This is a genomic window from Pseudomonadota bacterium (assembly GCA_016927275.1).
Lineage (GTDB): Bacteria > UBA10199 > UBA10199 > 2-02-FULL-44-16 > JAAZCA01 > JAFGMW01.
The window spans coordinates 1-57,671 of record JAFGMW010000095.1 but is presented as its reverse complement, the minus strand read 5'-3'; the positions used below and the strand labels follow the sequence as shown (position 1 = coordinate 57,671).

The window sequence follows — 57,671 nt, the reverse complement described above, 5'->3', positions numbered from 1 at the left end:
TTCATGGATGAGGAAGGGGTCCGGATACTCAGGTCGCTGATCTCGGATCTCGTCATGAGCCCTGTCCTTGAAGGTAATCTGCATTATCTGAAACGATACGACAGGATGCGGGATCAGCTCGGGTTTTCTCCTGATTTCGTGGGGCGCTGGCGCACGGAGTGGAAGAAGTTGCGTCATAACACTGGCGAGTCTGTCGACGAGAGCGAGGCGAAGGCCATTGTGATGGGACAGGCGGCAGGGCAGCTCGCCGTGCACGTGAACTCGACGCCGGGAGCGGACGGCGAATTCAAGGAGCTCCCGGACGGTCTGCGTGCGCTGACAGAGAAACTGAAGAGCGGCGATGCGGACATGGAGGAGGCGAAGCGGCTCCACGACATCATGGAGAAGGGGTACGCACAGATACGCGAGACCTACGGCGACCTCTTTGCCAATGCCCGCGTCGATCTCAAGAACCTCGTCACCGGCCTCACCAGGGGCGTGAAGACGGCGAAGAAGGCGGCGCTCACCGAGATAACCGGGCTGGTGGAAAAGATCGCGTTTCACGGCATGATCCCAACCGAGACCTGCCAGCGGCTATCGAGTCTCTACGCAGACTCGACGAACGGTCGCGGCCAGCCGCTGAACAAGCTTATGTGGGGCCAGTTCAAGCTGGCGAACCACATAATAGACGGCGAGGTGATGGCCAGGCGCATGCTCGAGGTGACGCGCGATGAAGAGGGCAGGGAGCACCTGCTCGTGGAGAGGGCCTATACTGCCGGCGGATTCGCGAGGCTTGCGGAGTTCGACGAGGACATTGTCGAGCATGCGCAGGGCCTTGGAATCGGCCGCGCTCGCGTCCACTTCCTCGACCGCCACGAGAAGCGCCCCAAGCCGTCTCCACTGGCCACCGGTGCGGTGATGTACAGGGATTCGATGCTCCCTGAGATCAATCCTGCGTTCGCGATGCCCTTCCGGCCGCTTGCGCCTTCGGTCGCAGCGGTGCCCATGATGTCGGCCGCAGCGATGCTCCGCACGGGCACATAAACCCGGACAACTACCAGTAACTATCAGATTGTTTCTGGTAACCCTCAAAACGATATCGTGATGAAGGTCTTGGTGGGGCCGAGGTGGAAGCTCACGTTTGGGGCGGTCCGCTCATGCATCGTGGTCCCCTCCGCTATCATCTGCAGGGCTGCCAGGACCGGGGATTTCTGCTCCTCGGGCGATTTCTCTTTCTCCTGGGCATAGCACGGTGCTGCGATGAGGGCCAGGCACGTACATATAAGGAATAAAAGGGTTTTCACAACGCCTCCACTATGATTCTCGGCAGACAAGGCTTGTTTGTTGCTCGGTTTCTCTAAAAAACCTTGACTTGAAAGCGGAATATGGGCTAGAGATGCCCGCCCCTCAGGGCAAATTGATTGATTAATAAGGGAGTTTCCCGTGTACGCAGTCATCAAAACAGGCGGAAAGCAGTACAAGGTCACCGAGGGCGCAAACCTCAAGGTCGAGAAACTCGACGGCGAGGCCGGTGCGGCGCTCATGCTCGACGAGGTCCTCTTCATCGGCGGGAACGGAACGCCGAAGATCGGCCGGCCGCTCCTCTCGGGCGCATCGGTCGAGGCCACGATCGTGCGCCAGGCGCGCGACAAGAAGGTCCTTGTCTACAAGAAGAAGAGGCGCAAGGGCTACGAGAAGAAGGTCGGCCACCGCCAGCCGTACACTGAGCTGAAGATCACGAAGATAAATGCGTAAGAAGCCGAGAGGCTGAGAAGCGAAGAAGCGAAGAAGCGGAGAAAGTGGGATAAGAGCATGGCACATAAAAAATCGGCAGGTTCGGCGAAGAACGGGCGCGACAGCAACGCCCAGCGCCGCGGGGTGAAGCGTTTCGGCGGCGAGTTTGTCCGCGCGGGCAACATCATCATAAGGCAGTGCGGCACCAAGATCCATCCGGGCGAGAACGTGGGGATCGGCAAGGACTACACTCTCTTTGCCACCGCGGACGGCGTCCTCAATTTCACCAACGGCCGCAACGACAGAAAGTTCGCGAACGTGGTGCCCGCCGCAAAGTAGCCGCTGCGGGCCTTAGTCTGAATAGAGACCCTCTGCCCGTCAGAGGGTTTTTTCTTGCGAGGCCGTAACACGTAACATGTGACAAGTGACCGGTGACCTCCGCATCTTTTTTATTATCTGTCACGAGTCACCAGTCACGAGTCACGGATTTTATGAAATTCATCGACGAAGCCATAATTGAAGTGACGGCCGGCGACGGCGGCAACGGGTGCGCGAGCTTCCGCAGGGAGAAGTACGTCCCGCGCGGGGGCCCGGACGGCGGCGACGGCGGCGACGGCGGGAGCGTCGTCTTCCGCACCGACGGCGGCCTCACCACCCTCATGGACGTGCGATACAAGAGGCATTTCAAGGCGGGCCGCGGGGGACACGGAAAGGGAAAACAGATGTACGGCGCCGCGGGGGAGTCCTGCCTGGTCCGCCTCCCCGCCGGGACAGAGGTTCACGACGCGGACACCGGAGAGATCCTGGCCGACCTGGACAGGCCCGGCATCGAATGGACGGCCGCCGCCGGCGGCAAGGGGGGGCTGGGCAACATGCGCTTTGCCTCCTCCACCCACCAGGCGCCGAGGGAGCACACGCCCGGGACGAAGGGGGAGAGGCGCAGACTCAGGCTTACGCTCAAGCTGCTGGCGGACGTGGGGCTCGTGGGGCTGCCAAACGCGGGCAAGTCCACGCTGATCTCCGCGCTGTCGAACGCGAGGCCGAAGATCGCCGCCTATCCCTTCACGACGAAGACCCCGTGCCTCGGGATGGCGAAGGGCCCCGACGGAGCGGGCTTCGTGATCGCGGACATCCCGGGGCTCATAGAGGGAGCGCACGAGGGCGCGGGCATGGGGATACAGTTTCTCAAGCACATAGAGAGGACGCGCATAATACTCCACCTCATAGACCCGACCGACCCTTCGCACGAGGACGCGGCGGCCGGCTACTCCGCCATCAGGGGCGAGCTCGGCGCGTACAGCGAGGAACTCCGCGGGCGGCCGGAGATAGTGGTGCTCACGAAGATGGACCTGCCCGAGGCGCGCGAGCGAAGGGCGGAGGCGGAGGCCGGGCTCAGCCGCGTCGGGGTTGGGCGGGCGATTGCGATATCGGCCCCCACCCACGAGGGGCTGGGCGAGCTTCTGACAGAGGTGGCGAAGGCCCTGCGGGGAGCAAAGGGACGGGAGGAATAGATGACCACTCGCACGCTGGCGCGCAGGATCGCGAAGATCGCCTCCGACCACAAGGCGATGGACATAGCCGTGCTGGACCTGCGAAAGCTCACGAGCTTCACCGACTTCTTCGTGATAGCGAGCGGGAGCTCCGACCGGCAGGTCCAGGCCATAGCCGAGGCGATAGAGGAGGGGCTCAAGGATGCCGGCCGAAGGCCGATCGGCGAGGAGGGGGTGCGCTCGGGCCGCTGGGCGCTCCTGGATTACGGCGACGTGGTGACCCACGTCTTCTACCAGGCGGACCGGGAACACTACCAGCTCGAGAAGCTCTGGTTCGACGCGCCGAGGGTGGTCTTCAAGGGCATCAACGGCTGAGCGAATTTTTCAGGCAACATTTCTGCGGTCCGGCCGAGACATGGGGCCGGGCTTTCAACCTTGATCGGGAGGCGCTATGTCCGACACCTATCGCGTGCAGTATCCTTTCAGGTCTTTTGACGAGAACATCCTGCCGGCAGCCCCTCAGGACGGGCCGTCCTTCATGCTCGGCGCCCTGGACCTCGACGGTTCGGTGCTCGCGCGCGGTCCGGAGGCGGCGGCCGACGACGGCGCCTGGGACCCGTTCGTACTCGGGGAGCCGCCGAGGGACTATCTGCACGACGTGAACGCATTGATGCGGCCCCTCCCCGGCATCGCGTCGCTCTTCGACGAGACCTCTGAGTTCCAGCCGCACATGCCTTCGCTCGCCGACCTCGTCGACCTGCGCATGCAGCGCGACGAGTTCGCGAAGATACTCTCGGAGATCCTCTATCTGAGGTTCGACGGCAACGTCGGCGCGATGGCCCGCGACGCCAAAGCGGCGCCGGAGGCGATGGCCCGTTATGCGGAGGGGTCGGCGCTGCCGAGGGGGCACGCGGAGGTCCACGCGATCGCGTCGGGGCTCTCGCTGGATCCGGAGGGGCTGGCTTACGCCTGGATCTACTCGTCGCTCCGGGGATTCGAGGAGGCGCGGCGCCACGAGGGGGCTGTGAACCCGGAGTTCTTCAGGATGAGGATAATGGCCCAATCGGCCGCCTTCCTCCTGGGGGACGAGATGCCGCAATTCGGGAGGCCGGTGGCCAGGCACGTGGCGGACGTGAGTTTCTCGAGTCTCGTGGACTTCATGATGATGTCGCTCAGGGCCGGATTCGACGAGGCCGGGGTCTACGAGATATTCTCCGACTGCGCGTCGTACTACCCGGCCGTGGTCAGCCAGATGCTGACCGATCCGGCCAAGGCTTTGAAGTGGTTCGGGGGAAGCCCGGGGAGGGACGCGGCCGCGATGACGATGATCTCCACGCTCCAGCTGAACAGCGGCAGCATCGAGGACGCGGTGACGCTCGACATAAACGCGGGCACCCTCCTGGATCTGCACAGGAACGGGGACGCGGAGTTCAACAGGGGGCTGGACTTCAAGAAACTCGAGTTTTTCGAAAGGGCGATGGCGGAATCGGAGGCGATCGATGGGGGACCTGAGAGGCTGAAGGATGTCGGCTTCGACGGGACCGTCGATGAGTTGCGCCGCGAGCTGTCGGGCGGTGCAAAGCAGCACTGGGTCGACGACATCCTCTCCGACCCCGCCTCCAGTAAAGCGGGCGGGGAGTTTAGGCCCGAGGCGATCGAGCGAATCCTCCAGAGGGTCTTTGCCGAGGCCATGGAGGCCCGCGACCCCCTTTTCATCGAGGACGCGCAGTTCCAGAACATCGCCGAGATGGGCAGGATGGTTCTCATGCTCGGCAACGACATCCCGCTGGAGTCCAGGCTCTCCTTCTACCACCTGCAGCACACGATCGCGCGCCTCAGGCGCGGCGGAGCCGCCGCGCAGGAGCTGCTCAACCGGTACGCCCCTTCGATGAAGGGGATCGTGGAGGCGGAGAGGGCAAAGCTCGACACGGAGGCCCCGACGCTCACGGCATCGCAGATGGCGGAGCAGATCGCCGACAGGCTGGGCGGGGAATACCGGCCGAATGCCAGGATGGATCTGAGGAACGCCGTGGCCTTCGCATATCTCGGGGTGCTCGCCGGGATCGAACCCGAGACCGCGATCGAGACCGCGGCCGCAGGCATGCCGGCCGGGAAAAACATCCATATGCAGGCGCTCGAGGGCGCCAGCGCGACGATCAAGATGGGCCACCCCTACAGGGCGGCCCTCACCGTGGCGGTCGCGGCGCGCCGCCTCGCCGAGGACAGGGACTGGTGCGGCGCCATGCAGCTCTATTGCGCGGGCGGAGACACGATGACGAGGGCCCACGAGATGATGGGGAGTTTTGGCCTTCCCGTGCATGAACTGATGATATGGCTCCGCTCCTATTTCTTCGACGCTGCGCACAAGGCATCGAAGGGGCGCATCCCGCGGAGCCGCAGGGCGGTCAGGGACCAGTTCAACGGCAAGATCAGCGACGGTCAGAGAGCTCTCGCGAGGCGGCCTCACCTTGCCGGCGTCTCCGGGGCGGACCTTCGCACCGGCGAGGAGGCGTGGTCGTCGTTCGCGGACGCGTCGCTCGCCCAGAGGCGGGTGGTCGCGGTGGAGCTCAGGCCGATAAGATCGATCTCGCACTGGGAGCCGACGGTCTTTTCTTCCGGCTCCTGGGCCCTCTCCGCAGGCGCGGCCGCGATGCCGGCATGGCGGTGAAACCGTGTCCGGGTCCGCTGTGAGTCCTGTGTGAAGATTCCTCTGGCGCGCGGCGTTTTTTTGGTGTGATCTCCTCTTGCGATGAAACGGCATCCCGCAAGGCGAATCGTTCGATCGGCGCTCGACCTCCTCTATCCCCCGCGGTGTCCCTTGTGCGGCGAGCGCTCCCGCTCGGCGCACTCCGCCTGCGCAGGGTGCGAGCCCAGGCTCAACCGGCTTGCCTCTGACGCGCTGATCGACCTCCCGTGGCGGGTCTGGGTGGGGAGGGCCCGCTCCTGTTTCGCCCATGAGGATCCGGTGAGGCGCGCCCTCTGGTCCCTCAAGTACGAGGGCGAGATCTTCGCGCTCCCGTTCTTCGCAAGGGAGCTCGAGCGCGCGCTCGGCGAGATCGGCGCGCACGACGCGGTCACCTGCGTGCCCATGCAGGGGCTCCGGGTCGTGGGCAGGGGAGCGAACGCGCCGGCGCTGCTGGCGAGGGCGCTCGCGAGGGGTTGCGGGATGCGCTTCGATCCCGGACTCGTCGTCCGCGTGCGCAGCGTGGAGAGGCAGGTGGGGCAGGGGAGGCAGGAGAGGATCGAGAACGTGAGGGGCGCGTTCGCCGCGAACGCGGGGCGCGCGAAGAAGATAGAGGGGAGATCGCTGCTCGTGGTCGACGACGTCATGACAACCGGCGCCACGATCAACGAATGCGCCCGCGCCCTCATGAAGGCGGGAGCCGGCCGCGTGGATGCAATCACGGTGGCGAGGGCACTGTGACAATGACCACCCTCTCCCTAACCCTCTCCCCTCGAGGGAGAGGGGAGGGTGAGGGGGCGAATTTACTCCTGGTGATATTCTGACATGCTTGACCTCCCGGCTTGCTGCGTGCTATCTTCTTGTAAATTCAAAGGATTCTTATGACATCGGAGCTGGAGAGGATATCGGAGATCGCCAGGGCCGCGGGCAGCATCCAGATGGAGCACCTGGGGGGGCAAAGGCGCGTCGAGCACAAGGACGCGTGGGACATCGTCACCGACGTGGACCGGATGTGCGAGGAGTTCATAGTCTCCGAGATGAGGAAGAGCTTTCCCGGCGACGACATCCTGGCCGAGGAGGGGGAGCGTCCGTCCGGAAAGGCGAGCCGCCGCTGGATAATCGATCCGCTCGACGGGACGATCAACTACTCGCACGGGATTCCGATATTCTGCCTCGCCATCGCGTCGGAGGTCGGCGGCGATATCACATCGGGGGTGATATACGACCCGAACCGCGACGAGATCTTCTCGGCTGAGAGGGGGCAGGGGGCGCGCCTCAACGGCCGTCGCACAGCCGTGTCCGCCACTGCGTCCATGGACAGGGCGCTTTTGGCCACCGGCTTCGCCTACAGCGTGCACAGGGAGGATGGGCTCACGAACCTCGACAACTTCGGCAGATTCGCGAGGAGGGCGCAGGCGGTGCGCAGGCCCGGCTCCGCGTCGATCGACCAGGCGTGGGTCGCCTGCGGCCGGGTGGACGGGTTCTGGGAGATGTTCTTGAAACCGTGGGACATGGCGGCTGGCGCCTGCATCATAGCGGAGGCCGGGGGCAGGGTGACCGCGTTCGACGGATCGCCCTTCGACCTGTACGGCACGGAGATCCTGGCATCGAACGGCAGGCTGCATGAGGGGATGATTCAAGTGCTCAAGAAACGTGACTCGTGACTAGTGACTCGTGACTGGCGTGAAACACAAGGTTTTACCAGTCACGAGTTACGAGTCACGAAAAGAGGTGTCCGATGATCGATCCCAACAAGAAGGACCCGATACCGGTAAGCGCGAGCGACGTCTGCTACCGCGCCTTCGAGCTCATCGCCGCGAAGCAGTACGCCGACGCGGAGAAGCTGCTCGCCGGGACCATGTCCCGCACCGACGACGACGCGGCAGTCGCGCTCTACCACTCGGTGATGGGCGTGCTCTTCAAGGTGCAGGGCGAGTTCAAGACCGCCTGGAAGCACTACGAGCGCGCTGAGAAGCTCCTGCCCAGGGACCCGGCCCTCAAGATCATCTCGGCCAGGCTCCTCATAGAGCAGTTCGCCGAGTACGACCAGGCGGTCCGCAAGGCGAAGAAGGTCCTGGATCTCATCCCCGGCAACCCTGTCTTCGCCCATCAGGCGTACACTACGATGGGGCTCGCCTATCTCAAGAAGGGCGACAGGAGAAAGGCGGCGGATATGCTGGGCAGGTCCATGGGCGACGGGTTCAAGGGGTTCGTCTCCGCGAAGAACATAGACCTCGCCCTCGTCGAGGGGCTGATGCGCCGCGGCGCCGCGCTGGAGGTTTGCAGGCGTTTTTTGTCGGAGGCGAATGAGTTCGCCGTCGCCTCGGGCGAGGAGGAGTTCGTCTCCCTGTTCTCGCGGCTCATGGAGGCATTCGACAGGGAGAACCCGGCCTTGGCCGGCGACGCCGCAGGGCATGCCGAGCCGGAGGAGATCACCGAAGGGACGCGATGAAGATCGAGCTCGTCGACACCCACGCCCACCTCACATTCCCGGAGTTCGAAAAAGACAGGGAGGAGGTCCTCGCCCGCGCCTGGGAGGCCGGTCTGTCCCAGATCGTGCTCGTGGGCGCAGGCGCGGGCCTCGAGGGCAACCGCGCGGCGCTGGACCTGGCGCGGACAGACCCGAGGCTCTTCGCCACGGTGGGCGTGCACCCCAACGATGCGGACAAGATGGACGACTCGTGGATCGCCGATCTAGAGGCTATGGCCCGGGACCCGAAGTGTGTGGCAATAGGAGAGATCGGTCTCGATTTCTTCCGCAGGCATTCCGACCCCGAGAGTCAGGCGCACAGGTTCCGCCAGCTGATGAAGCTCGCCATCCGCGTCGACAAGCCGGCGGTGATTCACGCGCGCGAGGCGATCGAAGAGGCGATGAAGGTGATCGAGGAGACCGGCGCCCCGAAGAGGGGCTGCGTGTTCCACTGTTTCTCCGGTGACCTCGCCCTCGCCAGGCGCATCGTGAAGGAGGGTTTTTTCATCTCGGTGCCGGGCGTGGTCACCTTCCGCAACGCGAAGGTCCTCAGGGAGGTCGTGGCGGGGGTCCCGCTCGAGAGGATCCTTCTCGAGACCGACTGCCCCTATCTCGCGCCCGAGCCGCACAGGGGCGGCCGCAACGAGCCGGCGTACGTGGCGGAGGTGGCCGGGGAGATCGCGCGCATCAAGAAGGTCGCGATCGAGGACGTCGCGCGCGTCACGACGCTGAACGCCAGGCGCCTCTTCGGGCTGCCCGGCTGCGAGATGGAGACGAGCATCGCCTACAGGATACGCAACTCGCTCTATCTCAACATCACCAACCGCTGCAACATGGCGTGCACCTTCTGCCCCAAGTTCACCGACTTCGAGGTCAAGGGCTACTACCTCAAGCTCGAGCACGAGCCGGACGTGGAGCAGATATTCCAGGCAGTGGGACAGCCTGAGACGTTCGACGAGGTGGTGTTCTGCGGGTACGGCGAGCCCACGCTCAGGCTGGAGGTGCTCAAGGTCATCGCGCGCAGGATGAAGGAGCGCGGCGCGAAGAAGGTGAGGCTCAACACCGACGGGCTGGCCAACCTCGTCTACGGCCGCAACGTGGTCCCGGAACTCGCCGGGCTCATAGACTCCGTGTCGGTCTCCATGAACGCGGCCGATGCGGCCTCCCATGCGTCGATCTGCCCCTCGAGGTTCGGCGAGAAGGCCTACGCGGCCATGCTCGATTTCGTCCTCGAGGCGAAGAGGTGCATACCCGAGGTGGTCGTGACCGTCGTTGCCCTGCCCGGCCTGGACATCGAGGCCTGCCGAAAAAAAGCCAATGATATCGGGGTCTTGCTGAGGGTCAGGGAGTACATGAGCGTGGGCTGAAAAAACCCCGCAACAAATATTCGACAGCGCCGAGAAAGTAATCGTCCGGCCTTTTTATTGCAGGCGGCCGGCGAGGAGGTGCGCATGGAGCCGAAAGATGTCTGCGTGAACAGGATAGTGGACCGCTATCTGGAGATAGCTGTCGAGGACGAAGATCTCGGTTGCTTTCTCAAGAGCCATGACGAGCGGGCGCCGTTCAGAATACTGGACCGTAACGATTTCTCGCTTCACGAGGGAGTCGAAGGAGGCGTGGCGTCGCTCTATTTTCAGGACGTGGTCGTCGATGCGTTCGTGAAAAAAGGGATCATGGAGCCGTCGAAGGCGGACGGCATCAGGATGTTCTTCAACCTCTACAACAAGCTCAAGATGGCGGGGAAGGTCCTGGAGAGGTGGAAGGAAAACGGGGCCGTGGGCGGCCTTTTATCGAGCGAGCTGGAGTTCAGCGCCGACTACTGGAAGCACGACGTCGTGGGGCACCTGGAGGGCGCGGGCATATTCAGCGACTCGAACATCCTGGGAATCGACATCGAGAGGATCAGGGGCTCCGGCTCCTCGAAGGGGGTCGGCTACCGGCTGGGCAAGGAGTTCTACGAGGTCTTCGACAATCTCTGCGGCATGGCGAAGATCGGCGGCGGGGGCGGGTGCGCCGAGAGGAAGTCCTATCTCAAGACCGACACCGGCAGGATGCCGGAGATCCTCCGGGGGCAGGCGAGGGAGGCGGTGGCGATGTACAACGGCATCGTGGAGTTTCTGGGCCAGTACAGGGATATCGAGTGCGAGGGCGACGGCTGCCCGGACAAGGACGAGTTCAAGGTCTACAGGCTCACGAGGGTCGAGGATGCGGCAGGCGGCGAGTAGTCTATGCCCGATCGCAAAAAAACCCCGGCATATGCCGGGGTTTTTTTATCGGTCGAGAGGGACCCTCTAGAAGTGCCAGCCGAGCAGTCCCAGGACGTTGGCCTGGAACTTCGTGCCGCCGTCGGTCACCTTGGTGTTCGGCACGTTGTTGACGGTCCTGTAATAGGCCTGCTGGAAGATCACGTTCTCGGTGAAGTCGATGGCGAAGAAGAGCCCCTTCCAGATGAAGAACTCCACGCCGCCGCCCACGCCGATGCCTCCGCCCCAGGCGCCGACCTTGTTGCCGTTGCCGTCGGCGTGCACGTAGAGCGCGTGGCCCGTGCCGCCGAGCTTGAGGTACGGGATGAACTTGACTGAGTTCGGCTGCCAGCCGGCCCGAGTGAAGTAGGGGAGCGTGGCCCTGCAGAAGAGCGAGAAGTTGAGGGCGTGCTCGCGGCCGTCCTGGATCGGGGTGTCGGGGGTCAATCCGTCGCCCACTTGGTCGGTGGCCATCCCGTATGTCATCTGCAGCATGGGGCCGATCCAGTCGGCGATGTCCCATCCGAAGGTGAGGCCCACCGCCGGTATTATGCTCCCGTCGAACTTGCGGTTGGTGACGAGGTTCTGGTCGTTGGTCGCCTGCATGAAGCCGCCGTGCGCCGCGATGTATGCCCCCTTGTGCCAGCCCTTTTCAGGGAACTCGGGGCGCGGGTTCGACTCCTTCTCCGCCTCCTTCTCGATCTTCGTTTCCTGCTCGGTGAAGGTCTTTTCTCCCGACTTCTTCGGCAGGTACTGCTTGGATATTGCCGATGCGTCCCTTGCGGCAAACGCCATGGCTGCGAGCGCCGCGATCGCTACAACGAAAATCCTTTTCATGAGCCCCCCTTGTGATGAATTTCCAACTCCTTATCAGGTTCTGATATGCTGTCAAGAGCTTGAATTTCTATGGAATTCGAGGCCAATAAATCGTGGACAAAGCCGACCGGATTGGCTAATTAGGGCAGCCCTTGAAAGCCGTGACTCGTGACTCGTGACTCGTGACTCGTGACTCGTGACTGGTGACTCGTGACTGGTGCACTGGGTTCAGTATTGTTTGGAATTTGGTGCTTGGGATTTGGAATTTGTTTTAAAGACGGTGGCTATGGCGCAGTCCCGACGACCGCATGATTTTTCGAATGTCGAAAAATCATAGGCGGCGTCGAGGACCCGCTGGAGCTTACCGGAGGTAAGCGCAGGAGGGCGGCAACGGAGTGGGCAAATCCCACCAGTTTTGGTTTTCAATTTTATTTGGGATTTGGAATTTGGAATTTGGAATTTGTTTTTAAAGATGGTGGCTATGGCGCAGCGGCTAGCGCATCTGACTGTGGCTCAGAGGGTCGTGGGTTCAAATCCCACTAGCCACCCCAAAAGAAAGGCGGGAGGGATCACCCCTCCCGCCTTTCTTTTGAGCAGAAGACATTTTCCGATCGGAATGATTTCAACTCATTTTCCACCGGGGGCCGTCCCCTTTTTCGGGTCACTGCATGAAAACTTTTTTAATTTGATAACAATCGGCCAATGAGGTTATCTACACGAAGAGGTAAAAATATGAAACAGTGGTATGAAAGGTTATATGAAAATTACGCACACAAATACGACAACGAGTGTTTTGTCCAGGGCACTATGGGCGAGTGCGATTTTATTGAACAGGAGATAGCCCGCGATAAATCGTTAAAGATCATAGACATCGGTTGCGGCACCGGCCGCCACTCGATTGAGTTGAAAAAAAGAGGATATAGTGTGACCGGAGTCGATCTTTCCGAGAACCAGATCAAATGGGCAAGGGAAAAGGCACAGGAGTCAGGATTGACCATTGACTTCCAAATACAGGACGCCCGCGATCTTTCCTTTGACGGTGAATTTGATCTGGCAATCATGCTGTGCGAAGGCGGGTTTTCTCTCATGGAGACAGATGAGATGAACTTTGAGATCCTCAGGAACGCAACAAAGGCGCTGAAAGACAAAGGCAAGTTCATCTTCACCACATTAAACGGACTGTTCCCGCTGTTTCATTCTGTCAATGAATTCTATGAGTCGGCACAGAAAGAAGGCCAGTCCCAGTGTAAGGACTGCTCATTTGATCTTATGACTTTCCGTGACCATAACACCGTTGTGCTCGAGGATGATTTGGGCAATAAAAAAGAGTTGCAGTGCAACGAGCGTTATTACGTGCCAAGCGAGATAACATGGCTTCTCAAGACGCTCGGGTTCAAGAAGATCGATATCTTTGGTGCAAAGCTCGGAGCGTTTTCAAGAAACGACAAGCTGACCAGCGATGATTTCGAAATGCTCGTCGTTGCTGAAAGATAGGCCCATAAAAGGACGTCCATGGGGAATAGGTTCGCAAATTGTCCCTTAAAGCACCCCAAAAAATACCCCCAACCGGCGGTATTTTTTTGGGGTTGTCAGCAGGTGATGGAAACGCGTGAGTTGATGTCATGATAGTTTTTGAAATGAGATAGTCAATAACCCATCTTCGCGAGGACCTTCTTCGATATCCCGACGATCGTCGAGAGCTCTGTCCCGAGCGAGCTCAGGCTCGCAGGGCAGCTCTCGCAGTCCCAGACGTTCGACATCAGCACGTAGCAGACGTCCGAATCGGGCTTGTAGCGCATTTCCGTAAGATACCCTTCCTGTGCACCTCCGTGCCCGTAGCCCACCGATTCCATATGCTCGATGCCGAGGCCGTATGTCGACGTGCCGATGCTCGGGAGGCCGTCCATCATCGCTGCAACCGTCTCGCTCGTGAGGCCGGCCTCCCCGTGGAAAAGCCTTTGGCACCACGTCGCGAGGTCAAGGGGCGTCGTGATGATGTTGCCGTTCCCGACGAATGCCGACATGTTGGAGAGGGTCACGTCCGAGAGCTCGTCGTTCATCCACATATAGCCGGATACGAAAGGATCAGGCAGGGTCTTATCCGTCCCCTCCCACGGAAGGGTCGTATCGTCGAGGCAGTTTGGAGTCAGAAATTCATCGCGGATAAAATCAACGTAGGACTTTCCGGAGACCCGCTCGAGAATCAGCGCGAGCAATGAATATCCCGTGTCCGAATACCTGTACTGCGAATCAGGCGCGCCGTCGAAGCCGACCTGGTCGTCCCTCGATATGACGCCGAAGAGTTCGTCGAATGTGAACTGATGACCGCCGTCCCCGGCAAGCGTGTACTCGATGTAATTGCCGTTGACGTAGGGCTCCGACCGGGAGGCGTCGTTTTCTACGATGTCCTGATTTGTCAGGTCGAATACGCCGGCGCGATGCATGAGGAGCATTCTGATGGTGATCCGGCCCTTGTTCGGGATGTCGTATTCGGCGGCGTCCGGAACGTACGACGAAGTCGTTCCCGGAATATTGTCCGTGATGTAATGCTCGATATCGAGCTTCCCGCGCTGCTCGAGCAGCATTATGCCGGCGGCGGTGAAGGTCTTCGTGACGCTGGCCGCGCGAAAGCGATGAGACCTGCTCATGCCCTCTCCCATCCCTGTGGATATGAAATAGTCGCCCCTGGGCGAGATTATCTGCATGGCGAGCCCGCCGCCGAAATTTGTTTTGCCGGCTGAGTACGCCTGCCATTCCGCATCGAGGATCTCCTGGAGGTCGGCCTGACTGAAGCCCCCTGAGCTGCAGGCGCACATGAATATAACCGACATGATCGATAGGAGTATTTTGTTCATTGTTCGCTCCCTTCAGCCGGACTTATATCAAATTTCGGCGATAGGCGAAACCGCGTCACATCCCCGTCATACATATCCCCGTCGGACGGAGCAATGATAAGTGTTAGATATATATGGGATTCATAAGTCTGAACACTGCAACACAAAACTGAACAGCCCTGTGCACAATCACTGTTGTCCAGCGTCAAATCCCCTCAATTCCTCACGGTATTTTTCAGTCCATATCTGGCATCGATCGTGCAATAAAACGCCGGATCATTGCAAGGCATCGCAAGGGCATCCTTGAGGAGAAATTGCAGGAGCATGTTTGTCCGCAATTGAAGAATGAGCCTCACTTTGGCTCCAACATCAAGCGCCTCAGGGATTGGCATCCGGCCACATGGCGTTATCGCGTAGGCGACTGGCGCTTTTTCTACATAATCGACGAAGAGACAAAGGTCGTATCGATGATCGCAGCTTCCCACCGCAAAGAGGCTTACAGAGAGAGGCCCTGATCATTCGCGAGAGTAACGCTTTGGCGGGCAGGCAGGGGTTCTCCAGTTTCAGGGCCTCTCTGGCCCGCGTCCCGCTTGAGCCTTCCGCATATACACCTGGGAGACCCCGGTCGGAGCGTCATCGTCGGTTCATCAGGTATCTGCAGGTGGCAGGTTCGATGTCGTGTCAGAACGGTTGACCTTCCCTTGCTTCGATGCGATGGGATGGGCATGACCGACGCCATAACGATTCACCCCATCGGCATCATCCGCACCCCCTACGACGAGCCGAGCGGCATGCCGATCCAGGGCCGCTTCAAAGACGACGTTACGGGCCGCGCGGAGCTGTTCCCTGAATACTGGGACGGCCTCAAAGACCTCGATGGATTTTCCCATGCGATCCTGATCTGTCACTTCAACAGGGCCAAGGAGGCGAAGCTTCGCGGCCGTCCCTTCCTTGAGGATGAGGAGCACGGCATCTTCGCCATCCGCAGCCCAAACAGGCCGAACCACATCGGCCTTTCGGTCGTGCGCCTCCTGAAGGTGGAGGATGGCGTGGTCGTCTTCGGGGAGGTCGATATCCTCGACGAGACGCCGCTCATCGACATCAAGCCATACGTGTCGCACTTCGATGCCCGGGAGAACGTGAAGAACGGCTGGATCGAGAAGCATTTTGAGGACGGCAGTTATCCGAAGAGGGTCATCCGACGCTGAAGGACCATGTCAATCGAGGCTGCTTGGGTAGATTCTAAAATCATGCGATAAAGCGCCCGCCTCAAAAAGCCCCGGGGAACGGGGGGTTTCTTTTGAACGGAACAGCACCGTTCAGGGTGAAGCGGTGAACAGGGCGCCGAGATTCACCTTCTCCCATCCCGAGAGGCCAGGGGTCCTGAGCCAGATCGTCCTGTCCGCAGGCAGCGCCACTACCTGGTAGACGCTATAATCTGGGAACATCGGCACGCCGTGCCCGGCCATCAGGTAATCGGCGACCACGGTATCGTAGAACCGGTTGATCTCCGCATTGGCCAGGATGCCGTACTGCCTGCCCATCTCGCGCCAGCTTCCTGAGAGGGCCAGCACGTTGAACCTGTTGCCGCTGCCCTGACCCGTCGTCTGGTAGAGCGCCACTCATGTTTTTCAAGACGCCTCATCCGGGCCTGCCATGCGTTCAGTCACAGGCATCCGGCAGCTTCGATGATCGATGCCGGCACCTCGCTTGCGTTCGACACCTTCACGTTGTCGATGAATGTCATGTTGAAGGGGGCGCCCGGGTAGTAATCGTTCGTGCAGATGTCGTAGAAATCCAGATGATCGCGCAGGTAGTTGCTTTCAAAAACCAGATCCCCGTACGGCACGCATCCACCCATGTCGGCGCCGTACGGCACGATGCCCGTGGTGAGGCAGAGCTCGGGGAATGAGGAGTCCTTGAGGCACGGACCGAAGTCCACAAACCCCTGCGGGTTGCCCAGCGATACGTTTTCCTTGAGAGTGACGTAACGGCTGCCGCCATCGGTATAGAACGTATTGCCGCCCGCCTCCGGGCGCTTGTTCATCGCCACGTTGCCCGAGATGACCTGGCCGTCCGCCAACGAGGTCCCCTGAAAGCCGGTGGTGTAGATGGCGCCGCCGTCCCAGAGTTTCTCGAGAAAATACTGCATCTTATTGTTGAGAATCTGATTTCCCTGCGCCGCGGAGGGCGTGTCGTAGACCCCCCATTCATACTGCGTCGCGTGCGGCAGCCCCGGAAAGCCTCCCGGATCGAGCAGGCCCCAGCCCCATCCGATGGCGATGCCCGACCAGGGGACGTGCATTATGTCGTTGTGCTCGACCGTGGAGCGCGTCGTGAAGCCGATGTAGATCCCCGGGGCGTCGTAGAACTCCTGTCCCGCGTACTCGATGAGGTTGTTTGCGATGCGGTTGTCCCTGGTGAGCTGCGAGTCCGTCTCGGGGTGATGATCCTGCAAAGCGATCCCGCCGAGCTGGATGGCAGCCGCGGAGGTGTCGGTGAAGGTGTTGTTCACGATCTCGTTGTTTTGGCTTCCGGTCCCGAAGTTGAGCGCGACCGCGCCCATGTGGGCGAAGGCGTTGTCCTCGAAGGCGATGTCCTGCGCGTATAGGAAGCTCACGTTGCCCGGGATGCCCACCGCGTTCGGGTCGTGTCCTATGATGTTGGGAGAGTGATCGGTCCCCACCAGATGGAAGCCGCTCTGGTCAAGGGCGTAGCCATCGGCGCCGTTGGGCCCATACCACGTCGCGTACATGAAATTCAGGCCCTTGAAGCCGATATTGCTCACGGGTGAGGAGGCGTCGCCTGCCGCATCCACCAGTTTTTCCAGCACCGGCAGCTCAACCTCGGCGGCGGCCATGTCCTCGCCCGCGCGGGGGATGTAATAGAGGGTCTTCGTGCCCGGGTCCAGATACCACTCGCCGGGCTCGTCGAGGAACTCATAGGCGTTCTCCCACCAGCTCAAAAGATGAAAGTTCCACGGATAGGGGAAGACGTTTGCGTTCGTCCAGCAGGGGGTGGCCATGATCACTGAATAGTCGACGATGTTGTCGATGACCTCGGCGACCGGGCAGCGCATCATCTTCCACTGCGTGACGGTGACCGCCTCCACCAGGGCCGGATTGCTCCATGTCGGCGGGATCTGCGGGTCGGTGCCGATGAGATAGAAGTACTTGTACCCCGTATCGCCGGGGAAATAGTAGTTGGGATAGTCCGGGGTGCGGGCCCGCGTCGCTCGCCGGCCGTTCGCGTACAGCTGCCGAGGCATCGTATCGGCGATCACCTGTGCCTTCCAGATGTTCAGTGCGGCGTCATGGAGCGTCCAGCCGCTCACCTGCTCTGCGCCGGAGATCACGACCTCCTCTCCGGGGGCCGACTGATAGGTGATCTCCGCGTCCTTGGCCCCGGAGTCGCTGCCATTGAAGGTCAGCGGTTCGGCAAGCCTGTACGTGCCCCCCTTGATGTTCACGTTGATAGAGCACCTGCCGCGATCCTTGTGAGAGCGGATCACATCCCGCGCATGCGCCAGGGTGAGAAAGGGATGTACCTCGTCACCGCTGGCCGAGTCGCTTCCGTCGGTCGCGACCCAGTAACTGATCACGCAGGGATTTTGATCGCAGGCTGATATGAGGCACAAAAGCAGCGCCATCATCAAGGATACACCGATCAGGCCGGCAGTCTTCTTCATGTTCAGATCTCTGTGCCATCTTATGACGACATTACCATCCCCGTCCATTTCCTTTATACGGTCCGCGTTCTCTGCTTTCATGCCGCTATCTCCGCTCAGGCTGTTATAAAATCGTACAACAGGCCGCCCGCCTCAAAAAGCCCCCGGGAAACCGGGGGCTTTTGATTTGGAGAAGGGGCAGATCCCGCCATGTCACGCTGTCAGGTCCGATCGCCTCGTTATTTGCGGCTGACCTTTTCAGCGCGAGGGCCTTTTTCACCCTGGCCTATCTCGAACTCGACCTTGTCGCCTTCCTTGATCGGCCCGTTCTGCACGGCGGTGGAGTGCACGTAAAGATCTTTTCCGCCGTTGTCCGGAGTGATGAATCCAAAACCCTTCGCTTCATTGTAAAACTTGACGGTGCCGGTATCCATACGATCTCCTCCTCAGGTTTCTGTTATAGGGCAATCTCTGACTATGTGAGAAGGTATGTACGCGTTTTGATGGAGATTGGCAACAATCATTCCATCCCCCTGAAAATCGGTCAGTTTGAAGCAGGCAGGAAGGGGGATTCCCCTCATCTGCCGATGCCCACGCAGCCCTTGCGCTGGTCGCTTCTCGGGGTGTACAGATATCGCATTGAAAAGGCATCCCCACAATTCGAGCCGGCAGCGGGGTGAGGGTGACGGTCGGCCTGCGGCGCCCCGCCTGATCGACCTGCTGCGGTCGCTCAAGCTCACGAACAGGGAAGCGCGAAATCTGCTCGATTCGGGCAAGGTCCTGTACTGCGGCGTCCCCACAGCGGACGGTGGACGGGAGGTGGACGTCGCGCGCGTGGTCGTGCAGCGCAGCGCGCCGCGCATCCGGCCTAATCGCGACCTCGCCATCATCCACCGCGACCCGCACATGGTCGTGGTGTACAAGCCGCCCGGGATGATGTCGGTGTCCGCTGTTGGCCGGCGCGACGTCAAAAGCGTCGTCGGCGCGGTCCGGCATCTTCTCGGAGCGGCCTTTCCGGTCCATCGCCTCGACGAGCCGACCTCGGGCCTGATGATGGTGGCGCTGACCGAGGAGTGCCGGCGCCGCATCAAGGAGATCCTCTTTCACCACAGGGTGGAGCGAAGCTACCTCGCGCTGGTCAGCGGCTCATTCCCAAAGGAGCCGTGCACCGTGCGGACACAGCTGGTGCGCAACCGGGGCGACGGCCTCCGCGGCAGTTCCGCGGATGAGGGCGAAGACGGCGCCAGGGAGGCCGTTACGCACCTGAGGCTTCTCGAGCGCCTCGGCAGGAATGCGTCGCTCGTCGAGGCGAGCCTGGAGACCGGCCGGACCCATCAGGTTCGCATTCACCTGAGCGAGAAGGGCTATCCGATCCTCGGCGACGATCTGTACGCGCCGCCTGCGGCCCGGCGGGCGGCTCCCCGCCTTGCGCTTCACGCCTTCAGGCTCGGGATCAGGCACCCGTTCACCGGCGCAAAGCTCGCGTTCGAGGCGCCGCTCGCCGACGATCTGGAGGCGCTGCGCCGACGCCTGCTGCGCGGGCAGGGAGAGCCCCGCCCGTCCTGATGCTCCTCTTTACAAGGTACGGAGGATGTGGTGAGAACGCGCCCATGATAAACGCCACCCAGATCCGAGTCGGACATATGTCGACAACGGGTCGGTCTTCAGGGTGCCGCTTTTTATCAAGCCGGGCGACGTCGTCGTGATCGATACGGAGACGGGCGACTACTTTGAAAAGGGATGACGATTCACGAGGCGTATTCGCAGGCGCCCTCGGGCTTGCGATTGTGGGCCCGCCACCAGTGTGAGTGGTGGCGCCCGGTATAGCGCTCCCAGTTGAAATCGAAGATCCTCTTCTCGCGCAGGGCCTTCGGTCGCCATGGTGGCCTCGCCGGGCAACTGGGTCCTGGGCTTTCTGATGTACAACCTGTGGTCCTTTGCAGGCTACGACGACAGGGCGAGCGTCAACCAGTTCCTGCTGCAGACCTTCCTCAATTACAATCTCCCGAATGGCTGGTATCTCACGACGGCCCCGTTCCTTTCGGCCAACTGGAAACTCCCCATGGGCGATCGCTGGATGGTGCCTGCGGGCGGCGGCTTTGGGAAGATCGTTCGCACAAAGCGGCTCACCCTAGATCTGCAGGCGCAGGGGTTCTATTTCGTCCGGAAACCGCGCTCTGAGGCGGAATGGTCAATGATCTTTCAGCTCAAATTCCTCTTCCCCAAGACCCTCCTAGGGTATCGCAAGTCCATTGATTCGCCGGAGCCGGCTCAGTGAGCCTCGGCGTCCACGGCCAGCGATGTCTGCAGGTCCATCAGCGGCTGCTGGGGGACCCTGATGAACCTGCTGTTCGGCCGGTCCAGCGATGCGATCAGCGTGATCACGATGGAGAATGAGACGGCCAGGATAGGCGTTGCCCATGATTTTTTTGCAGAGCCCGAGACGCCTGCCTGGTAGCCCACCCCGAGCATGCTGAGGATGACCAGGAGATAGAGCACCGCCCAGATGCCGAGGGGAATCCGGGCCTGCAGCCCGATGGCGACCCTCTGCCAGTGAAGTCCGATCAGTTCGTTGAGCGATTCGACATAAAGGGCGCCGATGTCAGAGTTCATGTCCTTGCGGGCGTTCACGACTGCGAGCTCCCAGAGCCTGCGCTGGATCTGCTCCGAGCGGGTCATGGACTCCTTCACCTGATCGATGTCGCGCGACCTGACCGCGGCCACGCGAAGGTCCACGTACTCCTGAAAGAGCCTTCTCGCCTCGTCGCGGTCCGGCTCTGCCAGGAAATCGGAGCGCGCATAGGCCGTGCGGATCGCGCCGGCATCGTCGCGCACCAGCGCCTTGCGGGTCTCGTACCGCTCGTAGACCATCCCGAATGTGAAGGCCAGGATGAAGGCCAGAAGGCCCAGGATGGCGGCGGAAATCGCGGAGACCTGCGATTCCTTCTCATCCTTCATGCGCAGGTGGGCAGCATACCCCAGCCGCCGTCCCGCCCTGATCGCGATCACGACGATGACGGTCGTAAACACCAGCATTGCGAAGATGAGTATGCTGCCGATATCCATTCAGACCTCCCGAATCCGGAATGCTGTCCGTCCTGCCCTTTGATCGTTGCAAGGTAACCAGAATTTATATATGTGACAACAGCATTTCGCCGATGCTCCTCAAGCACCTGCTGTCGTATCTGCCGTCGGATAATGTCCTGACGAGTCGTCCTCATCCTGGCGACACAGTCGGTCACGGCGGTCGTGGCCTATGCCCTTGTCTCGATCGTGGGATCGTATATGGTCGCCCTCCTGATGGGAAAAACCGGAGGCTCCTATGCCGAATGAAAAGACGAAGGAACAGCTGAGGCTGGACGAAGCGCGCGAACAGAAGGTCCCGTGGAGAAAGTGGGGGCCATATCTCTCCGAGCGGCAGTGGGGGACGGTCCGCGAGGAGTACAGCGACGACGGCAACGCGTGGCAGTATTTCAGCCACGACCAGGCCCGCTCGCGCGCGTACCACTGGGGCGAGGACGGCCTGGCCGGGGTCTCCGACGACCACGGGCAGCTCTGCTTCGCGCTCGCCCTCTGGAACGGCCGCGACCCGATCATCAAGGAGCGGCTCTTCGGGATGACAAACAGCGAGGGAAACCACGGCGAGGACGTGAAGGAGTACTACTTCTACCTTGACTCCACTCCCACGCACTCGTACATGAAGTACCTCTACAAGTACCCGCAGAATGCCTTCCCCTACGACGAGCTGGTCGCCACGAACAAGAAACGGACGCGCGCGGAGATGGAGTACGAGCTCCTCGACACCGGAGTATTCGACGAGGACCGCTACTTCGACGTCTTCGTCGAGTACGCGAAGGACACGCCGGAGGACCTCCTCATCCGGATCAGCGTCGCCAACCGCGGCCCCGAGGCGGCCGACATCGACCTGCTACCCACGCTCTGGTTCCACAACACGTGGTCGTGGGCCGAGGGGGAGCCGAGGCCGGCGCTCAAAAAGCACAAGGGCATGGAGGGGATCGGCGTCGTCGAGGCCTCGCATGAGAAGCTCGGCAACCGCTACCTGTACTGCGAAGGGGACGCGCCGCTGATCTTCACCGAGAACGAGACGAACAACAAGCGGGTCTTCGGCACGCCCAACCGCTCTCCGTACGTCAAGGACGGGATCAACGAGTTCGTCGTCCACGAGAATCGCAAGGCAGTCAATCCGGACGGGACGGGGACGAAGGCCGTTGCCCGCTATCGCCTCCGCGTGGGGCCGGGCGAGACCAAGGTCGTGAGGCTCAAACTCACGGCGAACGCGCCGCAGAAGGCAGCGCCCTTCGGCGTCCGCTTCGACGAGATCATGGCGACCCGCCAGCGCGAGGCGGACGAGTTCTACAGATCCATCACGCCGCCCAAGGCCACGGAGGACGAGGCGCGCGTCATGCGCCAGGCGCTCTCCGGCATGCTCTGGTCCAAGCAGCACTATTTCTTCGACCTCGACATGTGGCTGGCGGAGCACGGGGCTAACCCGGCGAATCCAAGGGCGCGGGCCATCCGCAACAAGGAATGGTTCCACATGGTCAACGACGACATCATCTCCATGCCCGACAAGTGGGAGTATCCCTGGTACGCGGCGTGGGACCTCGCCTTCCACTGCGTCGCGCTGGCGTCGGTCGACCCTGACTTCGCCAAGTCGCAGCTCGACCTCCTCTTCAACGAGCTCTACCTCCACCCCAACGGCCAGATCCCGGCCTACGAGTGGAACTTCAGCGACGTCAATCCCCCGGTCCATGCCTGGGCCTCCTTCTACATCTACAACATGGAGAAGGCGAAGCGCGGAGAGGGCGACGTCCATTTCCTCAAGCGCGCCTTCGGGAAGCTGATGCTCAACTTCACCTGGTGGGTCAACCGCAAGGACCGCTTCGGGAAGAACGTCTTCGAGGGCGGGTTCCTGGGGCTCGACAACATCGGCGTCTTCGATCGCTCGGCGCCGCTGCCGACGGGCGGCTACCTAGAGCAGGCGGACGGCACCGCCTGGATGGCCCTCTTCTGCCAGAACATGGCGGAGATCGGCGCGGAGCTCAGCGTGTACGATCCGGTCTACGAAGACCTGACGATGAAGTTCATGGACCACCTGATGTGGATATCGATAGCCATGAACAGGATGGGCGGGGAGGGCGAGGGGATGTGGGACGAGGAGGATGGGTTCTACTACGACGTCCTTCGCATGCCCGACGGGACCGCGAAGCGCCTCAAGGTCCGCTCGATGGTGGGCTTGCTGCCGCTGTGCGCCACGACGATCGTCGAGAAATACCAGCGCGATCACATGCCGAAGCTGATGGAGCACTTCCAGAACCGCATCAAGCACCGGCCCGAGATAATGAAGTCGGTCCACGCGACCGGGCCCGGGCACTTCGGCTGCGCGGAGCGCGGGATCATCGCGCTGGTCAACGAGGAACGGCTGCGCCGGATCCTCGCCCGGATGCTCGATCCGAACGAGTTTCTCTCCCCTTACGGCATCCGCGCCCTGTCTCGCGAGCACGCGGAGCACCCCTACGAGATCAGGGTGGGCCACGACAAGTTCACGGTGAACTACCTGCCGGCCGAGTCCGACACCGGGATGTTCGGCGGGAACTCCAATTGGCGCGGCCCGATCTGGCTGCCTGTCAACGCCCTCATCATTCGCGCCCTGCAGCAGTTCTATCTGTACTATGGCGACAACTTCAAGATCGAATGCCCGACAGGCTCGGGCCGGATGATGAACCTCTACCAGGTCAGCAAGGAGATCGCCGACCGCCTCTCGCGGATATTCCTCAAGGACGGCCAGGGCCGCAGGCCCGTGTTCGGCGGGGCCGAGAGATTCCAGCGAGATCCGAACTGGCGGGACAACATCCTCTTCTACGAGTACTTCCACGGCGACAACGGCGCGGGACTCGGCGCCTCGCACCAGACCGGATGGACCGGGATCGTCGGAACCATGATCCAGCTCTACGGTTTCATCGATCCGAAGCGGATTCTCGAGGAGGGAAAGGCCGCCGCGTTCAGGCAGGTGGCTGCCGGGCGCTGAAAGGAAACAGCGGGTAAGATATGGCCGCGTGGCCGAAGGCACCGATCATCTACGAGATCAGCACATGGGTCTGGCTCGAGGAGCTCTTTGCGAAACACGGGCGCGCGGTCACGCTCGCGACGGTGCCGAAGGAGGAGTGGGGCGCGATCGGCTCATTCGGTTTCGACGCCTGGCCAGGAAACGAGACCTGCAACAACCTGATCGCATGGTGCTGGGACAAGGGCCGGAAGAGGCACCTGGTTGTCGTCAATTTCTCTGACGCCGGGGCAGAGGCGAGGATCAGGGTCCCAGGTGGGTTTTACGGGTTTGAGCGGCCTCTCGCGCGTGCGAAGTGCAGAGCGAGAAGCGCGCCGATCGCGGCCATCGATGCCAGGATTCCAGAGAGGACCCTGTCTCGCGGTCGAGGCGTCTCACGCGCAAGGGAGCATCCTCCGCCGCCTCCGTCGCCGCCGCAGTCTACGTCGTTCACGGTGAGGACCGCCGAGGCGCTCACCGGTTGAGATATCGAATCGCTGGAGGCGGTCGCCGTGTTCGTGATCGTGCCGGCAGCGGTCGGCCTCACGACGACGGCGACTGAGGCGCTGTCGCTTGCATTGAGCCTTCCGAGGCTGCATGACGCTTCGCCGGATTCGCACGCCCCTTGGCTTGCCGATGCCGAAACAAATGCCAGTCCGCCCGGCATCGTATCCATGACGACGACGTTTTCCGCAGCGCTGCTCCCGGTGTTCGTCACCACGATGGTGCAGGTCACGTCGATCCTGCACTGCGCCGTGTCGGGCGCCACCGCCTTTGTGATCGAGAGGTTTGCGGACACCGGCGCCGCGCTGCCCGTGCCGCTGAGCGCGACCCTCTGAGGGCTGTCGGCCGCATCGTCTGTCACCTCGATTGCGCCGGCCTTGGCGCCTTCGCTGCTCGGGCTGAACGAGGCGCTTATCGTGCAGTCGGCTCCGGCCGCCAGCGCTGCGGGGCAGTCGTTGGTCTGGCTGAATTCGCCGCTGGCCGTGATCGCGGTTATGTTGAGCGGCGCCATTCCGCTGTTGGTGAGGGTTATCAACTGCGGCGGGCCTGTGGTGCCGACCTCCTGGCTGCCGAAGTTGACGCTCACAGGCACGAGCCTCACGGAAGGCATGGGAGGCACGCCCTTGCCGCCGAGCGGCACGGTCTGAGGGCTTCCGGATATCGCGTCGTCGTATATCTCGACCTGCGCTGTCTTGTCGCCCACGAGTAAAGGTCTGAAGACCACGGTGACCGAGCAGGACAGCGAAGGCATGACGCTGCTGCCTGTGCAGCCGTCAATGGAGATTTCGAAATCGCCCGCATCGGCACCGGCCAGCATGACTGTGTCGACGTTGAGAACCGCCTCGCCGGTATTGGTCGCCGTGATCTCCTGCGGATCGCTTTCGCTGCCGACGAGCTGATCGCCGAAATCGATGTTCATGGGGAAGATCGCCACGTCGGACGCTATGCCGGTCCCGAAGAGGGGCAGAGTATCGGGGCTGCCCGATGCGGCGTCGCTTGTTATCTCCACATGCGCCTGCCTGCCGCCCACGCCGCCGGGCGAGAACTCGACGTCGAACGAGCATGTGTCGTCCTGCGCGACCGTTGCGCCGGAACAGCCGTCGCCCGCATCCGGGATCGTATAGTCGGCGGCAGAGGGCCCGGCCGGGACTATGGTCGCTATCGTCAGGTCCGCCCCGCCGACGTTCGTGAGCACGAAGGTCCTGGTGTCGCTTGTCCCGACGAGCTGTTCGCCGAAATCATAGTCCGCTGGATTGAGATTCACGTCCGAAATCCCGTTGCCGCTGAGCGATACGATCTGGGGGCTGCCGGATATCGCGTCGTCCGCGACCTCGGCCTGCGCCTCCTTTTCCCCGAGGCTGCCCGGCGTGAATCCGACCGCGAAGGTGCACGTGCCGGCCGGCGCCACGGGAGCGCCCAGGCATGTGTTTCTGGATATCGCGAAGTCCGCCGCGTCCGCGCCGGCTATCGATACGGACGAGACGTTCAGGTCGGCGCCGCCGGTGTTGGTCACCGTCACGGTGAGCAGCGGGCTCGGCCTGCCCACAGGCTGATCGCCGAAAGCGAGCTCGCCCGGCTCCGCCGCAGCGTCTGGGGCCACGCCTTCGCCTGTCAATCCGACGGTGACGACGATCACGTCGTTGGGGATGTCGACGCGCGCATCCTTGACGCCGACGGTCGCGGGCGCGAATACCGCATCAAAGGTGCAGGTGACCGCCGGCCCGAGCGTTTGGCCGGAGCACAGGTCGCTCTCCAGGCCGAACTCCGAAGCGTCGACCCCTCCGATCGCCAGGGCGCCTACGGTGAGATCGACGGCCCCCGTATTTTCCACGGTCACTGTGACAGGGGCGCTGCCGGTCAGAATGAGCTGATCGGGAAAGCTCACCGCTGCGGGGGTGACGCTCACGTCGCCCGAAGTGCCGGTGCCGAGGAGCGCCGAGACCAGGGGGCTTGCGGCCGCGGAATCGTGATGGACCTCGAGCAGGGCGCTTCTTCCGCCCACGCCGGCCGGTGAAAAGTCCGCTATGATGCTGCAGGTCTCTTCCGGCGCGAGGCTCTCGCCGGTGCAGCCGTCCGCCTGTATTGCGAAGTCGGCCGGGTGGTCGCCGGAGACGGCAACCAGGGATATGTTCACGTCCGCGGCGCCGCCGTTGGTCACGACGAACTCATGCGCCGGGCTCCTCTCGCCGATCGGCCGGTCTCCGAAGTCGTGCGCCGAAGGGGCCAGGCTCACGTCCGCTATGCCGTTGCCGCTCAAGGGGACTATCTGCGGACTCCCGGAGACCGCGTCATCCGATATCTCGGCCTGCGCGCTCCGCGGACCGAGACCTCTTGGCGTGAAGACGATTTCAAAATTGCAGCTGTCGAGGGGCGCGATCGCTTCACCCACGCACGTTTCGCTCATCAGCGCAAAATCCGAGGAATCGGGTCCGGCGATGTCGATTGCCGAGACATGCAAATCGGCGTCCCCTGTGTTGGTGACCTTGAACGCCTGCGCCGCGCTCGGCTTGCCGATCGGCTGATCGAGAAAATCCCTGGACGCCGGCTCGATGAGCGCGTCGGGGGCCAGGCCCTTTCCGCTCAAGGAGATCTTCGGCCTGCCGCGGTTGGTGCCCACGGTCAACGTGTCGGCAAGGTCGCCTGACTCGACGGGGCCGAATACGATGTCTATGACGCAGGTGGAGCCTCCGCCCGGCAGTTTGAGTCCGACCAGGCAGGTGGAGCTCTCCTCAACGATCGAGAAGTTGAGGCGCTCCGCAAACCTAATTGAATTTATCCGCGCAGATCTTTCGCCGGTGTTTGTGACCGTTATGCGCACGGCCTCCGACAAGTCGCCCACCCTGACGCTCCCGTAGTCGTGCGCTTCAGGCTCGGCTATGACAAAAGCGGGCGGCGCCGCCGATATCGACTGAACCAGCAATACAAGAGCAAATATCGCCGGAACGACATGGCGAACTCCGCTCCTCATAGTCCCCCCCGTGGAAAATCTGGTTCCAACCCTTTATCCGTGCATTTATCAGACCAAGCACCTCGAAAAATGTTGGCTGGGTAACTAATTGGAATTAATGGATAAAAAAGTGACGAAATCCGCATGCATGAGGCAAATTTGACCCTTTTACAGCCTGAGTTTTGACACCTTTTTTAAAATTCAGAAAACTCTCAAAAGGGCCAACAGGAGTGTCAAAAAAATGCCATGATCACCCCGAACCGCCGGCAGCGGGGCGACCCCTGGAAAAACCCCTTTGTTATAAATATGTTGCGGATGGGCGGCAACTGCGCGGCAGCCTGTGTCACTCTCTCGTGACTTGTATGCCCGTGACTACGCAGGTCTCCGAGCCGCAGTCGTTGCATATGGTGTCCGGATCGCAGGAACCGCAGTTGTCGACCGCAATGGATGCCTCGCCCTGTGTGCACTCCTCGTTCGTCGTGACTATGAGCGTCGCTATCTTCTCGTCGTAGCACGGGTCGTCTGACTCGAAGGAGAACGGGAAGGAGAAGCTCGCCACGTTGCCCGCTGTCTCGACCGCCATGCCGCTCTTGCTCCCGATGCTGCATGTCTCGTAGATGCCGACATTGTAGGTCGTGAAGCTCGCTTCGTATTTGCCGTCAGGCTTCTTCACCATCCAGACCGTGCTCTTCGTCTTTTGTCCTATGGGGCAGCTCGGGGCCTGTGCGAATTCATCGGTCAGCCACGTCCCTTCCGGGCACTCCGCGCTAGCGGGCGTGGGGCTGATCGTGACGCCGCTCGGCACGGTCACCCGGGCCGCGCCGGTGTCGAGCTGCACGTTGATCTGCCCGAGGCCCACCGTCCCGCTGGCCGTGACCGTCTGGCCGAACGAGCTGGCGTCGTCGTTTACGAATATGAGCGTGGCGACGCTGGCTCCGGCCGGATCGAGGATGAAGCACCCGAAAGTGGCGCTCGCGGCGTCGATCGTGAGGGTCACAGAGCCGTCAGCGCCCGAGGTCCCGGCTGCGCCAAGCGGCGGGGTGGAGAACGTGACGCAGTAGAGCTGGTATCCGACGAGGGGGTCGCCCGCTGCCTTTGCCTGGGCGACTTTTGCCGAGGCCGATCCCACCGGGTCCACGGCGCCCTCAACGAGAGTTCCGGAGATTGTGGTCGTGTCCCCCGGGGCCGGCCCTTCGCCCCCGCCTCCGCATCCGCCTGAGAGCGCAGCCACAAAGATGATCGCGATGATGGAAACGAAACGCTTCATAATGACCCCCTTTTTATTGATGCAGCATCTATAGCCGACAATCGCAGGGAAAGAAAGCGCCGAACCGCCGGCTGGCTCCACTTCAACTGCCTCGTGACCGAGATAGGGTTCGCGTTCTGAGACGGATTTGAGCTGCGCTACTTGAGTCTCCAGACCGCCATGTCGAGATTGCCGCCCGGGCCCTTGATGTGGCCCGTGGTAAGGATCCTGCCGCGGGAATCTATCGTAATGCCGCCGGCAGCGTCGTCGCCGCTTTTATCATACTCATAGACTCCGCCCTCTCCGAAGGCCGGGTCCAGCGACCCATCTTCGAGGTAGCGGTGGACCACCGCCTTTTCGCCCATCTCTCCGCCGACCACTATCCTGCCGTGCACGTCCTCTGCGATCCCATAGGCGATGTCCTCGTTTGCTGCGCCTGCGTCATACCTGATCTCCCCGGCGGCGCCGAAGGCCGGATCGAGCGACCCGTCTTCGAGGAATCTCCAGATGCAGAGGTCCTTGCCGCCACTTGCGTTGTCCCTCGACCCCGCTGCGAGGATCCTTTCCTCCGCATCGATCACAAGCGCCCTGATCGCGTCGTCCGTGTCCCCGGCGACCCTGGTCATTATGATCGGTGTGCCGCCGTTGAACGAGGGGTCCGGCGTGCCGTCGTCGAGGTATCTCCAGAGCGCAACCCTTCCCCTGGGCCAGCCTCCTTCCATGCTGGAACCGCCGATCACTATCCTTCCATCCGCATCGAGCTCAAGCGCAAAGCCGTAGTCGCTCCCGCTGCCGGGATTTATGTAATCCACGGGCACGCCGCCGTTGAACGCGGGATCGACCGTGCCGTCGTCGAGCAGCCTCCAGATGCTCATGTGCAGCAGCCAGTCGGCTGCGAAGAAGCTGATGCCCGCGATCACTATCCTCCCGCTCGGATCGACCTTGACGTCGTACATCCAGTCGTAATTTCCCCTCCCGCCCTCGTGCGGATTGGCAAACCGATAGATTCCGTCGCCGTCGAAAGTTGCGTCCAGCGCCCCGTCGGGGCCGTATCTCCAGATCGTCGCGGTGTTCACAAGGGGAGCGTCGTTGATGAACCCGGGCACGATCACCCTGCCGCTCGCGTCTATCGCAAGGGCATTGCCGTCCCAGATCCTGTCGGGCTTGCCTACGTCGTAGCTGGCAAGGCCTCCTGCGCCGAAGCCGGCATCGGGCGATCCGTCGGAAAGAAAGCGCCACAGCGCCATCTTCGAACCCAGGGCCGCGTTGAACTCATAGCCTGCGACCAGCGCCCTGCCTGAGGCGTCGTGCCCGACCGCGTAGCCGATTTCATCGAGGCCGCCGCCCAGATCGTCCGTGATCACTCCTTCGGCCCCGAAGGAGTCGTCCGGAATTCCTACGGTGTCGGGCATGGCGCAGACCTCGTCGGAGGTGTCGCCCTTTTCGCCGTCAAAGACGGGGACGATCCTGTAGCAGTATTCCACGCCGTTGTTGGACAGGCCGTCATGCACAAAAGGAGAGGACACGTCCTCGATCTCTCCGGCGGCCTCGGACAAAGCAATCACTGAGGCGCTGGCCTCCTCGTCCACTTGCCATGCGAGATTGAAGGAGTCCGCGTCGCCGGATACCACCCTCCACTCTATGCTGTTCTCGAGAGTCCACGGAGTCGCAGAGAGCGAGAGCACCACAGGGGTACGTGGCGGGACAGGCGGCGAGGGCCCCTCAGGGGGTTGCTCCAAGCCGCTGCCGTCTCCGAAATAATCGAGGCTGCCTGAACCGCATCCGGCCGCCAGTACGTATGCAAGCGGCACTACGGCCATCAAAATCATCGCTCTATGTAGAAGACACTTTTTCATCCTTTCCCTCACGGGAGATGACTACCCAAACAAGAGTTACAGCACAACAACAATGATGAGCAAATAGCATGCCATCTGCAGAGCGGGTTGCAAGTGCGCGTTAGCTTTTATCACATTGATTTATAAAGAAAATATAGTTTCGACAGGCATCGGCCGAGTCTGGCTGGGTTAAACTTTACCCGATGTGTCAAAATATTATCCGACAGCCTGATTTGGATCGTCGTGAAAAAAACCCTGCCGCATCGGCAGGGTTTTTTTGTGCATATTTTCCCGTCACCACGGGTCGCGGACCATCTCCGTGAGCTTGCGCGTGCCCTTCTCCCCGTCGGTGTAGGTGATCTTCGCCTTGTCGCCCTCTATCCTGTCGATGCGGGCCTTCCACCAGTTGTCGCCCTTCCACTGCGCCACGACCTTGTCGCCCTCCTTGAAGCAGGGCGGGGCGCTGGTGTCGGAGTAGATGTAGCGCGCGACCTGATCCTGCCTTTTGTTCCTTCCCCTGGTGTTGTCGGAGTAGGTCACGTCGATGAGGCCGTTTTTGCCGATCGAGTCGATCTTCGCCAGCCACCAGCTGTCGCCCTGCCACTGCGCCACGACCTTCATGCCGGCCTTCAGATCCGTCTTCTCCGGCTCTTTGCACTTCTCCGCCTGCGCGAGCACAGGCAGAGCGAACGCCGCTGCCACCAGCATCGCCAAAAGCTTCTTCATATTACCCCCTTTTCCGGGTTCCGCCTTTGAAAATGATTAGTTGGTCTTACTTCCGCTTTACGCCGATGCCGTATTCGTATTGCCACGGATTGGCGGCCGGGGCCTTGCCTGCAAAGATCATGGCGTCCGAGCCGACGAGCTGGACCACCGCGTTCTGGGGCACCGCATCTATGGTGGCGGGCAGCCGGTAGAAGCCGCGCCACAGATCGCTCAGGTCGGCCGTGATCACGATGCCCGTCATCACAGGATCCCTGCCGTTGTCCACGTCGACCGTGAAGGAATTCGCCGTGACAGCCGTGACCGTTATCGTTCCCTGCGTCGTTCCCTCCTCAGTCTCGGACCGGCGGCCGTAAAACAGCGTGTCGTAGATGTCTCCTACTGCAACCATGCCGGTCGGATCATATGTCGCGGGCTTGATCATGTTGAAGCGGATGCCCTTGTCCGGCCCCTTGTCGATGACGCCCAGCCCGGACTCCGTGAAATAGTATGTCCATATCTCGTCGCCCACCGTGAGCGTGAAGCCGCTCGTCTCCGCGTTGTACACGAGGTTGTCCACGTCCATGCCGGGGTCGAAGTTATTGGTCGTGTCAACGTCATCGAGGTCGTAGGGCAGGGTATTCCCTTCATTGGCTTTATGGCCCGTAACCACGCCGTCCGCGTCCACGTTCGACCAGACCCATTTCACGCCCTTCTCGTCGTGCCTGAACTGCGTGAGGATGTAGTCGTGGTTCTTCAGGATGGCGGCCGCCTCTGCGGTCGAAGTCATGTCCGGATCCACTATGACCGCAACGATGATGTCCTTCTCGTCAGTGGCCGGCAGAAACATGGTGAGCATGGTGTCCGCGACCATGAGAGCCTCGAACGAATTGCTGTCCTCGTCGGTGAATGTATAGCGGGTGCCGTTGGCCGTGTAGCTCATCTCCTTCGACCCCACGAGCGTGCCGTCGGTCTCAGAGCGCGTGATGGTCGCCTTGCCGACTGCCGGATAGTCCATCTTGATCACGAAGATGTCCCCCGCGGTCGCGGCCCCGCCGTAGGTCGCGGTCGGCTCAGTAGGCGTAGGCGTGCCGCCACCTCCGCCGCATGCGGCCAGACCGAACAGCAGAACCAATGCAGCACCCATTGCCACGATACCCCTGCCAAAAGTGCGCATACGCACCTCCTTTTAGTGGGGGATAATGTTCCTGATCGAGAGGGTTGTCAATTCGGTTCATGGACACGAGCTGTCACACGAGCTGTCAGACGGAGCAAGATAAAAAACAATAAGATCAATGAGTTAACTTTGCTCCGTCTGACGCTTTGACGCTTGTCTGTGTCGGCTCGGGCAGGATCGCCCGTTGACTCTATCCGTTTGACCTGGGACCCCCCGCAATGCGATAAGCGCGGGAACGACGAGGGGGAATCTATGAATAAGAAGCTGTGCCTGGCGCTGGCTGTGGCTCTTCTCTGCGGGTGCGGAGGGGGGGGCGGAGGGGGCGGCGACGACACCCAGACGAAGCGGCTGAGGGTCACCAACAGCTGCGCCTACGCCATCTGGATACAGCAGCAGAACATGCCGGCCTCGACCCCCGATGTTGTGAAGATCGAGCCGGGCGCATATCACGATTACGATATCCCGGAGGCTGGCCAGGCCTCCACCAGGTTCTGGCCCAAGAAGGGCTGCGACGCGAGCGGCGAGAACTGCGAGATCGGCCAGAGCTCCGACCCGTGCCCGGCCGGCGGTTGCCCGCCGCCTGTGGACTCCAAGATCGAGGCGACATGGGGCTGCACGCTGGCGGATGAGACACAGTGCGGATTCACCCCGCAGGGGGACAGGATGATCGACACCTACTGGAACTCGAGCGCCGTGGACGGATACACATTCCCGTTCACCGTGGCGGTCACCGGCGACACGCTGGACGACCAGGGTCAGCCCTGTTCTGCCGTGGACTGCGCGGCCCTGAGCCTTGCGGAGTGTCCGACCGCCGACGACTTGAGCGCGGGGCAGGGGGGCACGGTCTTTCCGGAGTATGCTGACGAAGACCTCAGGGTGAAGGAGGACGCCGGCGCCCCTGTTATCGGTTGCTATTCGCCCTGCAAGAAATTCAACTATCCCACATACGGAGGGCTGGGTCTTGGCGAGGACACGGACCCTCCGGTGATCTACTGCTGCCCCACGCCGCCAATAGGCGCCGAGGAGTGCAGGGCGGGCCCCGTGGTGGGCACCGGCTACGTGGAACACATCCACACCGCGTGCAAGAAGACCGTGTACGGCTACGCATACGACGACTCGATCGGCCTGCGCCGCTGCTCCGCGGGCACGAAGTTACACATGACCGTCGGCCCGAACTGTCCGTGAAAATTTGAATAGCCGGGGATCTATTTCTTCACTGCGCGGATTTCCTTGAGGACGAACTCCACCTCCCCGTCGGCGGTCGCTCCCAGGCCGATCACCTGGATCTTGCCCACGCGATCCACCTTCGGATCGAAGCTTCTGCCCTTCGGCGCGTAATCGATCTCTTCCCTGAAGGCGGTGAACGGGACGTACATGGAGGCGGCGTTGGATGCCGACGCCTCGTGAACGTAGATGCGGCGGTCGGTGTGCAGCTCGATCTTCACGCGGCCCTGCGCGCCCGGGGCGTCGATGAAGAGCCCGTCGTATTCCCTCTCGATGCCCCACGCGGGGTTTCGCCCCAGCCCTATCCCCACGCCGCCGAGATACCACTCCTTCGCGCGGCCCTCGCAGGCGTAGCCGCCGAAGAGCTTTCTCGAGCAGCCGTCGAACGCCGAGATCCACATGTTCGATTTCATCAGGTCCATGCCGCGCGCGAATTCCATCCCGCCCGGCTTCACCTCGAAATAAGAGGGGAGTAGGGGGGCGGGAGAAGCGGGCGGCATGACGTTCTCCGCGCGCCACTCCCTGTAGAGGCCGAAGAGGTCCTCGACCGCCCCGCGGGCCATCGCCATGCCGAACCAGGCCCAGCAGTCCCCGAAGTAGTCCAGGTCGCCCTCGGTGCGGACCTCGGCGAAGGTCCCTTCGCCGATACCGATCGGCCCGGGGACCTGCTGCGTGTGATACGAGTCGACGAGCCCGCCCAGCATCCTGGATGCGGCCTCGATGTCGCCGGCCGCGTAGAAGAAGCCGAGATAGATGCCGAGCGAAAAGGCGTTGGGTTCGGTGAGGTTCATCACCGAGAGCTCGGGCCCTGAGGAGGAGCCGTCTATGCCGAAGCCGGCCGGCAGCCTGCCGTGTTTCAGGAGATGATTCTTCAGGAACCCGTAGGGACCGAAGTCCTCCTTCGTTCCGGCGTCGTCCTGCAGATACCTGCGCGCAGCCTCGTTCCCGTCGTAGAGAAAGTAGGCGGCCTTCATCCAGAGGGTGCGCAGCCCGTCCCAGCCCGATATCCAGTCGATGGGATCGAACCACTCGTTGTCGCCGAACCCCGAGCCGTCGTATGTGAGCCAGTTCGGCGGCATGTTCGAGCTGCCCTCTATCCGCCTCGCCCTGAAGCCTATCGTCCTGCCGTTCGACATGTAGGGTCCGCCGGCCGATAGCGTGGAGTCGGCGCCGGCCACCGCCGCCTTCATGGAGCTCTGCTTGAGCCTCTGCCAGTCGGCCGCGTGAGAGGGGTCGAGCTCGCCCATCATGTCGTAGACCGCCTCGAACGAGTACGAGGGATTGATGCCGGATATCCGCACGAACTCGTCGCCGCCCAACAGATACGGCTCGCCGCCGATCTCGGCCACGTATTTTGCGCGGATGTCCACCGCGATATCCTCCGCCGCCGCGAGGTAATCCTGTCGTTCGGGCCAGAGCACCGCCGCCAATCTCAGCGAGGCGGCGGTGAAGAGGTCGCCGTCGGGGGCGCCGTCGAGGCCGTCTATGAAGATGCCGTCGGAACGATTCTTTGCGTGGTGGATCACCCCGGCGCCCGGCACGTATCGCCACGCGAGGAGCGAGTCGCGCTTGCCTTCCGGTATCGGGACGAGCGCCCCGGCGACCGGATCGTACGCAGATGCGAGGGCGCTGCGCTGCATGTTCCGCTCCGCCCATCCCCACGCCCTGTCGAAATTCTCCATCGCCCTGGTTTCGAGTTCGGCGTCGCCGCTCGTTCGGGCCATCGTCGCCATCAGGAGTTCCATGAAGAGCTTGTATCCCACCGTCTCTGAGACGGTGATGCGCTCGCCCCGGTTGCCGTCGCCGTCGAGGTCGTCGCCGTCGGCGTGGGCCAGCGGTCTGCCCGAAACCTCGTTCATGTGGAGTGCGTTGTGCTCCCACGCCTCGCGGAGCATGCAGTCCATCTCGTCCAGCTCTGTCCTCTTCCAGGTGACGGGCATGTCTTTTTCTCCCGGCGCGATGATCTCACGCAAAAAAAACAGGGAGGGGCATCCCCCTCCCTGTTCGAACATTTCAAATCGACGAGCCCGCGATCTAGCGCGCGAGGTTCATCTCCTTCTTGACCTGCCTCTCGGCCTCGAGCCAGTCCTTCATGTCGTTGCCGTTCGCGTGGCCCCTCTTGCAATACAGCTCATAGGCGCGCTTCCTGATCGCCTCGTACACCTTGTCGTCGGATACGTTCAGAAAAGTGCTGGCCCTGCCGGTGTTCCGTGTATCCCTGTTAGCCATGTTTCCTCCCTGCCGACCTCGTTTCGTGGTGGCTGTAAATTGTGGAAGGGATGCTAGTACGAAAATCCTGATTTTCAAGGGATTTTACAGTGGCAGCTTCCGATCAGGGCCTTGAGGAGAGTGAACGAACCTTATTTATTAATAATATCCATATGTTAGAAGCTGATTCATTTTGCTCCGTCTGACAGGGGCTCCAGGGGTTTTTTGCTCCGTCTGACAGGGGCTCTGTCCGACGGGGGGACATGGTTGGGTTTTCAACGGCCCGGGATTCGTGCTAAGAGGACCGATATGAAGAGACGCGGCCTGTGTATTTCAAGGGTCCTCGGCGTTCTCCTGGGCGGCCTTCTCGCGGCCGGCATTGTTTCGTGCCGCTTGGGGGAAGGCTCCGGCTTCAACCAGATAATGGCGCTGAAGCTCGATCAGTCGCTCTGCCGGTCGGTGGAGGAGCTCGAGATCCCGGGGGCGGTGATGGGCGTGCGCGCCCCGAACGGGTCCACATGGTACGGCGCATGCGGTTCAGCGGCACTCCCTCAGCAGATTGCGGACGCCTCGGGCAACGGCGCGGCGGAGGGCGAGCCGATGGCGATCGACCGCTTCTTCCGCATCGCCAGCGTCACCAAGACCTTCACAGCCACAATCATCCTCCAGCTGGTCGACGAGGGGAAGCTCAGCCTCGACGACACGATAGACGGGATAATCGCCCGATGGTTCGCCCCCGGCCATCTAGGCTTCACAATCCCTTACGGCGAGACGATGACGCTGCGCAACATCCTCGAGATGCGCAGCGGGATGGTGGACTCCCTGGCCACGCAGGAGGGGGCAACGATATTCGCCGGGCACCCGCTGGAGCAGGTCGACCCGGTGGAGATGCTCAGGTGGAGCGCAGAGAGCGTCGACCCGGCCCCGTACGCGCCGGACACGCAGTTTGAATACTGCAACACCAACTTCATCCTCCAGGGGATCATCATCGAGCAGGTGACGGGGAACTCCTATGCGAGCGAGGTCAATAGCCGTTTGCTTCAGCCCCTCGGCATGCACGACACCTCGCTTCCCGACAGCCCGGCGATGCCCGAGCCGTTCGCCCGCGGATATCTCATGGCTGACGGGCAGGTCGCAGACCTCTCTCTGTCGATGAACCCCGGCTGGGCCTGGGCCGCCGGGGGATTGATCTCCACCATAGGCGATATTCTCATCTGGGCGAAGGCGCTCGAGGAGGGGGAGCTCATCAGCCCCGAAGCCCAGCAGGAGAGGCTGCAGATGAAGGACGGACAGATAGAGACCTGGCCGGTCTCATACGGCCTCGGCATCTACGACGACAGCGGGGCTGTCGGTCATTACGGGACGTTCATGGGCTATTACACCTCTTACTGCATGCGGTACCGCGGCTACGACATCGTGGTCCTGGAGAACGGCGAGCTCGCGCAGGCCGGCGGGTCAGGGAGAAACCCAGCGCGCTCGATCTTCTGGAACGCGGTCAGGGACATCAGCCTTTAACGGCGAAACAATTTCTTTGTCGTCCCGTTTTTTGAAAGGTTGACTTGCAGGGGGTGCGCTATTAGTAAGAAATATCAGTTCAGCAGGTTCGCCGCTAACGCAATATATTCCTTCCGGGGAGGTAATATGAAGATTCGTGGCAGGGCTTTTCTGGCGGTCTTGGGGGCAGCGGCGGTCGTCGCGGCAGCAGTCGCTGGATGCGGCGGGGGAGGGGGGACTCCGAGCGATACGGTATCCCTCAACACGATCGGCGGCAGTAAGGACGTCCCGGTGGACAGCAGCTTTTCCTACACGTTCAACCAGATGGTGAGCACCGCCACCGTCACCGGCACGAGCTTCTTCATCACGCCGGTCCCCGCAGCGGCAGCTCAGACGGCCAAGGACGCCTACGACGATACGGTCTGTAACCCTGCTGGGGCTGTTGCCGCATCGATCAGCTGTCCGAACATGACCGAATGCGTGCTCGATCCGGCAGCGGACCTCGCTGCAGGCACGCAGTATGCTGCCTGCCTCTCACAGGCGATCAACTACGCAACTGGTACGGCGTTCGAGGGTTTCACGGCAATCTTCACAACGGCCGGCGGGGTCGCCCCCGGCGCCACGGGCAAGCTCGTAAAACTGGACGGCACGGAGATCGAGTTCACGGCAGCTCCGATCCCGCGCTCTGTGAAGGTGAAGTATATCCCGGACACACCGATCACCGACGCTGCGGCACAGCAGGACTTCGAGGCTGCGATAGAGCTGAAGGACGGCGCCGGCACCGCGGTCGCGGGGGCGTACGCCTGGGCGGCAGACGGCACATCCGTCCTCTTCACGCCTGACGCGCGGCTCGGGTATCGCACTACGCACACAGTCTATGCCTCCGGAACGGCGGTCGCCGGCGCATCGTTCACGACGCTGACCAGGAACGACATAGACGGAGACGGGTATGCGGACCTGCTCGTGGGTGCGCTCTATGCCGGTTCTTTGACGCGCGACGGCAAGCTCTACATCTTCTACGGGACAGCTACGGGCATTCCGACCTGCGACCTCTCGGCCGCATGTGCTCCTGGCGCGTCGTTCGCGGGTGCGCAGCACGATTACCTGGCTGTGTCGAATAAGATGGTGGGCGACGTGAACGGCGACGGCTACGAGGACTTCATCGTGGGTGCGCCGCAGACATCGGGTACCCGCAAAGGCAAGGCTTATCTCTTTGCAGGCGGAACTGGCCTCACCGGCACGCTCGACGCATCGGACGCCCTCGCCACTATCAGCATGGGCGCAGCAGGCAACGACGACCTCGGCTATTCGGTCGCAGGTGCTGGCGACATGAACGGAGACTGGTACGACGATGTGATCGTCGCTGCCCCGCTGACCGGCGGCGACGGCAGTGTGCACATCTTTGCGGGCGGCGCTTCCCTTGCGGGCGCGCTCGACGTGGCGAATGCTACCCAGTCGATTGCTGGCCAATCCGGCGATGTCCTGGGGATGATGCTCGACGGAGCGGGCGACGTGAACGGCGACGGCCTCGATGACATCGTCGTCGGGTCGGACAAGAACCGCGCCTACGTTTTCTACGGCGCCGCGGCCCTTGCAGCCACGCGTAATGCTGCGGCTGCCGACGCGATCATCACCGGAACGGTCAAATTCGGCAACACCGTCGCTGGCGCAGGCGACGTGGACGGCGACGGCATCGCGGATGTGATGGTGGGCGAGCCGGTCGTCAATGCCGGCAAAGTCTACGTATTCCCGGGAAATGTGCTGGCAGGCACCACGCTTACCCCGGCTTCTGCGTCGACGGTCATTTCTGAAACCAGCGGAAACGACGACAAGTTCGGCAACACGCTCACTGCCGCAGGAGATGTCGACGGCGACGGCAAAGACGATTTATTGATCGGTGGCTTTACAGCTACACCTGCTGCAGATCCCGGCGCAGCATACGTTTTTCTAGGAAAGAATCTTGCGGCGGCTCTTACCGATGCGCAGGCCGACACCAAGATCCTCGGAAACATTGCCAACTTTGATCTCTTGAGCCTAGGGCTGAGCGGTGGAGTCGATTTCAACAACGACGGGTTCGACGACATCGCACTCGGCGCACCTCAGTACTGGACACCCACTAACGGTCTTACCTATATCTTCAACGGCTCTGCAGCAGGTATTACGTCGTGCACTTTCACAGCGCCTGCTACGTGCAGCCCGGCCGCCACTATCACGGGGGCGACCAAGGATGCGCTGGGGTTCATGGGGTCGACATTCTACCCGTTGCCCTGATCAGTTTCTCTTGTGACGGAAAAAAGACCGGCGGCGCTCAATGCGCCGCCGGTCTCTTCTTTCAGGGCAAGGTGGTGCACCGTCCAAGGGGAAAGGGATCACTTCGTCCTGATGCGATCCGCACCCACCCACTCGTCCCAGGAGCTGTTGTAACCGTCGTAGTGGATCTTCCAGGAGTCCTTTTTCTTATTCACGCCGATCACGTGGGCATCGTACCATGTGCCCTTCCACTTGATCGATACCGCGTCGCCCTCCGAGAACGAGGCGGGTTTGGCCGTCGCGGCGGCGGCGACTGTGCACTTGATCCGCTCCGGGCTTACCCACTCGTCCCAGGAGTTATTGTAACCGTCATAGTGGATGTATGCCTGATCGCCCTTCATCTTCTTTACCGAGGCCGGATACCAGCTCCCCTTCCAGAGAACCTGCGCCTTTGAGCCGACCTTGCACTCAGCGCGGGCATGGGCGGCCAGAGCGAGGGCGAGCAGGGACGCGAGAACTGCCAAGCATATCACCGTCTTCTTCATACGACCTCCTTATTGTTCACCGCCGTTTCAATTGTTTATATGCAGGATCTTCGCGCCGTCGAAGCCGTTGAACTTCGTCGACGACGCCACGCTGTACGCGCCGATGTTTCCGGTGTAGAGGAAATCGCCGATCTGGAGGTCGGCGGGCAGCTGCTCGGAGAGAGATATCTTGTCGAAGCTGTCGCAGGTGGGGCCGACCACCGCGCAGACCTCGGTCTTCCCCTCCCGGAAGGCGTGGAAGTTCGGGATCCAGTGGTCGAAGACCACGCCCGAGAAGGTGTGATAGACGCCGTCGTTGATGTGGTAGAAGACCTTGCCGTCGCGGCGCGCCTTGCCGATGATCTCGGCCACGAGCGTCGCCGCGGTCGCGACCATGAACCTGCCCGGCTCCGCGATTATCTCCGCGTCCTTCGGGAAGAGCCTCGCGCACTCCGAACCGATGATCTCCGCGAGCCTCGCGAATTCCGGGACCTGCGCGTCGTAGGGCGCGGGGAATCCGCCGCCGAGGTCGACTATGTTAAACTTGTAGCCCTTCTTGCGCGAGTCGTGGAAGATCTCCGAGGCGAGCTGGAGGGCGGCCACGTAGTTGTCGAAATTTACGCACTGGCTGCCCACGTGGAAGGAGAGCCCCTCGACCGAGAGCCCCAGGTCGAACGCCTCCTTTATAAGGTTCGCCGCGTCGGCCGGCTCCGCCCCGAACTTCGATCCCATCTCCACCTGGGAGCCGGTGTCCGGGACCTTGAGGCGCAGCACCAGCCCCGCGCTCTCGCAGTGCTCCTTTATCTTCTTGAGTTCGTCCCTGTTGTCGTAGGTCATCAGGGGCTTGTATTTCTTTATCTTCTGCAGCGTGCCCCTGTCCTTGATGGTGTTGGAGAAGATGATCTTGTCCCAGATGTAGAACTCCTTCTCCTTCTCCTCGAAGAGGACGAGGTACTCGTAGACCTGCATGAACTCGTTGTAGGAGGCCACGTCGAAGCTCGCCCCCTCCTTGAAGAGGGTCTTTATGATCTCCTGGTTGGAGTTCGCTTTCACCGCGTAGTAGCACTGCACTCGCGGCAGGTGTTTCTTGAACGCCCGGTAGTTCTCCCTTATCCTCTCGTGGTCCACTACGAAGAGGGGAGTGCCGTGGTGCTTCGCCAGCTCCAGGAGCCTGTCTTTCATCTCTTCCCCCCTCTATGACCCGAGTTTCCTTATGAGGCCGCGCAGGTGTTCCACTTCCTTGTTGTTCTCCAGATACGACTCTATGAGCTTCTTGCGCAGCTCCTCGCCCCTGTCGTAGAGCCTCTTCTGTTTCTTGGGCCTGGTCGTCTGTATGGTGTAAGCGACCATCATCGGGAATGCCGCGGTCACGTCCAGGTAGGCGGTCACCGTCTCGTCGAGCTGGTTCGGGTCGATCTTGCCCCAGCTCGCGGCCTCGGAGGGCGGGGCGCCCGAGAGGCCTCCGGTGTCGGGCCTGGCGTCGGTTATGTTGATGTCGTAGTCCTGGCCCATCTCCGGGATCATGAGCACTTCCTGGATCTGCGGTTCGGTCTGGAGCATGAAGTTCTTGGGGCTCCCGCCGCCGATGAGGATCACGCCGGTCTTCCCCTTCTCGTAGCGCTTCGCGTTGAGGATGATGGCGGTCGAGTCGTTCACGTCGATGCTCGGGTTTATCTTGAGCCTGAATTTATTGAGGAGCCCCGAGGCCTCGGCCAGAAGCTCCACGCCGGCCACGTTCATGCCGATGGTGGAGTCGCCGGGGGATGAGGTGAAGATCGGGATGCCGTTGCGGTATGCGGCCGCCACGATGCTCACTTGGCCCAGGCTGTTCTTCCTCTCGTATTCGTCCAGCAGCCTGCCGAGGTGGTGGTAGAACTCCCGCGTGCCCATCTCCTTCTGGAACTCGGGCCGCACCAGCATCTCGCGGAGCCTGCGGTCGGTCTCCATGAGCACGTCCTCGTAGTCGAAGAGGATGTCGTAGATGCGGGTCACGCCCTTGGCCCGCAGGTCCGCGTCGTCCACGTTGTGGCTGCCCCGGAAGAGCGGCAGGTCGAACGCGTAGTGGATGTCGTGGTACATGTTGGCGCCTGTGGCGGAGATCCAGTCCACGAAGCCGTGGTTCATGAGCGGGATGACCGAGGAGGGCCCCAGCCCCGCAGGGGTGAGCGCGCCGGCCAGCGACAGCCCCACGGTCACGTCGTCCTTCGAGTAGCGGTCCCTCATCAGGTGGCACGCTGTCCGGAGCCTCCCCCCGTTGTAGGCGTCCATGTTGTCGATGAGCTCTGTGATGCTGGTGGCGCCGCTGATCGGCTCAGGGAGGATCCTCTTCCCTGAGAGGTATTTGGCCTTTCCGGGGCAGCCCCCTTTTTTCTTATCCATGTCTTCGCTTCCTCCTGAGACAAAAAAACGTAAAGATATCTGAATATTGCGAAGCTGTATATCCGGGGGCCCCTCCGAAAACAAGGGCAAATTTCCCCCGCCGCCGCCCGGGGCCTCCGCCCTGCAACCCTTGCCGTGCGGCCGTTTGCCGGCAGATGCGCCGCCGCGTTGCGGACGATTGTCATCTGCTGCCCGATGGTGTATCAAAACTCAAAGGGGGAAGGCGCGGGATGCACAAGGGGCCGGCCAAAAAAAAAGGCGCGTCGATCAAGAGGCTGTTTCTGATCTTCTGCGCCATCACCATATTCATCATAGGCCTGGTGATCGCCAAGACTGCGGGGCCTGAGACCTGGCACGCGATCAGGGAGATGAACTCCTCCTACCTGCTGCTCGCCCTGATTCTCGGGGCGGCCATGATATCGCTGAACGCGGTCATAATAAAGGTCCTCGCGGCGGCCGCTGAGACGAGGATAGGGTTCCTCTACGCGGTCGAGACCGTTCTCTCCTACTGGTTCCTCTCTTCGATATCGCCCACTGTGACCGGCGGCGAGCCGCTCATGATATACATGCTAACCAAGAAGGGGGTGCCCTTCGGCAAGGCGCTCACCATCGCGCTCGTCCGCGGCTTCCTCGTGCTCCTCGTGATAGCGGTGGCCGCACCTTCGATAATCTATTTCCGCGGCGATCTCATAGAGAACGTCTATCTGAGGAAGTTCTTCTACTCGATCGCGGCCGTCATATCGCTGGCCGTGGTCTTTTTGGCGTACGCGTTCCACAATCCGCGGAAGATCGAGAGGCTGATCCGCCGGGTGCGGCTGAGGGCGGCGAAGTGGAAAATCCTCTCCCGCTACGCGGAGACGATCGAGAAGAAGATGGACACGTGGATCGACGACTTCGTCGCCTGCCTCAAGAGCTTTTTGAAATACCGCAGGAAGACGATCCTCGCCGTGGTGGCGCTCACGCTGCTGTCGATGGCCGCCAATTACCTAATAGCGTACGCGATCCTCGCGGGGCTGGGCTTCATGATATCGCCGCTGGTGGTGGTGATGATCCAGTTCGTGCTCTACTTCTTCCTCTATTTCACGCCCACGCCCGGCGGGTCCGGGGTGGCGGAGGGCGGCTCCTACATAATGTTCGCCGCCTACGTGCCGACGCACCTGCTGGGGGTCTTCATAGTGCTGTGGCGGTTCTTCACCACGTACCTGTGGATGGTGCTTGGGGGCGCCTTCATCACGAGGTCGATCGGGCTCAACATCGTGGAGAAGATCCCGTCGTCGATGCTCAGCGAGACCGCGCATCATCCGGTGAGGTGAAGGGGGGCTTCTGCCGTGCACTACCTGGACGAGACGCACATCTTTCTCTTTCTGATCCAGGTCCTCGTCCTGCTCGCGCTCACCCGGGGGCTGGGGGAGTTCCTCCGCAGGAGGGGGCAGCCGGCCCTGACCGGCGAGCTGCTCGTGGGCGTGGTGCTCGGGCCCACGATACTCGGCCGCTTTCTGCCCGGCGTGCATGCGGCGATTTTCCCCGCCGATGTCCTGCAGATGAACATGCTCGAGACCATGGCCTGGATCGGGGTTCTGTTTCTGCTCCTCGACACCGGGCTCGAGATAGACTTCTCGGTGGCGTGGCGGCAGAGGGGCAACGCGCTGGTGATCGCCTTCTCCGACATCGTCATCCCCATGCTCATCGCGTTCGTGCCGTGCCTCTTCCTCCCCGCGCACTATCTCGTCGATGCGGACCACCGGATACTGTTTGCGCTGTTCATGGCCACGGTCATGACCATAAGCGCGATGCCGGTGGCGGCGAGGATCCTGCGCGACCTGAATCTCCTCAAGGCCGATCTGGGATTCCTCATCATGTCCGCGCTCGCCGTGAACGACATCGTGGGATGGGTGCTCTTCACCATAGTCCTCGGCCTATTCTCGCAGGCTGCGGTGAGCGTGAAGGGCGTTTTCATAATCTTCGCGGCCACGGTCGGGTTCGCGGCCCTGGCGCTCACCGCGGGCCGCTATCTCTCGGCGGCGGCCCTCGGCGCGCTCAGGCGCAGGCAGATGCCGGAGCCGGGCTCGTCGCTGACCTTCGCGTGCCTGCTGGCGCTTCTGTTCGGCGCGATAACGCAGGGGCTGGGGATCCACGCCCTGTTCGGATTCTTCATAGCGGGGGTAATGATAGGGGAGGCCAAGAGCCTCTCCGAGGAGTCGCGCAACATCATATCCCAGATGGTCCACGCGATCTTCGTGCCGCTCTTCTTCGCGAGCATAGGGCTCAAGATCGATTTCGTGAAGGGGTTCGACCTCTTCCTCGTGGTCTTCATGTGCGCAATCGGGATCGCGGGACGGTATGTGGGCGCGTGGATCGGAGTCTCGCTGACCAGGGTGCCTCGCCTCAACAGGCGCATCATCTCGATCGCGCACACGCCCGGCGGGATGATGGAGGTCGTGGTGGCGTATCTGGCGCTCGAGAGCGGGATCATAAACGACACGGTCTTCGTGGCGATCGTGTTCAGCGCCGTGTTCTCTTCGCTGGTGGCCGGGCCGTGGATGCGCCGGGCTCTGGGCCGCAGGGCGGCGGTCCGCGTATCGGGCTATCTGGCGGGCGACATGGTGATACCGGCGCTGGCGGCTCAGGACCGCGCGGGCGCCATCAGGGAGCTGGCCCGCAGGGCGGCGGTCAGGCTCGGGCCCGGTATGGAGGAGAGGATAGCGGACGAGGCCATCAGGCGCGAGGAGGAGTACGGCACCGCGGTGGGCTGCGGGGTCGCGCTCCCGCACGTGAGGATGGAGGGCGTGGTCGAGCCGATCGTGGCGTTCGGGAGGTCGAGGTCGGGCATCTACTGGGACGCGCCTGACGGCAGGCCGGTGAACCAGGTCTTTCTCCTCGTCTCCCCGGCGGACCTCAAGGACGTCCACGTGGACATCCTTGCGATGATCGCGAGGGTCATGCAGATGCCCGGGAGCCGGGTCGCGATAGGCAGGTCTTCCGACGAAGATCTCGCAAGGACGGTGCAGGCTCTCTTCGCGTGAGTCGGCTCAGTCGCCGCACTTCGCGGCGGAAGCCTTGCCGCCCGGGCCGGCGCCCTTGCTCAGGCCGAAGCCGGGCGAGGGGGTCGAGTCGTCCATCTCCTTTGCGCACTCCTCGGGCTTTTCCTTGAAACCCATGCAGATCGCGTCGCGGAGCGCCTTGGGGCTGCGGCCCGACTGGACCACCGCGTCGTTGATCACGACGGTGGGGGAGCCGCGCACGCCGTATTTCTCCCCGAGCTCGGCGTCGATGGGGAAGGGCGGGAAGCGGCCCATCCACTTCGATTTGTCCTCGAGGCCCGCGGTCACGCCCAGGCGCCTGTCGGTCTCCCTGATGCATGCGGCGAGCGCTGCCGCGTCGACTTTGGCCTCCTTGTCGCACCTGTCGCTCTCCGCGCCGTCCCTGAGGAAGCACTCGAGGTATTTCCTGAACTTGCCCTTGCCCTGAGCGGCCACGCAGTGCTGCTTGAGCTGCTCGTCGACCTCCCTCTTGCCGTGCATGGCGTAGCCCACGAAGCGGATGTTGAGATCGATCTTGTCGCCGAAGAGGTCCCACACCGGCAGCAGCCCCTTCTCTATCTGGGTGCCGAACGGGCAGTGGGACATCACGAACACGTCCACGTCGGGCCTGTCGCGCTTCTCCATGCAGCGCCAGTCGGCCTTGCAGGCCGGGTCTTCGCAGTCGACCAGCCCGTCGCCGTTGTCGTCCTTCCCGTTGTCGCAGATCTCGGCCTTGGGGTCGAACTTTCCCCCTGTGGATAGGAGGTAATAGTCCTTGCCCAATTTGGCGAAGCGCTCGAATCGCTTGAAGCTCTCCTTCTCGGAGTAGGCCCTGGGGATGAGGGCCGCCGGCAGTTTTTCCACCCCCTCGCTCTCGTAGAGCTTCCTGCCCCTGCGCTGGCCGTAGTCGACGACGGAGACCGGGCTCTCCGGGAAGGCGACTTTCAATGCCGACTCGATGCGGCCGGTGTCGCAGTCCTTGCAGCGCTCGTCGGTCAATATGAGAAGCCCCCCGGCCTCGCCGAGTTTCCCGGCGAGCTTCTGCACGCCGATGGTCGCGGCCGATGCGGCCGCGGCCGTGAGAACCAGCAGGATCATCACCACGCTCTTCTTCATATAACCCCCTCATGGGACTTTCTGTTTTTCATACGGACCGCTGAAGTCCGACGATGATATTGGCATCGGCGACCGGTGTCCACGGAATTATCACGGCAGAGGAGCATCTTCTCCCCGCGGGTCAGCGCCTTGATGGCCGCCTCGCGCCTCTGGGCGGAGGCGCGGCCGCGCCTGGCCTCGCTGTGGACGAGCCGCACCGGCCTGCGCGATCTGGTGTATTTCGAGCCGGAGCCCGCGTTGTGCTCCCTGAGCCTGCGGCCCAGGTCGAGCGTCACCCCGGTGTAGAGGGTGCCGTCGCTGCACTCGATCATGTAGACGTGCCATGCGTTCGCCATGGGGATCGTTTATCTGCGCCTCGCGCGCCTGCTGAGATACCTGGCCTTGACCTCGAGGTAGGGGGCCACGCCGGCCACGGTGCAGCGGGGGAGCGGCTGCCGGATCGTCTCCTCGATCTTTGCCACCATCTCCTTGTCGAGCCAGGTGGCGATCGTGGAGACCAGCCCCTTGGCGTCCATGCGCGCGGTGCGTCCCGCGCGGTGGATGTACTCCTCGACCGTCTGGGGGATGTCGAAGTTCACGATGTGCTCGATGCCGGGGATGTCCAGCCCGCGCGAGGCGATGTCGGTCGCGACGAGTATCCGGTGCTCGCCCCCGCGGAAGCCGGCGAGCGCGTCCGTCCGCTCCCTCTGCGTGCGGTCGGAGTGGATGTTGGTGACCGGCTGCCCCTCCTTCTCCAGCACCCGGCAGAGCCAGTCCGCGTCGATCTTGCGGCGGGTGAAGACCAGGGTGCTGCCGAGCTCCTGGTGTATGAGCGCCAGCAGGCACCTCTTCTTGTCGTACTCGTCCACCATGTAGAGGCGGTGCTCTATCCCCTCGGCCGCGCGCCCCTCGGGGAGTATGTCTATGCGCAACGGGTCATCGAGGTGCAGGCGGGCCAGCCTCTCTATCGACGGGGGCATGGTGGCGGAGAACATCATGGTGTGGCGCCTCTTGGGGATCTTCTCGAGTATCCTGTTGAGCTGGGGGAGGAAGCCCAGGTCCAGCATGTGGTCCGCCTCGTCCAGCACCAGCTCCTCGACCGCGTTCAGGCGGACGTTCCCGCGCTGCATGTGGTCCACGAGCCTGCCGGGCGTGGCCACCACGATGTCCGGCCCGTCCTTGAGCTCCTTGATCTGAGGCCCCATCTTCACGCCGCCGATCACGCAGACGGTGGAAAGTCGGTGCGGCCTGCCGAAGAGGTCGAGGAACGCCTTGGTCTGCAGCGCGATCTCGCGCGTGGGGCAGACGATGAGGCCGCGCAGCCCCTTGCCGTGCTCGAGCCGGGAGGCGATGGGGATCACGAAGGCGGCGGTCTTGCCCGATCCGGTCTGCGCGAGCCCGATCACGTCGCGGCCCGCCAGAGCCGGCGGGATCACCGCGGACTGTATGGGCGTGGGGTTCTCGAATCCCACGCGTTTTATCGAGTCCAAGATCTTGCCGCCGAGGCCCAGCGAGGTAAAACTCTGCGGCACGGTCTCGACCGGATGCTGTCCGAGCTCGGGTATGTCCTTCTGCGGCTGTTTTCCATGTGGCATGGGCCCGATCTCTAGTGGAATAGGCCATGAAAAACAAGCATCTTTAAATATCGAGCAACTTCCACAGGGCCCCGCCGATAAGGGCGTGTCAGGGAAATGTCCCCGGCGCGGCCTGAGGAACAGCTTGCTTTCCGGGGCCGCATGCCCTAAAGAGGCACGCGAGCAAGGTGGTTTGGAATAGTCGGCAGAGAGCTTTCCCCTTCGAGTCTCTTCTCCTGTTGCGAATCACGCAAAAAACCGGCCTGTGAAAGAGGAGCCGTTCCGGCGCCCTGCGCAGGCCATCTGCGGCATCGGCGCGTCCGTGCGTTTTGGCGCTGACGCGACCGTCGCGGAGAATACGGCGCCCGGGCAGTGCCCGGCGCAGAGTAAAAGGATTGAAGATGATTGAGAACCATTCGTTCGAGAAATTGAGGCTCGCGGCACCGATCGCGCGGGCCCTGGCGGCGGAGCGCTACGAGCGCCCCACGCCGATCCAGGCGGCGGCGATCCCGCACCTGCTGGCCGGCCGCGACCTCATAGGGTGCGCGCAGACCGGCACCGGCAAGACCGCCGCCTTCGCGCTGCCGATACTTCAGAGGCTGGCGGCCGACCGCAGGAGGGCCCCGGCGCGCAGCGCCAGGGCGCTCGTGCTCACGCCCACGCGCGAGCTGGCCGCACAGGTGGGGGAGAGCTTCCGCACCTACGGCCGCCACCTCGGGCTCACCCACGCCCTGGTCTTCGGCGGGGTGGGGCAGACGCCGCAGGTCAAGGCGCTGTCCCGCGGCGTGGACATACTGGTCGCGACGCCGGGCAGGCTCCTGGACCTCATGAACCAGGGGCACGCGAACCTCTCCGGCGTGGAGGTCTTCGTGCTCGACGAGGCGGACCGGATGCTGGACATGGGATTTCTGCCGGACATGAAGAGGGTGATCGCGAAGCTCCCTAGGGAGCGCCAGACGCTGCTGTTCTCGGCGACGATGGCGCCGGAGATACAGGGGCTGGCGGAGGGGATGCTGAAAGACCCGGTGAAGGTGGCCGTGGACCCGCCGGCGTCCACGGTCGAGAGGGTCGAGGAGCGGGTGCACTTCGTGGACGAGGGGAACAAGCGGGCGCTTATCACCGATCTGCTCAGGTCCTCCGAGATCGGCCGCGCCCTCGTCTTCACGCGCACCAAGCACGGCGCGAACCGCCTGGTGAAGCAGCTTGCCCAGTCGTCGATCGAGGCGCGCGCGATACACGGCAACAAGTCGCAGACCGCGCGCACCGCGGCGCTGGCCGATTTCCGCGCCGGCGCCTGCCGGGTGCTGGTGGCTACCGACATCGCGGCACGCGGGATCGACGTGGACGGCATATCGCACGTGATCAACTTCGACATCCCAAACGAGCCGGCCAGCTACGTGCACCGCATCGGCAGGACGGCGCGCGCCGGGGCGTCGGGCAAGGCCATATCGCTCTGTGCGGCGGCCGAGCGCGCCTACCTGAGCGACATCGAGCGGCTGCTCAAGCGCCCGGTTCCGGTCAGCACGGACCATGCGTATCATTCCCCTGCCGCGGCCAGGGCCGAGTGCGCGGGGGGGACGGTATCGCCCCGCAACCGGGGCAACCCGAACCGGGGCGGCAGGAGCAGAGGCAGGAGAGGAAGCTGGGGTCGAGGCCGCTGATCCCATCTATGATGAAGGGGACAAAAAAGGGGCGGGATCTCTCCCGCCCCTTTCTCATGACCGATCGAAGCGCTCAGTGCTTGATGTCCTTGCGGATCTTGTCCAGCCACTGTGTGGCATGATCCTTCCCGCCCAGGCCGAAGGAGAGGCCGCCGGCGAGCGCCAGCATGGCGACGAGGCCGGTGAAGAGGATCTTGATGAGATCGGCAGCAACGCCCAGCTGGGTGAGCGCCGCCATGAACGCGAAGACTATCACCGCGGTGCGGGCGACCGTGCCCAGCAGCCCCGCAGAGGTCTCCGGGAGGCTGGAGGCCCTGACCGCCTTTATGACCAGGTCCTTGAGCCCGCCGCCCAGGATGAATCCGACCAGCAGTATCAGGACCGAGATGATGACGTTCGGGATATAGAGTGCTACCGCCTCGAAGAAGCTGGTTATCTGCGGCCACTTGAGGATGTCGGCCACCGCGATGAACGTCACGATGATGAAGAACCATTTGACAACCCACCCGACCAGGGACGAGGCGGTGATCTCCATGCCACGTTCCTTGAGCTTGGAGAGCCCGACAGTCTTCTGGAGGAAGGTGTCCAGCTTGGTGAGGTCGATGAGCTTTCTTGCCATGTGGCCCAGCAGGTTGGCGATGAGCAGGCCGATGAATAGGACCACGATCGCTGCAATGATGTTCGGGACGACCGCCACCACTTTGTTCAGGAAGCTTTGGAGGGCCTGCACTATTGCATCCTTCCACGTCATTAGCTGAGTCTCCATATCTTTCCCCCTTTCGTTGATTTTCAATAAGATAATTCCAATTTTGGCAGAATGCAACCGCTTCTTCACTCCCCTTTCCCGCTGTCCCCGCCCAGCCCATCCTGCTCTAGCACAGTCAGACGGAGCAAAATATCAGAGCACAGACGGAGTAGCACAGTCAGACGGAGCAAAATATCAGAGCACAGTCACGAGCACAGTCAGACGGAGCAAAGTTAACGACTTCAGGACCTCTCTTACTGCCGCCACGAGAATTTGCTTTTTTTACGCTCATCTGTTCTATTCTGCCTGTTCCGCGATGCGGGGGGAGGTGCAAGATGGAGAAGACGGCGGACAGGCGGGGAGCGATGATTCTTGCCGCGGCCATAGTGGCGGCTGGCATCGCGGCAGGGGGGTTCTTCGCGGGCAGGGGGTTCTACATGAGCAGGATGGCCGACCGGGTAGTGACGGTGAAGGGGCTGGCCGAGCAGGATGTGAGGGCAGACCTCGCCATCTGGACCGTGCGCTTCGTCGCTACCTCCGACTCGCTGGAGGCCGCGCAGGCCAAAATAGAGAAAGATCAGGGGCTGGTCCTCACATTTCTCAGGGAGAAGGGGCTGGCGGAGGAGGATATGGCGGTCGGCAGGACCGAGGTGATCGACCTCCTGGCCCAGCAGTACCGCGGGGAGGGGGCTTCGCAGAGCCGCTACATAGTGAAGGGGGCGGTCGGCGTGCGGAGCGGCAAGGTCGATCTGCTCGACGCGACCAGCAGGGCCACCGGCGAGCTTGTGCGCAGGGGCGTGGTGCTGGAGCAGGAATACGCGGAGGGCGGAACCGGGCCTAAGTACATCTTCACGAGGCTCAACGATGTGAAACCGGCTATGATCGTCGAGGCCACCGCGAACGCGCGGAGAGCCGCCGAGCAGTTCGCCAAGGACTCCAAGAGCGGGCTGGGCAAGATAAAGCGCGCCTACCAGGGGATGTTCATGATACTGCCCCGCGACGGGAACGAGTCGGTCTCCGAATCCAGATACATAGACAAGAAGGTCCGCGTGGTCTCCACAATAGATTACTACCTTGTGAGGTGAGCAGTTTCGTCCCCGCACTCCCCGAGCGTCAGACGGAGCGTAATTGGTCAGGGTGCACAAAAACGCAGCACCCCCTCAACTCCATTATCTTATAACACCTGTTTTATGGGGTTTATTTGGGGGCTCGTTTGGCATGCTGTTTGCTTATAGCAAGGGTCATGGCCTACCTTCCAAGATACGAGATCATTTGCGATGATGCCTGCTTCCACGTCACCTGGCAGTGCCACAACAAGGACTGGCTGATTCAATGGGAGTGGGCCAAAAGCGCGTATTATGACCTTTTACTCAAGTATAAGGATAAGTACGGTATTCAGTTCTACTCCTACAACTTTATGGACAACCACCCCCACCTGACGGGACACCTTGAAAACAAAGAGAAATTCTCAGCCTTCTTCAGGGTCGTGAACAGCCAGTTCGCCAGGATCGTCAACAAGCAGCTCAAGAGACGGGGACAGGTGGTGATGGATCGATTCAAGTCTCCCATGATCGAGTCGGACGAGCACATGCTTACGGTCATGGGCTATGCCGATCTCAATCAACACAGGGCCAGGAAGGTGTCGCATCCCCGAAAGAACCAATGGTCGTCTTACCAGTACTACGCTTATGGCAAGGCCGATGCGCTGATCAGTCCGGCTCCTTCTTATCTTGATCTGGGGAAAACTCCGCTGGAGCGACAGAACGAGTATCGAGCCATCGTCGAGTCAATAATGGCGCATCGGAGGGAAATAAACATCTCCCACACGCACTTTATCGGCAACCCGGAGTGGGTCCTGAGCAAGTATCGCGAGCTCTGTGAAAAACTCGGCAGAAAAGCGACCGATGCGAGACTCATCCGCATGACGAGCGCGCCGGGATAGCCTTCCCCGCAGTTGCGAACAACTCCCTTAGTGTCATCAACTTTTGCAAGAGGGTGGAGGTCTATCTGAAGGGCTTCTATGAGGTGTTTTTTGCCTCTCTCCGATCAGTTGAAGGACAATTCTGAACTGCGGAAGATCAAGCCAAGCCGCTGCGGATGACAAAATCATCATGATTCATTGCCAAGCAAGAGACAAATTAACGTCTGGACCAAAATCCGCTCCGTCTGACAGACCAAAATCCGCTCCGTCTGACATAAAGGAAAGGAAGGCGAAGGTACGGCATTCATTTATATCGCCAGATCGACATGTCGAGCGGCTCCCCTTCGCTGTTCGTGGACTGGCCGGCAAGAATCAGGCGCCCCATGTCGTCGATCATCACGCGGATAGCTGCATCCGATCCGAACCCCCCTGTGTATGTGACCACGCCGCCTGAGCCGAACGTGGGGTCCGGGCTTCCGTTCTCGAGTAAGCGGCGCAGCACTGCGCGGTTCCTCTGCATTCCGACCGCGACTATCTTGCCCGAAGCATCGACCGTGATGTCGGCCGCATATTCGTCGTTGATCTCGTTGCCCCTGTAGCGGACTATCCCTTCCTCCCCGAATGTCTCGTCGAGCTCTCCGTCCGCGGTGAGCCGGCCGATCACGAATTCGTATTTCCCGAAAAAGGGTTCGTTCGGCATTGCACCCGCGAACAGGATGCGGCCCTGGGCGTCGATGGCGATAGAATCCACATAGGAATCCTCCACCAGCATGCACTGGGCCCAGCCGCCCTCCTTCCCGCCGCCGAACTCCTGATCGAGCTCCACCGTCATCGCCTTTTCGTCCACGATGAGCCTCCAGACCATGCCGAAGAAATAGTCGCCTCTCTCCTCCTCTGCAGCGAGATTTCCTACGCCACCCACGACCAGGCGGCCCTGCGGGTCGATCGCGACGTCTAAAGCGTCCTGATGGTATCCAGGCTCGAGGATGTCGACGAACCCGTACAGTCCCTTGTCCCTGTTGTTGAACTCAGGGTCGAGGGTGCCGTCCGCGAGCAGCCTCCAGACGATGGCCCCTTCGAGCGAGAGGTTGTTCTTGAACCTGCCGACCACGGTCATCCTGCCCTCGCCGTCGACAACTGCGTCGTGGCCGACGATCTCCTGGTATGCGTCCCCCTCCGAGACAAAGGCTATGCCGCCGTTGCCGAACGTCTCGTCGAGTGCGCCGTCGGGGGTCAGGCGCCAGAGCAGATAATAGAGATCGTCGCCCAGCCCCTCGTCCTTGTTGTAGTCGAGAAACGCCGCGACGATCACCGTCCTTCCTTCGTTGTCCAGCGCCACGCCGATCTTTTCCCAGGCGTTGTACGCGCCCCCCCTCTTCGGGGCGAAATACAGTTCCACGGGCAGCCGCACCGGGTCGCCCCGGAAATAGCCGTCCTCGCCGAAGCTTGTGTCGGGGGTGCCGTCCGCAAGCAGCCTCGCGGCGAACACGATCTCGTCCTTTCCGTTTTTGCCGCCGCACTGGTCCACGCCCACGACCACGATTCTGCCTTCGGAATCGAGCTCAGCGTCGCTGATCCACTCGTAGCAGAACCCCTTCTCATCCCCCTCCTTGTAGTCGAGCTCTCCTATCGTGTAGGGCGTGCCGCAGACCTCGGCCTGCGGCTCGCTCACGTCGCCGATCACCGCCTCGAGCACGTAGCAATAGAGGACGTTGTTGTTGGAGAGGCCGGAATGCGGGTAGGGCGGCGATACCCCTTCGATCGTCTCGGTCCCCTCTGCGACCGCGATGTTTGGGTTTATGTCCGGATTCAAAATGCCGGCGCCGATTCTCCAGTGCAGGTTCCACGAGTCCACATCGCCGGCCATGGCGTTCCAGGAGAGCGTATTCCTCATCGTGTACGGAGCGACCGCGGTCTCGCCCAGGACCGGCATTGGCCTTGCGCAGACCTCGGTCGAGAGCCCGCTTTCCGCGCCGTCCGCAGCGATCGCCTCCACGGCGTAGCAGCGGAGTATGCCGTTGGGCAGCCCCGCATGCAGGTAGTTAGTGTCCACGAGGTCCTCAACGATTATCGTGGCGACTGCCTTGTCGGTCGGGGACTTCGTGAGCCCGGGAGAGTTTGCGGAGTAGAGGCGGTAGCTTGCAGCTCCCGAGACCGCGTCCCATACGAGGGTCACCTGGTGGTTGGCCGCGGCAGCCATGAGGCTGAGCGGCATGCCCTCCAGGACAATCGGCGCCGATGGTGGCGTCGGGGAGTCGGGGGCATCCTCTCCACCTCCTCTGAGCAGGCCGCCGCCGCATCCGAAAGAGATTAGAATCGATGCGCATATGGCGATGCACACGAAGGTGAAACAATGAAATCGAGCCTTCGCGGATTTAATGTCCTTCATAAAGACCTCCCTCCGTCAGACCGATGCCGTATAATTTTTGTGCATAATGCATGCCTGATTCCTGAAGAGCGCAGTGCAATAAAGGGGATATTTACGTCGTTGTGAGCTTTTATGCTGTAGGTGTGAAAAGATATCGTTTCAGAGGGGTATAAAAATACTTTTTCCGTCAAGGAATTGACACTGATGCCATAACAGTTCGTCTGCTTTCGGGCTCCTCCTATTTTAGTGACTTCAGCATGCTTTGATATTTTGCTCCGTCTGACGGAGGCGTGACGGAGGCGGAACCCGGCATCAGGGCACAACTACCTGATATATAAGAGTTTTTGCTTGCTCCGTCTGACGTGAAACTTTGCTCCGTCTGACGAATTCCGGGATTGACGTTATCTGCGCTGCAGCCGCCGGCGCCGAACACGTTTGCAAATCCCGAGATGAGAGCCGCAAATAGTATCAGTGTCAGAACCCGTGATTTCATAGGATCAAAACCTCACGAATATCGCAGGCAGGGGGGCGGCTGTCCTTATGGCCGCTGCAGCGGGGTAATTTGCGGGGAGGACCCCGAACGGAAAGGCGATGCTGTAGCCGAAACCCCATGCTGTTCCAAGGCCGCTGTCCATGCCGAGAATCGGGATCATGCCGCCTACATTAAAACCCCTTATGCGCACCGCACCATCGGCCACTATCGTGAGCCAGTAGAGGCCCGGGTCGAGGTCCTGGTTTATCGCGATGGTCTTCACGCCGTTGGCGTTGGTGGCCACGGTGCCCGCATCAAGGACGAGGCCTCCGGGATAGTCGTTGCCGTCGTCGTCATATATGCCCAGGCGCGCCAGGGTGCCGGCCGCGGTCGTGACCCGGACGGCCATGGCATCCAGGGTAACGGCGCGCGAGACGATGAAGGGCATGGCATAGAGGGTGTTTGCGGCCAGAGTTGCCTGGCCCACCGCTGCGCCCGTATTGGGGCTGGTATAGAAGCGGTTCGATGCGGCCCCGCTAACCCTGTAATAGTACAGGTCTTTCGGCGGGGGTGCGCTTCCCCATGTTGCTCCGTCTGACGTGAGGAGGTCTCCGGCAGGGCCCGGCGGTACGCTTAAGATGTCGCTCCATGCGGCGCCGTCGTTGGAGGCCTGCCATGTGCTCGTGCCGGTGTTGTAGCGCAGGCCGGGATCGTTGCCGGGCTGGCTGGCCAGGATCACGTTGTTCGCGGCCGCGCCGCTGCCGATCGTGAACGTGTCGCCGTTGCCGGAGAAGGCGGTGATCTTGTCGGACGTGACCGATCCGGCCGCGATCTGCGCCGTGCCCACGGCCCCGGCCGAGATCTGGCCGGCCGTGATCTGGTCCGTGCTCTTCAGGAAATCGTCGGGAGCATAACCCCTTAAGAACTGGCTGTTGAAGGAATATACGGAGGAAGAGATCTGTATCGGCGGATCGAGCGCCGAGAAGCCGTTTGTCCCGTCGTCGAACCATGCGTGCAGGTAAATCGTGTCCTCGGTGCTGAAGATGGCGGGGTCGATGGGGTCCATGGCCGCGCTGCCGATCGTGATCTGGAAGACTCCCTCGTTCACCGTCACCGGGAAGGCGGCCGCGGGCTCGCTGCCGTCCGCGCTCGTGCCGTCGTTGCTCCAGAGCGAGGCGCCTGTCTCATCCACGAGGGCCAGCTTGAAATGACCGGTCCCGTCGAAGGGCAGATCGTCCACGAATATGCTGCCCTGATAGACCAGGTCCGCCGGCACCGATTGCGGCGGGGCAGCCACGGCCTGCGTTGCGAGCAGGAAGAATGAAGCAAAGATGAAGATCCACGACAAAAGCCTGTTCTTCATCGGGTGCCTTCCTTAACAATCACTCCTGAATATGCTGTTATCAATGCTGCCACACATCCGCGCGCCAGGTCTGAGATGCAGCATTTTGATTGTTTGCTACTGCGCAGGCGCGCACAGTAACAGTGTTTGCAGCCGAAACATATCCATTCCAGGTCATTCTTAACGTTTCAATACCACCAGTCACAGGGGTCGGTGTTGCAACGACCGTATCACCAGTAGCTGCACCAGTAACTGTTATCGTTTGACTTTCACAATTACTCGATAAATTTCCGAAATCTATAGTACCAGTCGCAGAAAGATGTCTTGTAATTGCGGTTCCGCCGCCGATCGTAAGCGTCTCACCGGTATTTAATTTTAAATCATCGCCCGATGTTGCAGGCGACAGGTCTGTGCCTGTCTTGGACCAGTAATTGGCCCCGGCACCTGTCCATGTCAGGTTTCCGTTTCCGTCGGTCGTCAGGACCTCACTTGCATCGCCGTCGTCAGGGGGCATCGTGTAAGCCGTGCTCATGGTCATTGCCGCGTTCGGATACAATGTCACAAAGTAATCAGTACCCCCCTGTTCGGAGAAGATGCTCAGCTGGCCGTCGGTTCCGTTGGCACCGGTCTGCAGCGCAAGGAACGTGCCTGCTGCAGGCGTCGTGGCGCCGACAGTCGTCCCGTCAATAGCGCCTGAATCGATGTCCACCTTCGTGATATTGACCTCACCCGTGCCCTTGGGCGTGATCGAAATGTCAATATTGGCATCGGTGCCCGCAGCTGCAAGGACTGGGGATAAACCTGTCTGCGCGTTGGAAATGGCAAGATTATTGACAGCCGATGCCACGGGCACGAATTCCAACAGTTCGTTCGCATTCGCGTCGGCAAGATATTTGCCCGATGCGATCCGCAATACGGAGTTGAGAAGAACATCCGTCCCATCCGCCGATAGACTATCAAGCGCGATGTCGGCAACATCTGTAATGTTCTTGTCGGAGAATGC

Annotated in this window: 50 protein-coding genes and 1 tRNA gene (1 of these 51 running past the window's edge); 27 read left to right on the top strand and 24 right to left on the bottom strand. The window is 61.7% G+C overall.

From position 1 onward, the window contains the following. Positions 1–1,023, top strand: partial view of a hypothetical protein gene (locus tag JXA24_06705; GenBank protein ID MBN1283442.1) — the final stretch only. The gene continues 2,094 nt to the left of window position 1, outside the view; only the last 1,023 of its 3,117 coding nucleotides appear in the window; its start codon lies off the left edge, out of view; the stop codon is at positions 1,021–1,023. Between the two features lie 44 nt (positions 1,024–1,067). Here JXA24_06705 and JXA24_06700 read toward each other — a convergent pair whose 3' ends face one another. Next, the gene (locus tag JXA24_06700) at positions 1,068–1,283 is read right to left on the bottom strand and encodes a hypothetical protein (GenBank protein ID MBN1283441.1); all 216 of its coding nucleotides are present in this window, start codon (positions 1,281–1,283) and stop codon (positions 1,068–1,070) included. Positions 1,284–1,422: 139 nt separating this feature from the next. Between JXA24_06700 and rplU the strand changes: the two genes are divergently transcribed. The 10 genes from rplU to JXA24_06650 all read left to right on the top strand — a co-directional run bounded on the left by rplU (position 1,423) and on the right by JXA24_06650 (position 10,581). Next, entirely contained in the window at positions 1,423–1,734 is a 312-nt protein-coding gene (gene rplU, locus JXA24_06695; GenBank protein ID MBN1283440.1) for a 50S ribosomal protein L21, read from the top strand. Positions 1,735–1,791: 57 nt separating this feature from the next. After that, positions 1,792–2,052 carry a 50S ribosomal protein L27 gene (rpmA, locus tag JXA24_06690; protein ID MBN1283439.1) on the top strand — a complete coding sequence of 87 codons (261 nt, stop codon included), beginning with the start codon at positions 1,792–1,794 and terminating at the stop codon, positions 2,050–2,052. A gap of 152 nt (positions 2,053–2,204) precedes the next feature. Beyond that, positions 2,205–3,224, top strand: coding sequence for a GTPase ObgE (gene obgE, locus JXA24_06685; GenBank protein MBN1283438.1), 1,020 nt, complete (start codon positions 2,205–2,207; stop codon positions 3,222–3,224). Continuing rightward, positions 3,225–3,578 (top strand): ribosome silencing factor, encoded by a 354-nt coding sequence (gene rsfS, locus JXA24_06680; protein ID MBN1283437.1) that lies wholly within the window; start codon positions 3,225–3,227, stop codon positions 3,576–3,578. 76 nt (positions 3,579–3,654) lie between these two features. Then, on the top strand, positions 3,655–5,871 hold the full coding sequence (locus JXA24_06675; GenBank protein MBN1283436.1) for a hypothetical protein: 2,217 nt from the start codon (positions 3,655–3,657) through the stop codon (positions 5,869–5,871). A gap of 81 nt (positions 5,872–5,952) precedes the next feature. Further along, on the top strand, positions 5,953–6,627 hold the full coding sequence (locus tag JXA24_06670; GenBank protein MBN1283435.1) for a ComF family protein: 675 nt from the start codon (positions 5,953–5,955) through the stop codon (positions 6,625–6,627). Between the two features lie 140 nt (positions 6,628–6,767). Beyond that, the gene (locus tag JXA24_06665) at positions 6,768–7,550 is read left to right on the top strand and encodes an inositol monophosphatase (protein ID MBN1283434.1); all 783 of its coding nucleotides are present in this window, start codon (positions 6,768–6,770) and stop codon (positions 7,548–7,550) included. Positions 7,551–7,624: 74 nt separating this feature from the next. Next, positions 7,625–8,338 (top strand): hypothetical protein, encoded by a 714-nt coding sequence (locus tag JXA24_06660; protein MBN1283433.1) that lies wholly within the window; start codon positions 7,625–7,627, stop codon positions 8,336–8,338. After that, the gene (locus JXA24_06655) at positions 8,335–9,723 is read left to right on the top strand and encodes a YchF/TatD family DNA exonuclease (protein ID MBN1283432.1); all 1,389 of its coding nucleotides are present in this window, start codon (positions 8,335–8,337) and stop codon (positions 9,721–9,723) included. The genes JXA24_06660 and JXA24_06655 overlap by 4 nt, the downstream gene beginning before the upstream one ends. Before the next feature lie 84 nt (positions 9,724–9,807). Continuing rightward, on the top strand, positions 9,808–10,581 hold the full coding sequence (locus tag JXA24_06650; GenBank protein MBN1283431.1) for a hypothetical protein: 774 nt from the start codon (positions 9,808–9,810) through the stop codon (positions 10,579–10,581). A 66-nt stretch (positions 10,582–10,647) separates the two neighbouring features. On the opposite strand, the gene JXA24_06645 is transcribed toward JXA24_06650, so the two are convergent. Next, entirely contained in the window at positions 10,648–11,436 is a 789-nt protein-coding gene (locus tag JXA24_06645; protein MBN1283430.1) for a hypothetical protein, read from the bottom strand. A 454-nt stretch (positions 11,437–11,890) separates the two neighbouring features. On the opposite strand from JXA24_06645, the gene JXA24_06640 reads away from it, so the two are divergent. Both JXA24_06640 and JXA24_06635 read left to right on the top strand, forming a co-directional pair. Further along, positions 11,891–11,966: transfer RNA gene (locus tag JXA24_06640), tRNA-His, on the top strand. A 181-nt stretch (positions 11,967–12,147) separates the two neighbouring features. Beyond that, positions 12,148–12,909 carry a class I SAM-dependent methyltransferase gene (locus JXA24_06635; GenBank protein ID MBN1283429.1) on the top strand — a complete coding sequence of 254 codons (762 nt, stop codon included), beginning with the start codon at positions 12,148–12,150 and terminating at the stop codon, positions 12,907–12,909. Positions 12,910–13,061: 152 nt separating this feature from the next. On the opposite strand, the gene JXA24_06630 is transcribed toward JXA24_06635, so the two are convergent. After that, the gene (locus tag JXA24_06630) at positions 13,062–14,270 is read right to left on the bottom strand and encodes a beta-lactamase family protein (protein MBN1283428.1); all 1,209 of its coding nucleotides are present in this window, start codon (positions 14,268–14,270) and stop codon (positions 13,062–13,064) included. A 317-nt stretch (positions 14,271–14,587) separates the two neighbouring features. Here JXA24_06630 and JXA24_06625 point away from each other — a divergent pair, with 317 nt between their 5' ends. Both JXA24_06625 and tsaA read left to right on the top strand, forming a co-directional pair. Next, a complete protein-coding gene (locus JXA24_06625) occupies positions 14,588–14,764 on the top strand; it encodes a hypothetical protein (GenBank protein MBN1283427.1) in 177 nt (58 codons plus the stop codon). 210 nt (positions 14,765–14,974) lie between these two features. After that, positions 14,975–15,457, top strand: coding sequence for a tRNA (N6-threonylcarbamoyladenosine(37)-N6)-methyltransferase TrmO (gene tsaA / locus JXA24_06620; protein ID MBN1283426.1), 483 nt, complete (start codon positions 14,975–14,977; stop codon positions 15,455–15,457). A gap of 111 nt (positions 15,458–15,568) precedes the next feature. Here tsaA and JXA24_06615 read toward each other — a convergent pair whose 3' ends face one another. The 3 genes from JXA24_06615 to JXA24_06605 all read right to left on the bottom strand — a co-directional run bounded on the left by JXA24_06615 (position 15,569) and on the right by JXA24_06605 (position 18,350). Continuing rightward, positions 15,569–15,871: a hypothetical protein gene (locus JXA24_06615; GenBank protein MBN1283425.1), complete on the bottom strand. Its 303-nt coding sequence runs from the start codon at positions 15,869–15,871 to the stop codon at positions 15,569–15,571. 44 nt (positions 15,872–15,915) lie between these two features. Further along, positions 15,916–18,018 carry a right-handed parallel beta-helix repeat-containing protein gene (locus JXA24_06610; GenBank protein MBN1283424.1) on the bottom strand — a complete coding sequence of 701 codons (2,103 nt, stop codon included), beginning with the start codon at positions 18,016–18,018 and terminating at the stop codon, positions 15,916–15,918. A gap of 137 nt (positions 18,019–18,155) precedes the next feature. Then, on the bottom strand, positions 18,156–18,350 hold the full coding sequence (locus tag JXA24_06605; protein MBN1283423.1) for a cold-shock protein: 195 nt from the start codon (positions 18,348–18,350) through the stop codon (positions 18,156–18,158). A 205-nt stretch (positions 18,351–18,555) separates the two neighbouring features. Between JXA24_06605 and JXA24_06600 the strand changes: the two genes are divergently transcribed. The 3 genes from JXA24_06600 to JXA24_06590 all read left to right on the top strand — a co-directional run bounded on the left by JXA24_06600 (position 18,556) and on the right by JXA24_06590 (position 20,194). Next, positions 18,556–19,482: an RluA family pseudouridine synthase gene (locus JXA24_06600; protein MBN1283422.1), complete on the top strand. Its 927-nt coding sequence runs from the start codon at positions 18,556–18,558 to the stop codon at positions 19,480–19,482. Positions 19,483–19,585: 103 nt separating this feature from the next. Next, positions 19,586–19,660, top strand: a complete 75-nt coding sequence (locus JXA24_06595; protein ID MBN1283421.1) for a hypothetical protein — start codon at positions 19,586–19,588, stop codon at positions 19,658–19,660. A gap of 135 nt (positions 19,661–19,795) precedes the next feature. Beyond that, on the top strand, positions 19,796–20,194 hold the full coding sequence (locus JXA24_06590) for a hypothetical protein (protein ID MBN1283420.1): 399 nt from the start codon (positions 19,796–19,798) through the stop codon (positions 20,192–20,194). Here the strand turns inward: JXA24_06590 and JXA24_06585 are convergent. After that, positions 20,188–20,982, bottom strand: coding sequence for a DUF4239 domain-containing protein (locus JXA24_06585; GenBank protein MBN1283419.1), 795 nt, complete (start codon positions 20,980–20,982; stop codon positions 20,188–20,190). The two genes, JXA24_06590 and JXA24_06585, sit on opposite strands and share 7 nt — an antisense overlap. A gap of 256 nt (positions 20,983–21,238) precedes the next feature. Between JXA24_06585 and JXA24_06580 the strand changes: the two genes are divergently transcribed. Next, positions 21,239–23,965: a glucosidase gene (locus JXA24_06580; GenBank protein ID MBN1283418.1), complete on the top strand. Its 2,727-nt coding sequence runs from the start codon at positions 21,239–21,241 to the stop codon at positions 23,963–23,965. A gap of 298 nt (positions 23,966–24,263) precedes the next feature. Here the strand turns inward: JXA24_06580 and JXA24_06575 are convergent, their stop codons facing one another. From JXA24_06575 to JXA24_06555, 5 genes are all read right to left on the bottom strand, one after another. Then, positions 24,264–27,452, bottom strand: a complete 3,189-nt coding sequence (locus JXA24_06575; GenBank protein ID MBN1283417.1) for a choice-of-anchor D domain-containing protein — start codon at positions 27,450–27,452, stop codon at positions 24,264–24,266. A 322-nt stretch (positions 27,453–27,774) separates the two neighbouring features. Further along, on the bottom strand, positions 27,775–28,698 hold the full coding sequence (locus tag JXA24_06570; GenBank protein ID MBN1283416.1) for a hypothetical protein: 924 nt from the start codon (positions 28,696–28,698) through the stop codon (positions 27,775–27,777). 137 nt (positions 28,699–28,835) lie between these two features. Beyond that, complete coding sequence (locus JXA24_06565; GenBank protein ID MBN1283415.1) at positions 28,836–30,497, bottom strand: hypothetical protein; 1,662 nt, start codon at positions 30,495–30,497, stop codon at positions 28,836–28,838. A gap of 309 nt (positions 30,498–30,806) precedes the next feature. Further along, the gene (locus JXA24_06560; GenBank protein ID MBN1283414.1) at positions 30,807–31,238 is read right to left on the bottom strand and encodes a hypothetical protein; all 432 of its coding nucleotides are present in this window, start codon (positions 31,236–31,238) and stop codon (positions 30,807–30,809) included. Between the two features lie 46 nt (positions 31,239–31,284). After that, positions 31,285–32,391 carry a hypothetical protein gene (locus tag JXA24_06555; protein ID MBN1283413.1) on the bottom strand — a complete coding sequence of 369 codons (1,107 nt, stop codon included), beginning with the start codon at positions 32,389–32,391 and terminating at the stop codon, positions 31,285–31,287. 252 nt (positions 32,392–32,643) lie between these two features. Here JXA24_06555 and JXA24_06550 point away from each other — a divergent pair, with 252 nt between their 5' ends. After that, positions 32,644–33,576: a hypothetical protein gene (locus JXA24_06550; protein MBN1283412.1), complete on the top strand. Its 933-nt coding sequence runs from the start codon at positions 32,644–32,646 to the stop codon at positions 33,574–33,576. Positions 33,577–33,596: 20 nt separating this feature from the next. Here the strand turns inward: JXA24_06550 and JXA24_06545 are convergent, their stop codons facing one another. Then, positions 33,597–35,555, bottom strand: a complete 1,959-nt coding sequence (locus JXA24_06545; GenBank protein MBN1283411.1) for a hypothetical protein — start codon at positions 35,553–35,555, stop codon at positions 33,597–33,599. Between the two features lie 94 nt (positions 35,556–35,649). Next, positions 35,650–35,844 (bottom strand): DUF2934 domain-containing protein, encoded by a 195-nt coding sequence (locus tag JXA24_06540; GenBank protein ID MBN1283410.1) that lies wholly within the window; start codon positions 35,842–35,844, stop codon positions 35,650–35,652. Between the two features lie 288 nt (positions 35,845–36,132). On the opposite strand from JXA24_06540, the gene JXA24_06535 reads away from it, so the two are divergent. Both JXA24_06535 and JXA24_06530 read left to right on the top strand, forming a co-directional pair. Next, entirely contained in the window at positions 36,133–37,338 is a 1,206-nt protein-coding gene (locus tag JXA24_06535) for a beta-lactamase family protein (GenBank protein ID MBN1283409.1), read from the top strand. A 126-nt stretch (positions 37,339–37,464) separates the two neighbouring features. Further along, positions 37,465–39,588: an FG-GAP repeat protein gene (locus tag JXA24_06530; protein MBN1283408.1), complete on the top strand. Its 2,124-nt coding sequence runs from the start codon at positions 37,465–37,467 to the stop codon at positions 39,586–39,588. A 98-nt stretch (positions 39,589–39,686) separates the two neighbouring features. Here JXA24_06530 and JXA24_06525 read toward each other — a convergent pair whose 3' ends face one another. The 3 genes from JXA24_06525 to JXA24_06515 are packed head-to-tail and all read right to left on the bottom strand — an operon-like array spanning position 39,687 to position 42,470. Next, the gene (locus JXA24_06525) at positions 39,687–40,112 is read right to left on the bottom strand and encodes a hypothetical protein (GenBank protein MBN1283407.1); all 426 of its coding nucleotides are present in this window, start codon (positions 40,110–40,112) and stop codon (positions 39,687–39,689) included. A 27-nt stretch (positions 40,113–40,139) separates the two neighbouring features. Then, entirely contained in the window at positions 40,140–41,273 is a 1,134-nt protein-coding gene (locus JXA24_06520) for a type III PLP-dependent enzyme (GenBank protein ID MBN1283406.1), read from the bottom strand. A gap of 12 nt (positions 41,274–41,285) precedes the next feature. Continuing rightward, on the bottom strand, positions 41,286–42,470 hold the full coding sequence (locus JXA24_06515; GenBank protein ID MBN1283405.1) for a deoxyhypusine synthase: 1,185 nt from the start codon (positions 42,468–42,470) through the stop codon (positions 41,286–41,288). 230 nt (positions 42,471–42,700) lie between these two features. Here JXA24_06515 and JXA24_06510 point away from each other — a divergent pair, with 230 nt between their 5' ends. Then, the gene (locus JXA24_06510; protein ID MBN1283404.1) at positions 42,701–43,783 is read left to right on the top strand and encodes a flippase-like domain-containing protein; all 1,083 of its coding nucleotides are present in this window, start codon (positions 42,701–42,703) and stop codon (positions 43,781–43,783) included. A 15-nt stretch (positions 43,784–43,798) separates the two neighbouring features. After that, positions 43,799–45,493, top strand: a complete 1,695-nt coding sequence (locus JXA24_06505; protein MBN1283403.1) for a cation:proton antiporter — start codon at positions 43,799–43,801, stop codon at positions 45,491–45,493. A gap of 6 nt (positions 45,494–45,499) precedes the next feature. Here the strand turns inward: JXA24_06505 and JXA24_06500 are convergent, their stop codons facing one another. From JXA24_06500 to JXA24_06490, 3 genes are read right to left on the bottom strand one after another with little or no spacing between them, the layout of a single operon-like run. Continuing rightward, a complete protein-coding gene (locus JXA24_06500; protein ID MBN1283402.1) occupies positions 45,500–46,606 on the bottom strand; it encodes a hypothetical protein in 1,107 nt (368 codons plus the stop codon). After that, positions 46,603–46,941 (bottom strand): GIY-YIG nuclease family protein, encoded by a 339-nt coding sequence (locus JXA24_06495; protein ID MBN1283401.1) that lies wholly within the window; start codon positions 46,939–46,941, stop codon positions 46,603–46,605. The genes JXA24_06500 and JXA24_06495 overlap by 4 nt, the downstream gene beginning before the upstream one ends. A gap of 9 nt (positions 46,942–46,950) precedes the next feature. Beyond that, the gene (locus JXA24_06490; GenBank protein MBN1283400.1) at positions 46,951–48,180 is read right to left on the bottom strand and encodes a DEAD/DEAH box helicase; all 1,230 of its coding nucleotides are present in this window, start codon (positions 48,178–48,180) and stop codon (positions 46,951–46,953) included. 380 nt (positions 48,181–48,560) lie between these two features. Here JXA24_06490 and JXA24_06485 point away from each other — a divergent pair, with 380 nt between their 5' ends. Beyond that, positions 48,561–49,820 carry a DEAD/DEAH box helicase gene (locus tag JXA24_06485; GenBank protein ID MBN1283399.1) on the top strand — a complete coding sequence of 420 codons (1,260 nt, stop codon included), beginning with the start codon at positions 48,561–48,563 and terminating at the stop codon, positions 49,818–49,820. Between the two features lie 73 nt (positions 49,821–49,893). On the opposite strand, the gene JXA24_06480 is transcribed toward JXA24_06485, so the two are convergent. After that, positions 49,894–50,586 carry a hypothetical protein gene (locus JXA24_06480; protein ID MBN1283398.1) on the bottom strand — a complete coding sequence of 231 codons (693 nt, stop codon included), beginning with the start codon at positions 50,584–50,586 and terminating at the stop codon, positions 49,894–49,896. 314 nt (positions 50,587–50,900) lie between these two features. On the opposite strand from JXA24_06480, the gene JXA24_06475 reads away from it, so the two are divergent. Both JXA24_06475 and JXA24_06470 read left to right on the top strand, forming a co-directional pair. Beyond that, complete coding sequence (locus JXA24_06475) at positions 50,901–51,650, top strand: SIMPL domain-containing protein (GenBank protein ID MBN1283397.1); 750 nt, start codon at positions 50,901–50,903, stop codon at positions 51,648–51,650. A gap of 158 nt (positions 51,651–51,808) precedes the next feature. Further along, positions 51,809–52,507, top strand: a complete 699-nt coding sequence (locus JXA24_06470) for a transposase (GenBank protein MBN1283396.1) — start codon at positions 51,809–51,811, stop codon at positions 52,505–52,507. A 283-nt stretch (positions 52,508–52,790) separates the two neighbouring features. Here the strand turns inward: JXA24_06470 and JXA24_06465 are convergent, their stop codons facing one another. The 3 genes from JXA24_06465 to JXA24_06455 all read right to left on the bottom strand — a co-directional run. After that, complete coding sequence (locus JXA24_06465) at positions 52,791–54,875, bottom strand: hypothetical protein (protein ID MBN1283395.1); 2,085 nt, start codon at positions 54,873–54,875, stop codon at positions 52,791–52,793. A 476-nt stretch (positions 54,876–55,351) separates the two neighbouring features. Further along, a complete protein-coding gene (locus tag JXA24_06460) occupies positions 55,352–56,689 on the bottom strand; it encodes a hypothetical protein (protein ID MBN1283394.1) in 1,338 nt (445 codons plus the stop codon). 40 nt (positions 56,690–56,729) lie between these two features. Beyond that, positions 56,730–57,671 (bottom strand): hypothetical protein (locus tag JXA24_06455; protein MBN1283393.1); only part of this gene is annotated, 942 nt, incomplete at its 5' end.

What these genes read in the sequence shown, in the direction of transcription:
- JXA24_06570 (MBN1283416.1), bottom strand. Translation starts at nt 28,698, where the DNA reads ATGAAGCGTTTCGTTTCCATCATCGCGATCATCTTTGTGGCTGCGCTC.
- rpmA (MBN1283439.1), top strand. Translation starts at nt 1,792, where the DNA reads ATGGCACATAAAAAATCGGCAGGTTCGGCGAAGAACGGGCGCGACAGC.
- JXA24_06485 (MBN1283399.1), top strand. Translation starts at nt 48,561, where the DNA reads ATGATTGAGAACCATTCGTTCGAGAAATTGAGGCTCGCGGCACCGATC.
- JXA24_06550 (MBN1283412.1), top strand. Translation starts at nt 32,644, where the DNA reads ATGAATAAGAAGCTGTGCCTGGCGCTGGCTGTGGCTCTTCTCTGCGGG.
- JXA24_06520 (MBN1283406.1), bottom strand. Translation starts at nt 41,273, where the DNA reads ATGAAAGACAGGCTCCTGGAGCTGGCGAAGCACCACGGCACTCCCCTC.
- tsaA (MBN1283426.1), top strand. Translation starts at nt 14,975, where the DNA reads ATGACCGACGCCATAACGATTCACCCCATCGGCATCATCCGCACCCCC.
- JXA24_06675 (MBN1283436.1), top strand. Translation starts at nt 3,655, where the DNA reads ATGTCCGACACCTATCGCGTGCAGTATCCTTTCAGGTCTTTTGACGAG.
- JXA24_06590 (MBN1283420.1), top strand. Translation starts at nt 19,796, where the DNA reads ATGGTGGCCTCGCCGGGCAACTGGGTCCTGGGCTTTCTGATGTACAAC.
- JXA24_06540 (MBN1283410.1), bottom strand. Translation starts at nt 35,844, where the DNA reads ATGGCTAACAGGGATACACGGAACACCGGCAGGGCCAGCACTTTTCTG.
- JXA24_06645 (MBN1283430.1), bottom strand. Translation starts at nt 11,436, where the DNA reads ATGAAAAGGATTTTCGTTGTAGCGATCGCGGCGCTCGCAGCCATGGCG.
- JXA24_06655 (MBN1283432.1), top strand. Translation starts at nt 8,335, where the DNA reads ATGAAGATCGAGCTCGTCGACACCCACGCCCACCTCACATTCCCGGAG.
- JXA24_06580 (MBN1283418.1), top strand. Translation starts at nt 21,239, where the DNA reads ATGCCGAATGAAAAGACGAAGGAACAGCTGAGGCTGGACGAAGCGCGC.
- JXA24_06635 (MBN1283429.1), top strand. Translation starts at nt 12,148, where the DNA reads ATGAAACAGTGGTATGAAAGGTTATATGAAAATTACGCACACAAATAC.
- rsfS (MBN1283437.1), top strand. Translation starts at nt 3,225, where the DNA reads ATGACCACTCGCACGCTGGCGCGCAGGATCGCGAAGATCGCCTCCGAC.
- JXA24_06565 (MBN1283415.1), bottom strand. Translation starts at nt 30,497, where the DNA reads ATGGCCGTAGTGCCGCTTGCATACGTACTGGCGGCCGGATGCGGTTCA.
- JXA24_06585 (MBN1283419.1), bottom strand. Translation starts at nt 20,982, where the DNA reads ATGGATATCGGCAGCATACTCATCTTCGCAATGCTGGTGTTTACGACC.
- JXA24_06630 (MBN1283428.1), bottom strand. Translation starts at nt 14,270, where the DNA reads ATGAACAAAATACTCCTATCGATCATGTCGGTTATATTCATGTGCGCC.
- JXA24_06555 (MBN1283413.1), bottom strand. Translation starts at nt 32,391, where the DNA reads ATGCGCACTTTTGGCAGGGGTATCGTGGCAATGGGTGCTGCATTGGTT.
- JXA24_06610 (MBN1283424.1), bottom strand. Translation starts at nt 18,018, where the DNA reads ATGAAAGCAGAGAACGCGGACCGTATAAAGGAAATGGACGGGGATGGT.
- JXA24_06475 (MBN1283397.1), top strand. Translation starts at nt 50,901, where the DNA reads ATGGAGAAGACGGCGGACAGGCGGGGAGCGATGATTCTTGCCGCGGCC.
- JXA24_06605 (MBN1283423.1), bottom strand. Translation starts at nt 18,350, where the DNA reads ATGGATACCGGCACCGTCAAGTTTTACAATGAAGCGAAGGGTTTTGGA.
- JXA24_06490 (MBN1283400.1), bottom strand. Translation starts at nt 48,180, where the DNA reads ATGCCACATGGAAAACAGCCGCAGAAGGACATACCCGAGCTCGGACAG.
- JXA24_06480 (MBN1283398.1), bottom strand. Translation starts at nt 50,586, where the DNA reads ATGGAGACTCAGCTAATGACGTGGAAGGATGCAATAGTGCAGGCCCTC.
- JXA24_06470 (MBN1283396.1), top strand. Translation starts at nt 51,809, where the DNA reads ATGGCCTACCTTCCAAGATACGAGATCATTTGCGATGATGCCTGCTTC.
- JXA24_06515 (MBN1283405.1), bottom strand. Translation starts at nt 42,470, where the DNA reads ATGGATAAGAAAAAAGGGGGCTGCCCCGGAAAGGCCAAATACCTCTCA.
- obgE (MBN1283438.1), top strand. Translation starts at nt 2,205, where the DNA reads ATGAAATTCATCGACGAAGCCATAATTGAAGTGACGGCCGGCGACGGC.
- JXA24_06495 (MBN1283401.1), bottom strand. Translation starts at nt 46,941, where the DNA reads ATGGCGAACGCATGGCACGTCTACATGATCGAGTGCAGCGACGGCACC.
- JXA24_06650 (MBN1283431.1), top strand. Translation starts at nt 9,808, where the DNA reads ATGGAGCCGAAAGATGTCTGCGTGAACAGGATAGTGGACCGCTATCTG.
- JXA24_06660 (MBN1283433.1), top strand. Translation starts at nt 7,625, where the DNA reads ATGATCGATCCCAACAAGAAGGACCCGATACCGGTAAGCGCGAGCGAC.
- JXA24_06670 (MBN1283435.1), top strand. Translation starts at nt 5,953, where the DNA reads ATGAAACGGCATCCCGCAAGGCGAATCGTTCGATCGGCGCTCGACCTC.
- JXA24_06465 (MBN1283395.1), bottom strand. Translation starts at nt 54,875, where the DNA reads ATGAAGGACATTAAATCCGCGAAGGCTCGATTTCATTGTTTCACCTTC.
- JXA24_06525 (MBN1283407.1), bottom strand. Translation starts at nt 40,112, where the DNA reads ATGAAGAAGACGGTGATATGCTTGGCAGTTCTCGCGTCCCTGCTCGCC.
- JXA24_06560 (MBN1283414.1), bottom strand. Translation starts at nt 31,238, where the DNA reads ATGAAGAAGCTTTTGGCGATGCTGGTGGCAGCGGCGTTCGCTCTGCCT.
- JXA24_06545 (MBN1283411.1), bottom strand. Translation starts at nt 35,555, where the DNA reads ATGCCCGTCACCTGGAAGAGGACAGAGCTGGACGAGATGGACTGCATG.
- JXA24_06575 (MBN1283417.1), bottom strand. Translation starts at nt 27,452, where the DNA reads ATGAGGAGCGGAGTTCGCCATGTCGTTCCGGCGATATTTGCTCTTGTA.
- JXA24_06530 (MBN1283408.1), top strand. Translation starts at nt 37,465, where the DNA reads ATGAAGATTCGTGGCAGGGCTTTTCTGGCGGTCTTGGGGGCAGCGGCG.
- JXA24_06510 (MBN1283404.1), top strand. Translation starts at nt 42,701, where the DNA reads ATGCACAAGGGGCCGGCCAAAAAAAAAGGCGCGTCGATCAAGAGGCTG.
- JXA24_06500 (MBN1283402.1), bottom strand. Translation starts at nt 46,606, where the DNA reads ATGAAGAAGAGCGTGGTGATGATCCTGCTGGTTCTCACGGCCGCGGCC.
- JXA24_06665 (MBN1283434.1), top strand. Translation starts at nt 6,768, where the DNA reads ATGACATCGGAGCTGGAGAGGATATCGGAGATCGCCAGGGCCGCGGGC.
- JXA24_06535 (MBN1283409.1), top strand. Translation starts at nt 36,133, where the DNA reads ATGAAGAGACGCGGCCTGTGTATTTCAAGGGTCCTCGGCGTTCTCCTG.
- JXA24_06460 (MBN1283394.1), bottom strand. Translation starts at nt 56,689, where the DNA reads ATGAAGAACAGGCTTTTGTCGTGGATCTTCATCTTTGCTTCATTCTTC.